This is a genomic window from Glutamicibacter ardleyensis (assembly GCF_014644555.1).
Classification (GTDB): Bacteria; Actinomycetota; Actinomycetes; order Actinomycetales; family Micrococcaceae; genus Glutamicibacter; species Glutamicibacter bergerei.
Genome location: NZ_BMKX01000010.1, coordinates 1 through 57,671, shown reverse-complemented (window position 1 = coordinate 57,671; position 57,671 = coordinate 1). Strand labels below are relative to the sequence as shown.

The 57,671-nt window shown below is 54.9% G+C and carries 40 protein-coding genes and 1 pseudogene (1 of these 41 running past the window's edge); 30 read left to right on the top strand and 11 right to left on the bottom strand.

All coding sequences use genetic code 11. The annotated features are described in order from the left end of the window. The 5 genes from ilvD to IEX04_RS15915 all read left to right on the top strand — a co-directional run. A protein-coding gene (gene ilvD, locus IEX04_RS15935; RefSeq protein ID WP_188687126.1) for a dihydroxy-acid dehydratase crosses the window boundary here: on the top strand, positions 1-926 show its 3' portion. The gene continues 778 nt to the left of window position 1, outside the view; 926 of the gene's 1,704 nt are visible here — the last part of the coding sequence; the start codon falls outside the window, past its left edge; the stop codon is at positions 924-926. Positions 927-1,212: 286 nt separating this feature from the next. Continuing rightward, positions 1,213-3,096 carry an acetolactate synthase large subunit gene (locus IEX04_RS15930; RefSeq protein ID WP_188687124.1) on the top strand — a complete coding sequence of 628 codons (1,884 nt, stop codon included), beginning with the start codon at positions 1,213-1,215 and terminating at the stop codon, positions 3,094-3,096. 3 nt (positions 3,097-3,099) lie between these two features. Further along, a complete protein-coding gene (gene ilvN, locus IEX04_RS15925) occupies positions 3,100-3,618 on the top strand; it encodes an acetolactate synthase small subunit (RefSeq protein ID WP_096256157.1) in 519 nt (172 codons plus the stop codon). A gap of 73 nt (positions 3,619-3,691) precedes the next feature. Continuing rightward, positions 3,692-4,714 carry a ketol-acid reductoisomerase gene (gene ilvC / locus IEX04_RS15920; RefSeq protein WP_382344689.1) on the top strand — a complete coding sequence of 341 codons (1,023 nt, stop codon included), beginning with the start codon at positions 3,692-3,694 and terminating at the stop codon, positions 4,712-4,714. A gap of 292 nt (positions 4,715-5,006) precedes the next feature. Continuing rightward, entirely contained in the window at positions 5,007-6,323 is a 1,317-nt protein-coding gene (locus IEX04_RS15915) for a hypothetical protein (protein ID WP_229677198.1), read from the top strand. A gap of 143 nt (positions 6,324-6,466) precedes the next feature. Here IEX04_RS15915 and IEX04_RS15910 read toward each other — a convergent pair whose 3' ends face one another. Beyond that, complete coding sequence (locus tag IEX04_RS15910; RefSeq protein ID WP_229677197.1) at positions 6,467-7,072, bottom strand: sunset domain-containing protein; 606 nt, start codon at positions 7,070-7,072, stop codon at positions 6,467-6,469. A 190-nt stretch (positions 7,073-7,262) separates the two neighbouring features. Next, positions 7,263-8,147 (bottom strand): glucose-1-phosphate thymidylyltransferase RfbA, encoded by an 885-nt coding sequence (gene rfbA / locus IEX04_RS15905; RefSeq protein ID WP_188687122.1) that lies wholly within the window; start codon positions 8,145-8,147, stop codon positions 7,263-7,265. 102 nt (positions 8,148-8,249) lie between these two features. On the opposite strand from rfbA, the gene rfbB reads away from it, so the two are divergent. The 17 genes from rfbB (at position 8,250) to IEX04_RS15820 (ending at position 32,415) form a co-directional block, all read left to right on the top strand. Continuing rightward, positions 8,250-9,269, top strand: a complete 1,020-nt coding sequence (gene rfbB / locus IEX04_RS15900; protein WP_188687120.1) for a dTDP-glucose 4,6-dehydratase — start codon at positions 8,250-8,252, stop codon at positions 9,267-9,269. After that, a complete protein-coding gene (locus tag IEX04_RS15895; protein WP_188687118.1) occupies positions 9,269-10,705 on the top strand; it encodes a sugar nucleotide-binding protein in 1,437 nt (478 codons plus the stop codon). Before rfbB ends, IEX04_RS15895 begins: the two co-directional genes overlap by 1 nt. Positions 10,706-11,148: 443 nt before the next feature. After that, positions 11,149-13,650, top strand: coding sequence for a helix-turn-helix transcriptional regulator (locus IEX04_RS15890; protein ID WP_194446471.1), 2,502 nt, complete (start codon positions 11,149-11,151; stop codon positions 13,648-13,650). Further along, the gene (locus IEX04_RS15885) at positions 13,647-16,334 is read left to right on the top strand and encodes a helix-turn-helix domain-containing protein (RefSeq protein WP_188687114.1); all 2,688 of its coding nucleotides are present in this window, start codon (positions 13,647-13,649) and stop codon (positions 16,332-16,334) included. Before IEX04_RS15890 ends, IEX04_RS15885 begins: the two co-directional genes overlap by 4 nt. 578 nt (positions 16,335-16,912) lie before the next feature. Beyond that, on the top strand, positions 16,913-18,442 hold the full coding sequence (locus IEX04_RS15880) for a sugar transferase (protein WP_188687113.1): 1,530 nt from the start codon (positions 16,913-16,915) through the stop codon (positions 18,440-18,442). Next, positions 18,442-19,539 carry a Gfo/Idh/MocA family protein gene (locus IEX04_RS15875; RefSeq protein ID WP_188687111.1) on the top strand — a complete coding sequence of 366 codons (1,098 nt, stop codon included), beginning with the start codon at positions 18,442-18,444 and terminating at the stop codon, positions 19,537-19,539. The genes IEX04_RS15880 and IEX04_RS15875 overlap by 1 nt, the downstream gene beginning before the upstream one ends. Further along, positions 19,536-20,558: an NAD-dependent epimerase/dehydratase family protein gene (locus tag IEX04_RS15870; protein ID WP_188687108.1), complete on the top strand. Its 1,023-nt coding sequence runs from the start codon at positions 19,536-19,538 to the stop codon at positions 20,556-20,558. Before IEX04_RS15875 ends, IEX04_RS15870 begins: the two co-directional genes overlap by 4 nt. Before the next feature lie 29 nt (positions 20,559-20,587). After that, entirely contained in the window at positions 20,588-21,742 is a 1,155-nt protein-coding gene (locus IEX04_RS15865; protein ID WP_188687107.1) for a DegT/DnrJ/EryC1/StrS family aminotransferase, read from the top strand. A 1-nt stretch (position 21,743) separates the two neighbouring features. Continuing rightward, positions 21,744-22,397: a NeuD/PglB/VioB family sugar acetyltransferase gene (locus IEX04_RS15860; RefSeq protein ID WP_188687194.1), complete on the top strand. Its 654-nt coding sequence runs from the start codon at positions 21,744-21,746 to the stop codon at positions 22,395-22,397. Beyond that, a complete protein-coding gene (locus IEX04_RS15855; protein ID WP_188687104.1) occupies positions 22,394-23,521 on the top strand; it encodes a DegT/DnrJ/EryC1/StrS family aminotransferase in 1,128 nt (375 codons plus the stop codon). Before IEX04_RS15860 ends, IEX04_RS15855 begins: the two co-directional genes overlap by 4 nt. Positions 23,522-23,523: 2 nt before the next feature. Continuing rightward, positions 23,524-25,011 (top strand): lipopolysaccharide biosynthesis protein, encoded by a 1,488-nt coding sequence (locus IEX04_RS15850; RefSeq protein WP_229677196.1) that lies wholly within the window; start codon positions 23,524-23,526, stop codon positions 25,009-25,011. Continuing rightward, complete coding sequence (locus IEX04_RS15845; RefSeq protein ID WP_188687102.1) at positions 25,008-26,270, top strand: glycosyltransferase family 4 protein; 1,263 nt, start codon at positions 25,008-25,010, stop codon at positions 26,268-26,270. Before IEX04_RS15850 ends, IEX04_RS15845 begins: the two co-directional genes overlap by 4 nt. Next, positions 26,270-27,406: a glycosyltransferase gene (locus tag IEX04_RS15840; protein ID WP_188687100.1), complete on the top strand. Its 1,137-nt coding sequence runs from the start codon at positions 26,270-26,272 to the stop codon at positions 27,404-27,406. Before IEX04_RS15845 ends, IEX04_RS15840 begins: the two co-directional genes overlap by 1 nt. Beyond that, positions 27,403-28,668: a hypothetical protein gene (locus IEX04_RS15835; RefSeq protein ID WP_188687098.1), complete on the top strand. Its 1,266-nt coding sequence runs from the start codon at positions 27,403-27,405 to the stop codon at positions 28,666-28,668. Before IEX04_RS15840 ends, IEX04_RS15835 begins: the two co-directional genes overlap by 4 nt. Beyond that, positions 28,665-29,537: a glycosyltransferase gene (locus IEX04_RS15830; RefSeq protein ID WP_188687096.1), complete on the top strand. Its 873-nt coding sequence runs from the start codon at positions 28,665-28,667 to the stop codon at positions 29,535-29,537. Before IEX04_RS15835 ends, IEX04_RS15830 begins: the two co-directional genes overlap by 4 nt. 99 nt (positions 29,538-29,636) lie before the next feature. Next, positions 29,637-30,419, top strand: a complete 783-nt coding sequence (locus IEX04_RS15825) for a YveK family protein (protein ID WP_194446470.1) — start codon at positions 29,637-29,639, stop codon at positions 30,417-30,419. A 259-nt stretch (positions 30,420-30,678) separates the two neighbouring features. Next, a complete protein-coding gene (locus tag IEX04_RS15820; protein ID WP_229677195.1) occupies positions 30,679-32,415 on the top strand; it encodes an O-antigen ligase family protein in 1,737 nt (578 codons plus the stop codon). Between the two features lie 154 nt (positions 32,416-32,569). Here IEX04_RS15820 and IEX04_RS15815 read toward each other — a convergent pair whose 3' ends face one another. Both IEX04_RS15815 and IEX04_RS15810 read right to left on the bottom strand, forming a co-directional pair. Continuing rightward, entirely contained in the window at positions 32,570-35,269 is a 2,700-nt protein-coding gene (locus tag IEX04_RS15815; RefSeq protein WP_188687091.1) for a WecB/TagA/CpsF family glycosyltransferase, read from the bottom strand. Between the two features lie 95 nt (positions 35,270-35,364). Next, on the bottom strand, positions 35,365-35,952 hold the full coding sequence (locus IEX04_RS15810) for an acyltransferase (protein WP_188687089.1): 588 nt from the start codon (positions 35,950-35,952) through the stop codon (positions 35,365-35,367). A gap of 272 nt (positions 35,953-36,224) precedes the next feature. On the opposite strand from IEX04_RS15810, the gene IEX04_RS15805 reads away from it, so the two are divergent. From IEX04_RS15805 to IEX04_RS15795, 3 genes are read left to right on the top strand one after another with little or no spacing between them, the layout of a single operon-like run. Continuing rightward, positions 36,225-36,959 carry a hypothetical protein gene (locus tag IEX04_RS15805; protein WP_188687087.1) on the top strand — a complete coding sequence of 245 codons (735 nt, stop codon included), beginning with the start codon at positions 36,225-36,227 and terminating at the stop codon, positions 36,957-36,959. Positions 36,960-36,962: 3 nt separating this feature from the next. Next, a complete protein-coding gene (locus IEX04_RS15800) occupies positions 36,963-38,249 on the top strand; it encodes an MFS transporter (RefSeq protein WP_229677194.1) in 1,287 nt (428 codons plus the stop codon). Further along, positions 38,246-39,277 (top strand): hypothetical protein, encoded by a 1,032-nt coding sequence (locus IEX04_RS15795; RefSeq protein WP_188687085.1) that lies wholly within the window; start codon positions 38,246-38,248, stop codon positions 39,275-39,277. Before IEX04_RS15800 ends, IEX04_RS15795 begins: the two co-directional genes overlap by 4 nt. Positions 39,278-39,336: 59 nt before the next feature. Here the strand turns inward: IEX04_RS15795 and IEX04_RS15790 are convergent, their stop codons facing one another. Both IEX04_RS15790 and lhgD read right to left on the bottom strand, forming a co-directional pair. Beyond that, positions 39,337-45,141 (bottom strand): DUF4082 domain-containing protein, encoded by a 5,805-nt coding sequence (locus IEX04_RS15790; protein WP_188687083.1) that lies wholly within the window; start codon positions 45,139-45,141, stop codon positions 39,337-39,339. A 236-nt stretch (positions 45,142-45,377) separates the two neighbouring features. Then, positions 45,378-46,580: an L-2-hydroxyglutarate dehydrogenase gene (gene lhgD, locus IEX04_RS15785; protein WP_188687081.1), complete on the bottom strand. Its 1,203-nt coding sequence runs from the start codon at positions 46,578-46,580 to the stop codon at positions 45,378-45,380. A 404-nt stretch (positions 46,581-46,984) separates the two neighbouring features. On the opposite strand from lhgD, the gene serA reads away from it, so the two are divergent. After that, positions 46,985-48,580, top strand: coding sequence for a phosphoglycerate dehydrogenase (serA, locus tag IEX04_RS15780; protein ID WP_188687078.1), 1,596 nt, complete (start codon positions 46,985-46,987; stop codon positions 48,578-48,580). 848 nt (positions 48,581-49,428) lie between these two features. Here the strand turns inward: serA and IEX04_RS15775 are convergent. Continuing rightward, the gene (locus IEX04_RS15775) at positions 49,429-50,691 is read right to left on the bottom strand and encodes a hypothetical protein (RefSeq protein ID WP_188687076.1); all 1,263 of its coding nucleotides are present in this window, start codon (positions 50,689-50,691) and stop codon (positions 49,429-49,431) included. Between the two features lie 529 nt (positions 50,692-51,220). Between IEX04_RS15775 and IEX04_RS15770 the strand changes: the two are divergent. From IEX04_RS15770 to IEX04_RS15760, 3 genes and pseudogenes are all read left to right on the top strand, one after another. Beyond that, positions 51,221-52,453: pseudogene (locus tag IEX04_RS15770) on the top strand (Mu transposase domain-containing protein). Further along, entirely contained in the window at positions 52,450-53,193 is a 744-nt protein-coding gene (locus IEX04_RS15765) for an ATP-binding protein (protein WP_188687073.1), read from the top strand. Before IEX04_RS15770 ends, IEX04_RS15765 begins: the two are co-directional and overlap by 4 nt. 403 nt (positions 53,194-53,596) lie before the next feature. Beyond that, positions 53,597-53,740, top strand: coding sequence for a hypothetical protein (locus IEX04_RS15760; protein WP_188687071.1), 144 nt, complete (start codon positions 53,597-53,599; stop codon positions 53,738-53,740). Positions 53,741-53,907: 167 nt separating this feature from the next. Here the strand turns inward: IEX04_RS15760 and IEX04_RS19035 are convergent, their stop codons facing one another. The 4 genes from IEX04_RS19035 to IEX04_RS18890 form a co-directional block, all read right to left on the bottom strand. Then, the gene (locus tag IEX04_RS19035; RefSeq protein ID WP_268236925.1) at positions 53,908-54,039 is read right to left on the bottom strand and encodes a hypothetical protein; all 132 of its coding nucleotides are present in this window, start codon (positions 54,037-54,039) and stop codon (positions 53,908-53,910) included. 327 nt (positions 54,040-54,366) lie between these two features. After that, on the bottom strand, positions 54,367-55,236 hold the full coding sequence (locus IEX04_RS15755; protein ID WP_229677193.1) for a site-specific integrase: 870 nt from the start codon (positions 55,234-55,236) through the stop codon (positions 54,367-54,369). Between the two features lie 338 nt (positions 55,237-55,574). After that, on the bottom strand, positions 55,575-55,829 hold the full coding sequence (locus IEX04_RS18895; RefSeq protein ID WP_229677192.1) for a hypothetical protein: 255 nt from the start codon (positions 55,827-55,829) through the stop codon (positions 55,575-55,577). Positions 55,830-56,653: 824 nt separating this feature from the next. Next, positions 56,654-56,869 (bottom strand): hypothetical protein, encoded by a 216-nt coding sequence (locus tag IEX04_RS18890; protein WP_229677191.1) that lies wholly within the window; start codon positions 56,867-56,869, stop codon positions 56,654-56,656. Between the two features lie 614 nt (positions 56,870-57,483). Here IEX04_RS18890 and IEX04_RS18885 point away from each other — a divergent pair. Continuing rightward, positions 57,484-57,671 (top strand): hypothetical protein (locus tag IEX04_RS18885; protein ID WP_229677190.1); only part of this gene is annotated, 188 nt, incomplete at its 3' end.

Sequence of the window (57,671 nt, the reverse complement as noted above, 5' to 3'; positions counted from 1 at the left end):
CCCGCGACATCATGACTAAAAAAGCTTTTGAAAACGCCATTGCCGTGATGATGGCCTTTGGTGGTTCCACCAATGCGGTGCTCCACCTGCTGGCCATTGCCCGCGAGGCCGAGGTTGAACTGAGCCTGTCAGACTTCAACCGCATTGGCGACAAGGTTCCGCACTTAGCGGACCTGAAGCCATTTGGCCGCTACGTGATGAATGACCTGGACCGTATCGGCGGTGTACCGGTGGTCATGAAGGCGCTGCTGGATGCTGGATTGCTGCACGGGGACTGCCTGACCGTCACCGGTAAGACGATGACAGAAAACCTGGCGCATATTGCTCCGCCGGATCCAGATGGCAAGATCCTTCGCGCGGTGGACAATCCGATCCACAAGACCGGCGGCGTGACGGTGCTGCATGGTTCGCTGGCGCCGGAAGGTGCTGTGGTGAAGTCCGCAGGCTTTGATGCTGACGTTTTTGAGGGTACCGCCCGCGTGTTTGAACGCGAGCAGGGTGCACTGGCGGCATTGGACGCTGGCGAAATTCACGCAGGGGACGTAGTGGTCATCCGCTACGAAGGGCCTAAGGGTGGTCCGGGGATGCGCGAAATGCTTGCCATTACCGGTGCCATCAAGGGCGCGGGACTAGGCAAGGATGTACTGCTGCTGACCGATGGGCGCTTCTCCGGAGGAACCACCGGTTTGTGCATTGGACACGTCGCTCCGGAAGCCGTTGACGGCGGGCCAATCGCCTTCGTCAAGGACGGGGATAAGATCCGCGTGGATATTGACGCGCGCAGCTTTGACCTGCTGGTTGATCCTGCCGAGCTGGAAGCTCGCAAGGTCGGCTGGGAACCACTGCCGGCTAAATTCTCCACCGGCGTGCTCGGCAAGTACGTCAAACTAGTCAACTCGGCGTCAACCGGCGCCTACTGTGGCTAAGAAGAACTTGTAAAAGTCATTGGTTGGACGCCAACGCGTCCAACCAATGGACATTCATCTCATATAATGAGATGATAGGGGTCTCTAGTTGCTCTTTCCCTCCGGGTGGAGAAAACTAGAGATATGCAAACAACCATCGAGGTTCTACTAGTTATCAGGCGCGAAGCCTGAAACGTTGTCCACTAGGACAGAACGTCGGTAACGCGCCAGCCCCCTTTCGTCAACAGTGACGGCCGCGGGGCGTTTTTTATGCGCTAACGAAGAGATAGAAAAGGAAAGGGTCCCGATGAGCAACTCAACACCAGCCAATCCGGCCTCGGTTGCGAAATCAATCAATCGATCAAAGGATGCCGCCACCGCTGTCTCTTCCGTCGTGGAAGCTTCGAACCCGGTACAGGGTCCGAATAATATCGTCGCTCCCACAAAGATGACGGGGTCACAAGCCATCGTCCGCTCGTTGGAAGAACTAGGCGTCAAGGACGTCTTCGGATTACCAGGTGGGGCCATCCTTCCCACCTATGATCCACTAATGGATTCGACCAAAATTAATCACATTTTGGTTCGCCATGAACAGGGTGCAGGCCATGCCGCACAGGGTTACGCCATGGTTTCCGGTGAAGTGGGCGTGTGTATCGCCACTTCCGGTCCGGGTGCAACCAACCTCGTCACCGCGCTAGCAGATGCCAATATGGACTCGGTTCCAATGGTGGCAATTACCGGACAGGTACACAGCGCATTTATTGGCTCGGACGCGTTCCAAGAAGCGGACATTGTTGGCATCACGATGCCAATTACCAAGCACGCTTTTTTGGTGACAAATCCTGAAGAGATTCCACGAGTAATGGCAAGTGCCTTCTACCTCGCACAGACCGGACGTCCCGGTCCGGTGCTGGTAGATATCACGAAGGATGCCCAGCAGGGGGACATGACGTTCTCTTGGCCACCGAAGGTGGATATCCCCGGTTACCGTGTGGTGACCAAGGGACATAACAAGCAGCTGCGTGAAGCCGCCAAGCTGATCGCTAGCGCAAACCGTCCGGTGCTCTACGTGGGTGGTGGCGTTATCAAGGCCAACGCGCACCAGGAGCTGAAGGCTTTTGCCGAGTTCATCAACGCCCCGGTGGTCACTACCCTGACCGCACGCGGCGCGTTTCCGGACAGCCACGAGCAGCACGTCGGCATGCCTGGCATGCACGGCGCTGTGTCCGCGGTGACCGCCTTGCAGCAATCAGACTTGCTGATTACTCTGGGCGCACGATTTGATGACCGCGTCACCGGTGTGCTTCCATCATTCGCCCCTAACGCGAAGGTGATTCACGCCGATATTGACCCAGCTGAAATTTCAAAGAACCGCACCGCGGATGTGCCAATCGTTGGTTCGCTGGATGAAATCATCCCGCAGCTGCAGGAAGCCTGCGCTACGCGTTTTGAAACAGATAAGCCACAGGATCTCACCGGCTGGTGGGCGTTGCTCAACCGCCTGCGTGAAACCTACCCGATTGGCTACACCGAAACCCATGACGGGCTTTCGGCTCCACAGAACGTGATTGAACGGATCGGCGCACTTACCGGTCCCGAGGCGGTCTACGTGGCCGGCGTTGGCCAGCACCAAATGTGGGCGGCGCAGTTCGTCAAGTACGAGCGTCCGCGCTCATGGCTGAACTCCGCAGGCCTTGGCACCATGGGCTACTCGGTACCCGCAGCGATGGGCGCCAAGGTAGCTCAGCCAGACCGTGTGGTGTGGGCGATTGACGGAGACGGCTGCTTCCAGATGACCAACCAGGAGTTGGCCACCTGCGTAATCAACCAGATCCCTATCAAGGTTGCCATCATCAACAACTCCTCGCTGGGCATGGTTCGCCAGTGGCAGACGCTGTTCTACAACTCGCGCTACTCCAACACCGATTTGAACACCGGTCACGGAACTGCACGGGTACCGGACTTCGTGAAGCTGGCAGATGCCTACGGTTGCGTAGGCCTGCGCTGCGAACGCGACGAGGACATCGACGCGACCATCCAGAAGGCCTTGGAAATCAATGATCGTCCGGTAGTGATTGACTTTGTGGTCTCCGCTGATTCCATGGTGTGGCCAATGGTCCCTTCAGGTGTCAGTAATGATCAGATTCAGATCGCTAAGGGCATGACCCCAGTCTGGGAAGAGGAAGACTAGAACATGGCAAAGCACACGCTGTCGGTACTTGTCGAAGATGTTCCCGGCGTACTCACCCGAGTAGCCAGCCTCTTCGCCCGCCGCGCATTCAACATCCATTCGCTCGCGGTGGGTCCCACCGAAATTGAGGGAATCAGCCGCATGACCGTCGTGGTGGACGCCGAAGGAGACTCCCTGGAGCAGGTCACCAAGCAGCTGAACAAGCTGATCAACGTCATCAAGATCGTGGAGTTGCTGCCGGAAACCTCGGTGCAGCGCGATCACATCATGGTCAAGGTCCGTGCAGACGCAGCAACCCGCCTGCAGGTTACCCAGGCCGCCGAGCTCTTCCGTGCCTCGGTCATCGACGTGGCCCAGGATTCGCTGGTCATCGAGGCTACCGGTAATGCCGGGAAGATCGATGCACTGCTCGCGGTCCTTGAACCATTCGGCATCCGCGAGATTGTCCAGGCCGGCACCTTGGCCGTGGGACGCGGATCCAAATCAATGAGCGACAGGGCACTGAAAACCCTTTCCGCCTAAGCACCACCAAATACACTTTTAATAACAAACTTCTTTGTCGAAGAAAACCTAAGGAGAAATCACAGTGGCTGATATGTACTACGAAGACGACGCGGATCTTTCAATCATCCAGGGCAAGAAAGTCGCAGTCATTGGCTACGGCTCCCAGGGTCACGCACACGCACTGAGCCTGCGCGACTCCGGCGTAGAGGTCATCGTTGGCCTGGCCGAGGGCTCGAAGTCCCGCGCCAAGGCAGAAGCCGAAGGCCTGAAGGTCGCCACCGTGGCAGAAGCCGCCAAGTGGGCAGACGTCATCATGATCCTGACCCCGGACCAGGTCCAGGCCCAGGTTTACGCAGAGTCGATCTCCGAGCACCTCGAAGAGGGCAACGCCCTGTTCTTCGGCCACGGCTTCAACATCCGCTTCGGCTTCATCAAGCCACCAGCAAACGTTGACGTGGCACTGGTTGCTCCGAAGGCTCCGGGTCACACCGTGCGCCGCGAATTCGAAGCAGGCCGTGGTATTCCTGACCTGATCGCCGTGGAGCAGAACTTCACCGGCGGCGCCAAGGAACTGGCACTGTCCTACGCAGCTGGCATTGGCGGCACCCGCGCCGGCGTCATCGAGACCACTTTCACCGAAGAGACCGAAACCGACCTGTTCGGTGAGCAGGCAGTTCTCTGCGGCGGCACCTCGCAGCTCGTGCAGTACGGCTTCGAAGTTCTGACCGAAGCTGGCTACAAGCCAGAAATCGCTTACTTCGAGGTACTCCACGAGCTGAAGCTGATTGTTGACCTGATGTGGGAAGGTGGCATCGCCAAGCAGCGCTGGTCCATCTCCGACACCGCTGAGTACGGCGACTACGTCTCCGGCCCACGCGTGATCACCCCAGAGGTGAAGGAAAACATGAAGGCTGTACTGGCTGATATCCAGTCCGGTGCTTTCGCTACCCGCTTCATGGAAGACCAGAAGGCCGGAGCTCCAGAGTTCAAGGCACTGCGCAAGAAGGGTGAAGAGCACCCAATCGAGACCACCGGCCGCGAACTGCGCTCGCTGTTCTCCTGGATCTCTGATTCCTCGTCGGATGACTACGTAGATGGTTCCGTAGCTCGCTAAGGCAAGTTTCAAACCAGCCCTATAGCTGAACCACTGGCTCCGAACGACTGAAAAGTCGTTCGGAGCCAGTGGTTTTTATTTTTGCCACGAGCAGCGCGTTCTTTGTGGGTCATTGAAGAGGCAGCAAAGTATAAATACTTGGATGAAATTGGAACTTTGTGATCAGTACGTACTTTAGTATTCAACTAATTGATGGGAAGATTGATTTAGCGATTTCTCGCTGGGGGATAGCGGTATGGTATCGCTTAGATTGAGTCCCATTCAAAACACTCGCGTGAAAACGTGACTGGTCGTGAATTTTCTGGAACGACCACGGTGCAACATGAATGCTGAAGGAGCAGAAATGGCTAGTGGCGAAATTGAAATTGTGTCTGACAGTAACGGCGTTGCGGTTCTGGGCGAGCGCGGAGCCGTTGAAAAGTACTTGGATTCTGTCGGACTACTTTCCAAAGAATTGCCACTTGATCGTTTGAACCCAGCTCTAGGCATGGGTGCATCGGCGATGCAAGCAAGCAGTGGGATAGCGGAGAACTACGGCCGCTGGGTCAAACTCTCCAAAGAGTCGTCACAGTTTTTCAAACACCAAAATCTGATGGCTGGATCAGGAAAGGGACTGAAACGTGCCGTCGTCATGAAAGATGGCAAGATCAGCAATCTGCTTGAGATTGTCACCGGCCCTACCACTTTCCTCTCAAATCCTGCGGTTCTTACGGGCGTTGGCGGCATCATGGCTCAGTACGCCATGCAACAGACAATGGATGAAATCACCGACTACCTGAAAGTGATCGACGAGAAAGTCGACGATATCCTGCGTGCGCAGAATGACGCGGTCTTTGCAGACATGGACGGCGTGGGGATGCTTATCGACGACGCGATGACTGTTCGGGAACAGGTTGGACTTGTTGGGGAAACTACCTGGTCCAAGGTTCAGTCGAATGCCAAAACCATTGCATCGACCCAAGCGTACGCGCTGCGTGCTCTGGACGCGTTGGCAGAGAAACTTGAGAAGAAATCAAAGATGGGAGAACTCGCCAAGATCACCCGCGAGATCGAATCTAAAGTCAACCCATGGTTGGCCGTCTTAGCAAGGTGCTTTCAGCTTCAAGATGGCATGTCTGTCTTAGAGCTTGATCGGGTTTTGAACGGTTCGCCCGAGGAGCTCGAAAATCATCGAGTAGGGCTCCAAATATCGCGTGAACGTCGCATCGTCCACATCACGCAGGTGACCGAGCAGCTTTTGGAACGAATTGCTGCTGTTGCTGGAATGGCAAATTCCAAGGTCCTGTTACATCCCAAATCTTCCGGTGACGTCATCAAAGCAACAAATATCGTATCCAACGATGTAGTTGAGTTCCAAAGCCGACTGGGAATTGAGAGTGCTTTTGGTGCTCTTGAATCCAAGAAGTGGCTCAAGGCTGTCTCCGAAGTCCGGGATAAAGTTACTGACGCAGGTGCTGATGGCCTTAGCGCTATCAAGCAGTTTGGTGACGATACGAAGAACCGTGCTTTGGATAAGGCAGAAGATATGGCGGCCTCATTAGCTGAGAACATCAGAAAGAGCCGAGACGATGATGACGAAGATACTGCTAAAGACACCGTCGAAAAGTAAATTTCAAATTTCGTTCATACCGCTGCGGCATTGCCGCTGTGAGCATTTGTACCCATTGAATTGACCGTGGCCGCATTCCGAAGAATGCAGCCACGGTCAATTTATTCTCTTGCTCATGGTCCTATGGAAGTAACTGGGAGCTATTAGATCTTTGAGGCGCGGTAGCCGGCCTTGCGGGCATCGGCAGCGGTCTTGAAGCACTCTTCAGGCTTGGTGATGTTGTAGAAACGCTGGCCCTTCACATGGTACTTCCACTCCTTCTGGCTTCCGGTACGGTTTCCCTTCACCGGGTAGCTAGCAGGACAATTCTTGACTTTGCCATTCATCTTCACCGACTTTTTGGTCGAGGCTTTCTTGACCAGCAACGTCTGAGTCTTTTTTACAGTCGAGGTCTTACCCTTGAGCTGGTATTTGACCGAGGTAGTGATCTTGTATGTGCCGGCTGCAAGCTTGACCGACTTCTTGTTCTTGGCCACGGACTTCTTGCCCTTGACCACGCTCAAGAGTGCAGACTTGATCTTGACTTTCTTCGCCTTGGAATAGCTAGGCTTGATGGTTGCCTTCGCTGAACCCTTGACCGTTTTGGTCCCGATCTTCTTGATGGAAACGGCCGGCGTTTTCTTGGCGGCAGAGACACTAATGGTCGGAACAGCAGTCGGCTGCGAAGCAGCAGCTGCAGCGGTGACGCCTGAGAAGGCGAGTGCGCCGGTTGCGATGATAGCAAACGCGCGCTGAGCGAGTTTATTCAATTTTTCCCCAATGAAATTTCGGTTCGAGTACGGGACTCCATGGTCCCGAAATCTGATTCTAATAGGAGAATCCTCCAGAAAGTACAAGACTCGTATAAAGATGTCGTTGAATCCTTATTTTCGACGAGAACGCAAAATGGTTCCCCTCCCCAGCAGGGGAAGGGAACCATTTGAGAAGCGAGGTCAGGCCTTAGTGATATGGATCGGCGAAGCTGAAATCGAGCAGCCCGTTGAGGTACTCACCGTAACCGCTCTTGGCGAGCGTCAATGCCCGCTGGCGCAGCTGTTCATTGTCGATAAATCCCTGCCGCCACGCGACTTCCTCTGGAACACAGATCTTCAGACCCTGCCGGGCCTCGATGGTGCGCACAAAGTTTGAGGCATCATTCAATGATTCAAAGGTTCCGGTGTCCAGCCACGCGGTACCGCGAGCCAGAACGTTGACGTTGAGCGTTCCCTCGTCCAGGTACAAACGGTTGATATCGGTAATTTCCAGTTCTCCGCGCGCCGATGGTCTCAGCCCGCGAGCCTTGGCTACGACAGAGTTGTCATAGAAATACAATCCCGGAACCGCATAATGGCTTTTCGGGCTTGTTGGCTTCTCCTCCAAAGAGATAGCCCGGTGATCCTCATCAAATTCCACGACGCCGTAGGCACGCGGATCTGCGACCCAATACCCAAAGATGCTGGCCCCGGGATTGTCCACGTATTTTTGCAATTGTGTACCGAAGCCAGGCCCATGGAAGATATTGTCACCCAGCACCAAGGCGACCGAGTCATCACCGATATGGTCTTCACCGATCAAGAAAGCCTGTGCAAGCCCGTCTGGTGTTGATTGCACACGATAACTGAGCATTATTCCGAATTGAGAGCCGTCCCCAAGCAGCCCTCGAAAAAGAACCTCATCCTGTGGTGTGGTGATAATCAAGATGTCTTTGATCCCAGCGAGCATTAAAGTCGACAAAGGATAGTAGATCATCGGCTTATCAAAGACCGGCACCAACTGTTTTGAAATTCCCTGTGTAATTGGGTGCAGACGCGACCCGGTTCCCCCAGCAAGTATTATTCCCCTCATGTACCGAGCATAACTATGGGGACTATAGAGCCGGCAGAGTAGTCATACTCGAAAATTGCTAGGTTGCTTCTGCACCTGCAGGCCTCTGGCTAGTCTGAGAAGATGAAAAGAATCCTTGTAACTGGGGGAGCAGGATTCATTGGGGCGAACTTTGTCCACCACATGATTGAGCACTCCGACAGTGAAATCACAGTCCTTGATAAAATGACCTATGCCGCGAATCGGCAGTCGTTGTCCGGTATTGATCCCAAACGGGTAGACCTTGTCGTGGGAGATATCTGCGACTACGTGCTGGTCAATGAGCTTGTGCCGCAGCATGACGCGGTAGTCCATTTTGCCGCAGAAACTCACAACGACAATTCCTTGCATGATCCGCGTAGCTTCCTGAATTCAAATGTTGTGGGGACTTTTGAACTACTTGAAGCAGTGCGCCACCACGAGGTACGCCTGCACCATATTTCCACGGATGAAGTTTATGGGGATCTGGAGCTTGACGACCCGCAGCGCTTCACCGAATCCACACCCTATAAGCCTTCGAGCCCTTATTCGGCGTCCAAGGCTTCCAGCGACCTGCTGGTCAAGGCGTGGGTGCGTTCCTTTGGCATTGAGGCAACGCTGTCCAACTGTTCCAACAACTATGGGCCGTTCCAGCATGTGGAGAAGTTCATTCCGCGGCAGATCACCAACATCCTTGAGGGGCAGCGACCGAAGCTCTATGGAAACGGTGCCAATGTCCGCGATTGGATCCATGCCAGTGACCACTCGTCTGCGGTGCAGCGGATTCTTCAAGCCGGCGAAGCTGGGCGAACCTATCTGATTGGCGCTGATGGTGAGCGCAATAACCGTGATGTCCTGGGATTGATTCTGAATCTCATGGGCCGGGAAGCTGACGATTTTGAATGGGTTGCGGATCGCGCGGGGCATGACCTGCGCTATGCCATTGATTCCTCAGTGCTACGTGAGGAACTGGGCTGGGCACCGCAGTACACCGACCTGGAAAATGGTTTGGAACAGACCATTGCTTGGTATCGTGAGCACCGTTCGTGGTGGGAGCCGGGCAAGGCACAAACCGAAGAGCGTTATCGGGTGCAGCTTGCGGCCGAAGTTCGTGTGGCGAGCTGATGAGCCGGGATAATCAACTCAAGGTAGAGCACACGGCCATTCCCGGGTTATTGGTACTTCACCTACCGGTGCATGTTGACCAGCGCGGTTGGTTCAAAGAAAATTGGCAGCGCCAAAAGATGGTGTCGGCCGGATTGCCAGACTTCCGCCCGGTGCAGAACAACGTCTCGTTTAATGCCGACCGCGGTACCACGCGTGGTTTGCACGCGGAGCCCTGGGATAAATATGTTTCGGTGCTTTCCGGAGAGATTTTCGGCGCCTGGATGGATCTGCGTCCCGGAGCGAACTTCGGCACCGTATTTACCGTGCGGATGGGGCCAGACCAGGCGGTGTTTGTACCTCGGGGCGTAGCCAACGCGTTCCAGACCCTGAGTGACAACACCGTGTATTCCTATCTGGTCACCGAACACTGGACCGAGGCCTCGCGCGCTGAGTACAGCTATGTAAATCTTGCCGATCCGCAACTGCGGATTGACTGGCCCATCAGCTTGGATCAAGCCATCGTTTCACAGGCCGACAGGGACCATCCGCACCTCGAAGAAGCTAAGCCCGTGCAGCCGAAGAAAATTGCCGTACTCGGCGGCAATGGCCAGTTGGGCCGTGCCTTCGCGCAGCTGGCCATAAATGACCCACGACTTGTGGTCTTGACACGCGAAGACGTAGATCTGCAGAACTCCGGATTTACCGATGCGCTGGACCTTTCCGGTTACAGCCACGTCATCAACGCGGCAGCGATGACCGCGGTAGACCTCGCGGAAACCGGCGCAGGTCGGTCCGAAGCCTGGCAGGTCAATGCTGTGGCTGTACGCCGGCTGGCCACAGCATGCGCCGAACAGGGCGTGGCCTTGGTCCAGGTTTCCACCGATTATGTTTTTGACGGTGAAACCGACAACGCTGGCGAAGATGAAATGATCTGTCCACTGGGTGTTTACGGACAGAGCAAGGCAGCCGGGGAACAAGCTGTACTGGCCCATGCCCAGAACTATGTGGTGCGGACCAGTTGGGTTATCGGCCAAGGAAACAATTTTGTACTCACCATGCGTCGTCTGGCCGACCAGGGGATTGACCCGAAAGTAGTTGAAGACCAGGTAGGGCGGCTGACCTTTGCCGGTGAACTTGCCTTAGGCATAGCTCATCTCATCGATTCGGGCAGTGCCCCGGGAATTTATCATCTACAGGGAAATGGCGAGCCCTCGAGCTGGTATCAGATTGCGCGCAGGGTCTTTGAACTCAGTGGATATGATCCGGCAAGAGTGCAGCCCACGACGACGCAAGAATATGCCGCTGGTAAGCCATTTTTGGCTCCGCGTCCAAAGTACAGCACCTTCAATATGGACAAGTTACGTGCCACTGGATTCACCGGCCGACCTGAGACAGATTTGCTCGCGGAATTCCTGGAAGTTGCACCTGAGAAGTCACAGTACGTGACCGAGTAAAAATCGAGTATGACAGCACACCCGGTGCGATTTCCTCGTAATTTTTCTGGATTTTCAGTAACTGGAAATCCAAATAATCTGGAAAGTTCCAAGTCAAGTGGATTTGCGTGTGAATTCACAGACTGGATGCTTGGGTGCCTGTGGACCTTTTCGTTACCTAGAAACCGAGTATGTAGTACCTGTAACGCAACTTTACTGTGACAACCAGCTGATTTTCGGGCTGTTCCATCCTAGTATGGGATTCATGCGGTGGAATCTAAACATTCCAACCGTAATCTTGGGGGAACGAACCGATTGGGGCGGTTTGAATAATGGAATATTCACGTTTTTTGTCAATTAACAACGCTCAAAATGTCCAAAGGCTCTGGGGAGATGCCAAATTTCTAACGAAATCAAAGGACATTCCGGCAAATACAATTGGCAGGATCCTCAGCGATCCGCAATTGTCTGGTGCAGTGGTTTCCGGTCCAACCGGCAGTGGTCGCCGCGCACTTGTTGAGGCTGGCCTTGGCCTGCTCAGCGAGGCGCCACGACTCATTCGCTTGAATGGAAGCAATTTTGGCACGAAGGTGCCGCTTGGTGTGCTGTCGTTCCTGCTAGCGCAGTTGGACGTTGACTCACACACGACGCGCCACGAGCTGATTCACGGGCTGGGAAAGATTCTTTGCCTTGAGAATTCTGCAGCATTGGTAATGCTTGGACGACCGGAACTCATTGACGAGCAATCGAGCTCGCTGCTTGCTCAGCTCGCCGTCATGGGCAAAATCAAACTCGTAGTCATCTGTGAGCATGTGCATGATCTGCCGGGTGATCTTTTTACCTTATTTCGGTCGGGAAAACTCGAACAGCTTCGTGTCAGCCGTATGGACAGTACGCAGACTCACGAGTTTTTAGAGCAGGAACTGGGTGGACAGGTCTCGCTCTATAGCTCGGCCACACTGTGCTATTTGACCAACGGTAATCGCGGATTGATGCGGAAGCTTGTCCAGAGCTGGTGCGTGAATGGTCAGTTAGTTCAGCAGCAAGGTGTGTGGGTTCTACGCTCGGCCGAACTTGGCTCAGGTCACGACATTCAGTCGATCTCCAGCTCATTAACCGCGGGAATGACTTCGGCAGAACGAGAGTTACTCACGATCCTGGCCCTTGGTGGCCCGGTAGCTTTAGACCGCGTCCACCTTTCCGGCCTGACTGGTCCACTTGACGGTCTGCTGAATCGCGGAGCGGTCAAGTATCTGCATGAATCTACCAACAGCGTGGGGATAGCAACGCCATTGCTCGGGTTGCTGATGCGGTCCGAAACCGGTGGGGAGCTAAAAGCAAGTGGCCGTATCGAACTCGCGCAACTGCATCCGGATCCCGGTGCCGCACAATCATTGGCCGCGCTGCGTGAACTGAAAGATATCGGTAGGTATGCCGACCAGCTTGCACTGGCCGAAAAGTTCCAGAGCCACGGATATGATCCGGCAGGCTGGCAAATGGATCCACAGGTGCGCGTAGGAATTTTGAAAATGCATGTCAATGCGTTGACTCTGGTTGGCCGGCAGGCGGCGACTTTGGACGTGATCGCTCACGCCTGGAAGGGCCTGCGTTTGGCAATCAACGAAGCCGGTGCGCTAGAACCATTGATCCTAGCTGATCAGGAACTTGAAATCCTCAGCCAAATGTCGCTGCTGTCCGAAGACGAAATGGGGAACAACTCAGGGATCATTGGTGGTACTGAGATATTAGCGGAATCTTCGAATTGGATGAGTGAATCTCTGCATCTACGTGCCTTGGCAATTCAGGCCAAAGGCTGGGCAGCACAGTCCCGCCAGGGTGGGGCCATGTCTTTGGCGGGACACTTGGATGATCAGCTGCGCGCAATTCGGTTTAATGCGCCTTTAGTCAGCAGTTTTGGTCCAGAAGACGTCGCGGACATCGAACAGCTACTCCTGCACACCGAGCTCTTGGCGGGACATTGGAAATTAGCAGCGTCTAGGGCGCAAAAACTTGCCGCTGGCAGCCAGCTCAATCCATTGCTGATGGCTCATGCCCAAACGGTACATGGAATTCTCCTCGGGTTGGCCAACGACCATGAAGGAGCACTGCGAGTATTGGAGCCTTGCCTGCAACAACTGGGCTACGAGGGGGATCAGACGCTGCGCTATGCCATGGAATCGGTAGTCACCTATGCCTTGGCCTGTTCAGGCAGGCGTATGGAAGCCACTACCTTGATGGCCAATGGGCTCAGCGAAACCAAAAACACCACAGCACCATTAAACTTCTACACCTGGACGGCTGAAATTTTCGCGTCTCTCAGCTTGGCTGAATTAGGTTCAAAAGACGTGGCTAAAGCTCGGTTGACGCACTTTGCCCAACAAATTCAGGGTGAGGGGCATTTGGTTTTTCAAATGCTTACCTTGGCATTCGCCGTGCGCTTGGGCAGCTGGGATTCTCTGCCACAGCTTGAACTAGCCAGTCGCAGGTGCAAAGGATTTTTAGCTCAGAATGTTGTCGAGCTTGCAAAGTCAGTCAGCGAATTAGACGGGCCGGGGCTCGCCCTGGCCCTGAAGACTCTGGCCTTCAACGGCCATCTGCTACTAGCTGCCCCAGCGCATAATGAGCTTATTTCTTTGCTAGATGCCAAGGAGCAGCGAAAATTATCAAAGGCACTTAACGAATATAAACGAGCTTTAGCTCCGGACAAAGCGCCCCTAGGAGAACGTCAGATTGACTCGGCAGAACAGCAACCAAGCTGGGTCCGTGACTTGACCAAACGCGAGGCTCAGATTGCCCAATTGGCGATCCGCGGGAAATCAAACTTGGAAATAGCAAAATTTAACGGGGTATCGATTCGTACCGTGGAGGGGCATCTGTACCAGGTTTATTCAAAGCTTCAGGTGCGCAACCGGCAAGAACTGACGGCTTTGGATCGATCGAGTCGACGCACGGTAGCCCAACGATGATCAAGCCGGGAGGAAACAGCCGAACTAATTCAACTGAATACAACGAACTGCTACGGGCATTGCGCCAGCAAGGCTCCGGCGGGGCGCTGATTCTTGGAGGCGTCGGCATGGGTAAAACCAGTCTCGTGGAGGCTGTGCTGTCAGCACCAGGCATTCAGAGCCCGGTAATGAGGTTATTTTGCAGTGATTCTCTGAGTTCTATAGCTCACGGAGCCTTGTCACCTTACTTGGGGGCGCTGGAAAATATTGATGAGCCGGTTGCCGTATTGCGCGAGCTGAACCGTACATTATTCAGTGCAGATGGTGTAGCAGGGCCCCGAATTGTGCTTGTCGAGGACGCGCAGTACCTGGATGCCCAAAGCTCTTTTGTGCTGTCGTTGCTTATTGAAAATGCGGCAGTGAAAGTCATAGCCGTGGGTGCCGGGACCTTGGATGCCAACTCGCCGCTTGGGACACTGACCGAGGTTGCCTCCTTCAGCACCATCATTATGCAACCACTGGATCTCTTAGGCGTCAGAGAAGTTGCCGAAACGGTCGTTGATGGAAGGCTCAGCGAAGGATCGGTAAGGATCATCAAACGCATGACTGGTGGTAATCCCCGCTTCGTCGAAGCCTATGCAGCTTCCTGCAAGGAGCAGGGAATCCTGTTCCAAGACGACTCTTTACTCAATGATTCAACCGTTCATGAACCGGTCTGGACCGTTGCCCGTCCGTTGCCTGAAGTTGACGCGCGCCTCATCTCCTTAGGTCGCGAACTGACTCGATATCTGCCGGCTGAGGAGCAGCTGACGCTGCGCCTGTTGGCCTTGGGTGGACCGCAACGTCCGGAACTGCTTGATGAATGTTCCCTGCCCTATCGGCGACTAGTTGATGCAGGGGATCTATCGGTCGTTGAAGCTGCGATTACTTTGAGCTCTGAAATGCAGCAACGCGTGGTCCGCGAACTGGTGACCGAACAGGAAAGCGCGCAGTTGCATAAGCTCTGGAGCACCGCCAGCGTCAAATTGGGGATTGACGCTAACGCACTGGAAGTGCTGTGGAGTTTGGAAATCGGAGAGCCAGTACCTACGGCGACGGTTCTTCAGATAGCGCAGGCGACCGCAAGCGCATTGGACTATGAGCTGGCCTTGCGGTTATGCACCATGGGAAAACTTTCGCAGTTTCACCAGCAAGGCGCACTGCTCGAAGCCCAAGTCTTGTTGGGAATGGGCCGGTACTATGCGGCTCGGTCCCTGCTCTTACGGCTGATCGATCAGCTGACAGATTTGGAATTGCTGGGTCAGGCTTTTGCATACCTGCTAGAGGTAACTACCTGTATCGGTATGGATAAGAGCGAACTGCAAAAGATCCTGGGCACTTGGAAGAGCCGGGCCGAAGGGCAAAACGATCCACTTGCCTTGGAAGCGTTTCTCACCTTGCAACATGCAGGGGCCGGATTATTGGATTTGTGGATCCGGGTTAATTCAGCCAAGGGTCCGCGTCCGAGAACCCAAGAGCTGCACAATTTCTTGGATGATCCAGATCTGCCGATTCAGGCACGAATCATTTCCATGATCACACTCAGCGACCTCTACAGCTCCCAGGGACTGTGCACGGACGCACTGCAGCTGGCTGAGTCGACCATGGCGATACTCCAGACAGAAGCACAATTTCGTTCCCTCTATGAGGTGCGAGTGTTCTTCCGTATTGGCTGGAATCTGTTGTTTCTTGGCGAATACCAACGTGCACAGCAGTTCATCAACGCGTATCGCGGCACGGATCTGAACTCAATTCAGCACTATCAAGGAGTCGTTTCCTTACTGGATGGAATCAGTGATCTCCTACAGAGCCGGGTACGTCCCGCCGTCTCGAAGATCGCCGAGGCAGTGACCGAACTGCGAATTGTTGATACCGCTCAGGTACTCTCGGTGGCCATCAATCTCTATCGGCTGCTGCTTGCACGATTGGGAACTCCGGTACCCGCGGCCGTGGCATTCGGAACGGTGGATGACACGGCTGGAGGATATTCCTCGGTGCCCGGATACCTGGGCGAGGAAGCCTCGGAACAGCGTATCTTCCCGCGAGCTTTCGCCGCAGCGCTTGGCAATCCGCATGACGGCGAATCCCTCAGCGATTTCCCGCTCATTGAACGCGAAATCCTCTACAGCCACACCCGGCAACTAAGTGGCGAAGAACTGGCCATGGCACCGCAGCGCGAGCGGCTACATCTCTTAGCTGGCGAACACCAGGGCTCACGGCCCGCGCTCCTGGCACGACTGATGGAATTACTTGGCGCAGCTAACAGCGAGTTGCTGGAAGACTTAGCTGCGCAAGCGCTGGCCAAGGACGAATATCTGGTGGCTATTGAAGCGATGGCCCGGGCCGCCGAACAACACGCGGCTGCCGGAGATCAGCGACGATGCGGTGCATTGCTGCGGCGCACCGCAAAAATCCTCGAGCAACACGGGCTGGATTCGGGCAGGTACATTGCCCGAATTCTGGCACTGACCGAGTTAACTGCACGCGAAGCTGAAATCGTGGAGCTGGCCCGTGAAGGCCGGAACAATGCCCAGATCGCCAGGGCGCTGACTGTCTCGCAGCGAACCGTCGAAGGACACCTCTACCGGGTGTTCTCTAAGCTGGGAATTACCGAACGCTCTGCACTTAACAACGCAGGACTCCAAGCGGGTACCGGTACTAGGTAATTACAAGTGGTTTGGGCAATCTTGGGGTAAGTACCACCCGTGCGGTGCAAGGCTCTGGTTGCGTAATCTGAATACTGGGAGCCGACGAGCAACCAACCAGATCCTGCCCGAACGAGTGCGTACCCGCCACAGTACTTTCAATTGCTGCGGCAGCGAGACTCAACCCTCATACGGGGCCGGTGGTTCGTGAATCCGCAAGGATATACCCCCAGCGCGGCCGCCGGTCCCTTGGCAAGAAACAGACCCCGCACCAGCAACCCCTCTGCGCTGGTGCGTGGTCTGTTCTTTAAGCCCGTTTTTGCTCACCCAAGTAGTGAGCGAGTAGGAACCAAGTGCCAAACGGGTATTTACGGATGCCGGCAGCACAGCATTTGAGTGTTCCGCCACTCGTGTGCAGCGATCAATTGCATCCTAGGCTCAATACGTACGAGGACAACACAGCTATTTGGGAATGGCTGGACCGTCCTCAAATTGGGGAAATGCATCTTTCTTGGGGGAAACATAGATGTTTAACATTGTGTTGCCAAATTGTGCCCGCCCTTGCCATGCCATGTCGCAGAGCAAGGCGGGACACAGTAATGTCGCAAATTAGCAGCCGACTAGGCGAAAATAATCTAAACGCGCTGGGGTCCTGGACCACCTTGAGCCCGGTGTCCACTCGCACGGTAGCAACCGTAGGATCCAACGGCCGGGCCTATCTTCGTAAGCTATTCGCCACAGATCTGCTGATCATTGGCGCAGCTAGCGCATTGCCGGCGCTGGCCATGGAGCAAAGCGCAGTAAGTACACCGCTTTCACAGTCTTCAGCTGGGCCCTATGTGCTGACCGGAGTGCTGCTGACCATAGCCTGGATGCTGAGCCTGAGATCATTCAAGGCGCACACCTTAGGCAGTGTTGCCGTGGGCATGCAGGAATACAAATTCCTCGTGTACGCCGCGCTGGTTCTTGCCGGGGCCTTAGGGACACTGATCGGATTGACCGGATTCGGTGACCTGCGAGTGTACCTGGTCATCACCTTGCCCATGGGATTAGTCGCGTTACTCACCAGCCGTTGGACCTGGCGTCAATGGCTGATCCGGCGCAGCCGCAACGGTTACGCGTTGAGCAACGTGCTGATCTACGGGCAGCCAGCAGATACACCATTCGCCGTACGCCAGATTTCCAAGCGTTCAGGCCCGGCCTACCGGGTAGTCGGAGTACTGCTGGACGGAGCTGCGGATGCGCAGGCCGAACAGGACATCCGGCTAGCTGATCCCACTCTTCCGCTGGCTTATGATGCCGGCACTATTGAGCAAGAGGTGGCCCGGCTGGGAGCCGACTCAGTCATTGTTGCCGGCCCGCTCACCGGTGGAAACACCGCCTTGCAGCAACTTGGCTGGCGCTTGGAGAGCACGGGCACAAAGCTCATTGTGGTTTCCGCGCTGACCGGTGTGGCAAGCCGTCGGGTACGTACGAGCCCAGTGGATGGCATGCCGTTGCTCCATGTTGAACTGGCTAAGTTCACCGGAGCACGCTACTTTTTCAAACGCGGCTTCGACATTGTCTTTTCTTCGCTGGCATTACTCGGACTTGCACCGGTGTTCCTGGTCATCGCTCTGCTCATTCGGCTCGACGGGCCGGGCAAGATCTTCTTCAGACAAGAACGTGCCGGCCAAGATGGGCGTCCGTTTAAGATGATCAAATTCCGCACCATGGTCGAAGACGCCGAAGCACGGCTGGCCAAACTCCAAGAACAGAACGAGGGAGCCGGTCCGCTCTTCAAGCTGAAGGACGACCCGCGTATTACCCGCTCTGGTCGGTGGTTGCGCAAGCACTCGCTGGACGAGCTTCCGCAGTTTGTGAACGTGCTGCTCGGCGACATGTCTGTAGTGGGCCCGCGTCCGCCACTATTCACTGAAGTCCAGACCTATCAGGGGCACACCCACCGCAGGCTGCTGCTCAAGCCCGGAGTCACCGGACTGTGGCAGGTCAGTGGCCGTTCAAACCTGGATTGGAAGGAAAGCGTACGGCTGGATCTGTATTACGCAGAGAACTGGACCGTGCTCAGCGACTTGCGCATCATCTGGCGCACCTTCCGCGTCATGATCAAACCCGATGGAGCTTACTAATGAGCGTTGCACCCGAAACCCTGATTCATCCTGCCCTGCGTGTGGCCGTTATCGGCGCCGGCTACTGGGGACCGAACCTCGCACGCAACTTCGCAATGAGCACCGACTGGGAACTGGTGGCCATTTGCGATATGGACCTGGACCGGGCCGACGCGCTGGCGCGCAAGACCGGTCAGCCTGCGGTCGTGGGTTCGCTCGATGAACTGCTCGAATTCCACGATGTCGACGCGGTGGCTATCGCCACCCCGGCACGGACCCACCATGCGATTGCCATGGCCGCCATTGCGGCCGGTAAACACGTGGTAGTGGAAAAGCCGCTGGCCGATAACTCGGTGCACGGGGCGCAAATGGTAGCTGCCGCCGCAGAAGCCGGAACCATCCTGATGGCTGACCACACCTACTGCTACACACCTGCGGTGCTTAAAATCCGCGAATTATTGGCGGCCGGCGAATTGGGCGACATTCTGTATATTGATTCCACCCGGATCAACCTCGGGCTGGTCCAGCCAGATGTTGATGTGTTCTGGGATCTTGCGCCGCATGATCTGTCCATCCTGGATTTTGTGATTCCCGGCGGGCTCAACCCGCGCAGCGTCACCGCACTTGGCTCCGATCCACTGAATGCCGGCAAGTCCTGTGTGGGCTATCTGAGCATGGAACTTGAGCACGGTGTCCTGGCACATATCAATGTCAATTGGCTCTCGCCTACAAAGATCCGCCAGATGGTCATTGGCGGTAGCCGCAAGACTCTGGTGTGGGACGACTTGAATCCACAGCAGCGGCTGACCATCTTTGACCGCGGTGTGGACCTGGACCGGCAGGAAATGATTCGTGCCGACGTGGAAAACCGCAAGGGCGCCACGATTTCCTACCGGCTCGGCGACACCTGGTCTCCGGCGCTTTCAGAATTTGAACCTTTGGGATTGATGGTGGCTGAATTTGCCGCCAGCATCCGTGGATGCAGGCCAGCACCCACCGACGGGCCTTCGGCACTTCGGGTGCTCAAGGTCTTGGAGGACGCAAGCCGAAGCTTGGCTGCCGGATCTACAGCCCAACCAACACAAAACCCTACTTCCGTCATGGAGAACGCACGATGAACGAAAATATTAAGAATCTTGCAGGCGGACGCTACCTGGTCACCGGAGGAGCTGGCACCATTGGCTCCGAAATCGTGGATCAGCTGCTAGCCGCCGGAGCCCAGCAGATTGACGTGCTGGATAACTTGGTCCGCGGACGGCGCAGCAATATCGACAAGGCGCTGGCCACCGGGCGAGTGAACCTCATCCTGGGGGATATCGCGGACCGCGACCTGGTGCGTGAAGTGACCGCTGGCAAGGACATGGTGTTCCACCAGGCGGCCATCCGCATCACCCAGTGCGCGGAGGAACCACGCCTGGCGGTGGACGTCATGGTCAACGGAACCTTTAACGTCCTGGAAGCGGCAGTAGAAGCGAAAGTACCAAAGATTGTCGCCGCGTCCAGCGCGTCGGTGTATGGCATGGCCGAGGAATTCCCGACCACCGAACGCCATCACCCGTACAACAACGACACCCTCTACGGGGCGGCCAAGACCTTCAATGAAGGCTTGTTCAAATCTTTCCGTGCCATGTACGGAATGGACTACGTGATGTTGCGTTACTTCAATGTCTACGGCCCGCGCATGGATGTGCACGGTGCGTACACCGAGGTCCTCGTGCGCTGGATGGAACGCATCGCCGACGGCCTGCCTCCGCTGATTTTTGGTGATGGATCCCAGACCATGGACTTTGTGGTTTCCGAGGATATCGCCCGGGCCAACCTGCTGGCCGCCAGCAGCCCAATATCAGAAGGCATCTACAACGTGGCCAGCGGCACGGAGACCAGCCTGAAGGAACTGGCTGAAACTCTGCTCAAGGCCATGGATTCGGATCTGCATATCGAATACGGTCCGGAACGCGCAGTGAACTCGGTGTCCCGCCGTCTGGCAGATACCACCGCCGCACGGATGGATCTTGGATTTGAATCAAAGATTGGTCTGGAAGAGGGGCTTCGAAAGCTCGTGGACTGGTGGAAGCCATTGCGTGAAGAAGTAGCCGCCGGGCGGTCCTTGAAAAAGCCAGTCGGCGTAACCAAGTAAGCGAACAAAGATTTTTTGGGGGAAGAATCATGAATCGCATCAGTGTGATGAAACCATGGCTGGGAACAGCCGAAACCGACGCAGTCGCCGAGGTTATTGCCTCGGGCTGGGTCGCCCAGGGGCCACGGACCGTGGCCTTTGAAGAAGCCTTTGCCGCGCATCAGCAGGTGGATTATGCGGTGGCAACGTCCAGCTGCACTACCGCCTTGCAACTGGCGTTGCTGGTCGCGGGAGTCAAGGCCGGCGATGATGTGGTGGTACCGTCGTTTTCCTTCGTGGCCACCGCTAATGCACCGACCTATGTCGGTGCCCGTCCGGTGTTTGCCGATGTTGACGAATTGACCGGGAATGTCACGGCGCAGACCGTACGTGCGGTGCTGACCGAGAAAACTACTGCAATCATTGTGGTGGACCAGGGCGGTATGCCGCTTGATCTCCAGCCGCTGCGTGCACTCTGTGACGAGTTGGGATTGGTCCTCATTGAAGACGCTGCGTGCGGCGCAGGATCAACCTACCGCGATGCTCCGGTAGGGGCCGGCGCGGACGTGTCCGCGTGGTCTTTCCATCCACGCAAGCTCTTGACCACCGGTGAAGGCGGGATGCTCACCACCAACAACGTGCAGTGGGCCAAACGCGCACGTCAGTTACGTGAACATTCAATGGATGTCTCTGCTGCCGAACGCCACAACTCCACGCTGGCACCGGCCGAGAGCTACAAGGAAGTTGGCTACAATTTCCGCATGACGGACTTGCAGGCAGCCCTGGGGCTGGTGCAGCTCGATAAGCTGGACACCATGGTGGCCCGCCGCCGGTTCCTAGCCTCCCGCTACCAGCACGCCTTCGCGAATGTGCCGGGATTGCGTTGTGTGACAGACCCTGAGTATGGAACCTCGAACTTCCAATCATTCTGGATTGAGCTTGGTCCGCAATTCGGTGTGGACCGCGAGGGACTGCTCGAACGGCTTGCCGAAGATGGCATTTCGGCGCGGCGCGGCATCATGGCCTCGCATCTGCAACCGGCCTATGCAGGACATTCTGGAATTGTCGCTCCGCTGCCGGTCACCGAGCATCTGACGGCGAACACGTTGATTCTGCCGCTCTACCACCAGCTCGAAGAGCATGAGCAGGACCGCGTGATCACCAGCGTGCTGTCCAATGTGCTTGCCGCTACCGGCGGTGAGTGAGATGGCGAAAGTACTGCTCGTCGCAGCCAGTGGGCTGGCCCGGGAAACTATCTCGTCCATTGAGCAGACCGGTGATCATGAGGTCATAGGACTGCTTGATGACAACACTGCATTGCATGGAACGCTCATTGGCAAAGTTCGGGTTCTTGGGGGACTGGAATTAGCCAAAGAGCGTACCGAAAAGCTTTTGATCTGTGCCGGTAAGGGAAGCAGCCGGGCGGCTATTGCGGCCCGGCTGGGTCTGGATGATTCCCGCTATGCAACACATATCCATGGCTCGGCAGCGCTCGGAAGTTCGGTCAGCGTGGGATGCGGAAGCATCATCCTCGCCGGCTGCGTGGCCACCTGCGATATCTCTGTGGGTCGGCACACGGTGCTCATGCCCCAGGTAGTGCTGACCCACGACAACGTGCTTGAGGACTATTGCACGTTGGCGGCCGGTGCAAAACTGGCAGGCAGGGTTTCCGTGGGCCACGGGGCTTACCTCGGAACTAACGCGGCGGTGCGTGAAGATGTGCAGATCGGTGCCGGTGCGGTGCTTGGCATGGGATCCGCATTGCTGCACGATCTGCCTGCAGAACAGGTCTGGGCAGGAAACCCAGCCCGGCAGATCATTACTTCCACAAATCTTGAATCGACAGGGTCTAGAGCATGAGCAACAAAACTATGAGCACCCAGAGCCAGATTCCGTTGGTGGATCTGCGCGCGCAGCAGCAAGAAGTACAGCAGCAGGTAAATGAATCGCTGGCACAGATCTTTGAAAATACCGCCTTCATCGGGGGAGCAGCGGTAGCCGACTTCGAGCAAAGCTACGCAAGCTTCTTGGGCTCTGGACACTGCGTTGGGGTGGGAAACGGCACCGATGCACTGGAGCTGGCGCTGCGCGCCAGCGGCATTGGACCGGGCGATGAGGTGATCCTCCCGGCGAATACCTTCATAGCCACCGCCGAGGCCGTGAGCCTTACCGGCGCCACCGTCGTACTGGTGGACGTAGATACCGAATACCTGCTGATTGATCCGCTGGCGGTAGCCGAAGCCGTGACCGAAAAGACCAAAGCCATCATGCCGGTGCATCTGTACGGGCAGACCGCTTTTGTTGAAGAATTATCTCCCATTGCCCGCGCGTGCGGTGCGGTGATCATCGAAGATGCGGCCCAAGCCCAGGGTGCAACCCGCCATGGGCGCAGCGCCGGAACTTTGGGCGATATCGCTGGCACCAGCTTCTACCCGGGAAAGAATCTCGGGGCGGCCGGAGATGCCGGAGCGGTGCTTACCGGGGATGCCCAGTTAGCGCAGCAGGTCCGGTTGCTTTCGGCCCACGGCAGCCGCACCAAATACGTGCACGAAGTTGTGGGACGCAATTCCCGGATGGATGCGGTGCAAGCGGTGGTGCTCAGCGCCAAGCTGGAACGCCTGGCCGGGTGGAATGAGCTGCGCCGCCAAGCTGCAGTGCGCTATAGCGAACTGCTGGCCGGGGTCGCAGGAGTCACCCTGCCGCAGCAAGCTGCGGGGAACCAAGACGTGTGGCACCTGTATGTGGTGCAGGTGGAAGAACGTGACCGGGTGGTCGCGGAACTAAATGCCGCAGGTATTGGCGCAGGAATCCACTACCCGTATCCGGTGCACCTGACCCAAGCCTTTGCACACCTGGGATACAACGAAGGGGACTTCCCGGTCACCGAACGCGCTGCCGGCCGGATCCTGTCCCTGCCGCTGTACCCGCACATCACCGAGGAGCAGCAGCTTCGAGTCGCAGACGCGCTGATCAAGGTTTTGTAGCCATGACCGCGGCACGCAAGCTCCAGGAACCCAAGGCGAAAAAGGCTACCCGTAAGATGACAGCTTCGGGCGCTTTCGCATGGAGCCTTGGCAATACACTGGTGTCGCGTTTGGGAACCGTAGGCATTGGCATTATCCTCGCTAGGGTCCTAGGACCTGAGCAATTTGGCACCTTTGCTATCGCACTTGTCGCGCTCATGGCGGTGCTCAGTTTTAATGAGCTCGGTGTCAGCCTGGCCATTGTTCGCTGGCCCGGTGACCCGGCGCGGATTGCTCCCACAGTCAACACCATTTCAGTTGTTGGAAGTACGATTTTCTGCATTCTGGCATGGTTCGCCACACCTGCTTTCACCTCGTTGATGGGAGATCCTTCGGCGACGTGGGTAGTGCGGCTGTTGATATTGTCAGTCCTGATTAATGGGGCTGTGGCCGGTCCAGCGGCGTTGTTGCAGCGTGATTTCCAAGAGCGAACCCGCATGGGGATTGACCAAGTCAATGTCTGGGTGGGGGCAATCGCCTCCGTTGCTTTGGCCTTGCTGGGCCTTGGCGCCATGGCGTTGGCCGTTGGCCGCTTGTTGGGGAGCCTGATCTCGGCATTCATGTTCTTCAAGGCCTCGCCTTTGCCTTACCAGTTTGGCTGGCAGAAAGGCGTCGCTGGGGCACTGCTGAAGTTCGGGATGCCGCTGGCCGGATCCAGCGTTATTGTTTTTGCAATTGGCTACACCGATCAGCTGACCACCGGTGCCCTGTTGGGCTCAGTGGCTCTGGGATTTTATGTACTCGCGTTTAACCTCTCCAGCTGGCCGCTGTCTATAGTTTCGCAACCTCTGCGCAGGGTGGCACCGGCGTCTTTTGCAGCCTTGCAATCAGACCCGCCCAAGCTCAGAGCTTTCATCCTGTCCCTCTTTAGCATTCTGGCGTGTGCCACCATTCCAGCTTTCATCGCGTTGGCGGTGGCAGCGACGCCGTTGGTGATATTCGTTTACGGCGAGGTGTGGGCAAATGCAGCAGGAGTTCTTAGCTGGCTGGTGATTGCTGCGCTGTCCAAAGTATTTTGTGAACTGATGTATGACTACATCGTGGTCATTGGGCGAACCTCCGCAATTCTTCGCATCCAGATCATCGGTCTGGCCGCGCTGATTCCCTCGCTGCTGGCTGGCGCGCATTTTGGAGGGCTTATCGGAGTCGCCATTGCCCAGGCAGCGGTGGCCTTCTGTGTGATGCTTCCGCTGTACCTGTGGAACTTGCGGGGTATCGGAATTGGCTTGGGCGCCATCGCACAACGTATTTGGCTTCCGGTAGTTGCCGGTCTTGCCATGGCAATAGTTTGCTGGCTGCTCGTAACGAATATCGAAAGCGCAGTAATTTCTGTGCTCTCTGTCGGTGGCGTGTCGCTGTTGACGATAGCCACGCTCATTTATGTGCGTCGCGGAGAACTTGGCAGTCTTCGGGGAATTGCGCGAACAGAAACACTGGGGGAAGCATCATGAAAATCTTGGTCTATCCACACGATATGAACATGGGCGGCAGCCAGTTGAACGCCATCGAACTTGCCGCGGCTGTCAAAGACTTAGGACACACCGTGATCATCGCCGGCCAGAATGGTTCGCTGGTGGGCAAAGTCGAAGACCTTGGCGTGGAATTCATTGAACTTCCGGATCCCGGGCGCAGGCCTAGTCCACGAGTCATCGAGGCACTTGAGCGGATAGCGATTGAGCATGAAATAGACATTATCCACGGCTATGAATGGCCGCCAAGCTTGGAAGCAGAAATTGCGTGCCTGCGACTTGATAGCGTGGCAGTCAGCACAGTCTTGTCAATGTCCGTGGCTCCTTTCATCCCGGTCAGCACACCGTTGCTTGTAGGAACAGAACAGATTGCCTCCACAGAACGCACCTTTGGCCGAAGCGAGGTGGCGCTGATGGAACCTCCCATCGACACGGCATTGAACCGTCCGGGGCTTGAACTGCCGGTGGACTTGATGTCGGACCTATGGGGAATCCACGGCCATGGCCTGACGATCGCGATCGTCTCGCGACTAGCCCACGAAATGAAGCTGGAGGGGATACTCGCGGCCATTGAAGTGGTGGGGAACATGCGCGGAAGTGTTCCGGTGCAACTGGTCATCACCGGTAACGGACCTGCCGTCGAGGTGGTTGAAGCCGCGGTAGCGGAGGCTAATCTTCGCGCGGGCGAACTACGCGTGGTGATGACCGGCGAATTGGAAGACCCTCGGTGGGTATACGCCAAAGCAGACATTGTGTTGGGCATGGGTGGTTCAATTCTGCGTGCAATGGCGTTTGGCAAACCGGTAATTGTCCAAGGCGAAGCAGGTTTCTGGCAGGTTCTGAATCAGAATTCTCTCAAAGACTTTCTCTGGCAAGGCTGGTACGGCGCCGGTTCAGGAAGTGAGCAGGGTGAGAAAGCATTAGTACAACAGCTTCGCCCATTGATTGAAGACGCTGCGTTGCGTAGCACGCTGGGCAAGCTCTCGCTATCGGTAGTCACCGAAAGGTTTTCGCTAGTTGCCTCAGCACGGCGCCAAATTGATTTTTATAACCAGGTGCTCAAGACCCGCGAGCGCAGGAAGTTCACGTTGGATCATGCCTTCGCAGCCGCCCGGTTTGCGCAATACAAAGCCGCACGGCTTGGGGCGCGAATTCGCGGTACCTCCACGGCCGATGATTTTAATGCCAAGGCAACCTTAGGCACGAAAAATGCTGTCACGACCTCCCAGGTGCGTGCCTGATGCGGCAAATCAGAGACGCCATAGTGGTGATCCCCGGGACTCGATGGGAAAACACGCAAGGTACCGATCACCGGCTCGCTGAGGCGCTGTCCAAACACTTTCCGGTGCTCTGGGTTGACCCTCCAGTTCCGCTGATCGGGCCGGCTGTCGTGGCTAGGCCAACGCGCAAGTCGGCATTCCAGTTGGACCCGGTTCAGGAAGGAATCACACGCCTGCGCTATCTGGTGAGCCCGGGTTTCACCCGTCCTGGAATCGAAGTGTTGACCCGATACCTACGCGATAGGGCAATACGAAAGACTCTTGCGGAGCAGGGATTACGCGTTCAAGCCACAGTCCTGCTATCTCCGCGCGATGAATTTCCGAAAAAAGTCGGTGGAAAACGGCTGTTGCATGTGACCGATAACTGGGTTTCTGGTGCCGAGATGATGGGTTTGAACCCGCACAGAGTTGCAGCCAGACTGAAGAAAAATCTTGCTTCGGCTCATGTAGTCAGCGTGGTCTCGCCATTTCTAGGAGAGGTCTTAGCAGAATTGCAGCCTGGCCTACATACGAGGGTTGTGCCCAACGGTTGCAGACCACTGGGTGCTGAACAGGCACAGTTGCCTGTGCGCTCAAGTGGGAATGTCGTTCTGCTCGGTCAGCTTAACGAGCGTTTGGACTTTGAGATTCTCGATTCGCTGGTGGCAGCGGGTCACCAAATCGATGTAGTCGGTCCACGGCGTGAACGAGATCCGCAGGTGTCACGACAGCTTGATCAATTCCTCGGTGCAGCGAACGTCTTCTGGCATGGTGAGGTAAAGCCAAGCGAAGTACCACCTCTGATAGGCGCAGCCGCCGTGGGAATCACCCCATATCTGGACAACGCTTTTAACAAGGCTAGTTTTCCGCTGAAGACTTTGGATTACCTAGCCGCGGGCCTTCCCGTGGTGTCCACTGATTCACCAGCGGTGCGTTGGCTTGATACGGATTTGGTTAAAATTGCAGATACGCCACGTGATTTTGTCCGGCTTGTTGGAGGCTTGGTAGCACAAGCTCCCGATGCACAAACCCGGCAGCGCCTGATTGACTTTGCAAGCCTGCATTCTTGGGAATCACGGGCCGCCAGCCTCATTGAACTGAGCCAGGTGAAGATGTGAAAACGTTGCGTGAGATCACGCTTGCCGCATTAGCTGCGTTACTGCTGGCAGGATGCACCGTTCCAGTTGCCGAATCTGTGCCGCCGACCATTGGCCCTTTGGGCCTGGAACAGGTCCCCTGGGAGGGAGGCCCGGAGTACTGGAAACAATTCGCGAAGGCGGATGCTGCTGGCTGGGACGAGCCTGAATTCTTCCCCATCGTCGCCTGGTACAACGGGGTATCCAATCAAGAAGAAATTGATTTTGATAAAGAACTTGGAATCAATACTTATATCGGGATGCCAGCCACCTTTGAGTCATCTTGGCTCAACGACAATGACATGTATTGGATCGGCGGTGCCATAAATGACACCTTCAACGAAAAAACTCCTAGCTGGGTCGGTTATATTCTCGATGATGAAGTCGATGGAAGGTTTGAACCGGAAGCCGGTCGCAAGCATCTGTCCGAGATCAGCTCGGAGGTACCCGACGGATTGTTCAAATACGCAAACTACACGTACATGGTCCTCGAAAATGATCTGAAGGCTAGCGACTCTGAGCAGTACGTTAACGACTTCACCGACGTGGTGTCCGTCGATAAGTACTGGTACACGATTCCGCATTGCTCGGCGGAACCTTACCGAGATGTTTCTTTGGTTCCGATCAAACAAGAATCGTGCCGCTCAGCATCCAGCTACGGCCAAACCATGGATGCCTTGCGGCAACGGGACACGGTGGATGGCAAGCTTCAACCGCTGTGGCAATTCGTGGAAAATATGGGCGGAAGCGACAAAGAATCCACCTTCAGTGAATACATCACCCCGAACCAGTTACGCGGTGCCGTGATGAACTCGGTGATCCACGAGGCCCGCGGCATCGTGTACTTCAATCAGGCATTGTCTGGCCCTTGCCAGGGCGGAAACGTCTTTCGCATGGCCCAAGTCCATGTCGGATATTGCGGCGAGGAGCAGGTAGACGCAGCTCGAATTGTCAACAATCAAATCCATCAGCTGGCTTCGGTACTCAATACACAGAGCCTGGCTTTCGAGCTGAATCCCGAAGTCGACACCATGCTGAAAGTACACGATGGTTACGCATATGTATTTGCGATGACCGCGCCAGAAAAGAGTTCGGGCGACAGCGAGATGAAGTTACCGGAAGGAATTTCTGGGACGACTGTTGAAGTACTTTTTGAAGACCGGAAAATTCCGGTGAACAACGGTACATTCCGTGATTCCTTCCAACACGAATACACCTACCACGTTTATAAGGTGAAGCTATGAAACCGACCATTGATCACGTAATTCTTACCCGTTTCAACCTTCCGTCCAAGGGTGTTGAGAGTCTAATTCGGGCACAAGAAGGGTGGCTTCGGGATAGGCAGGTACTTTTCGAAAAGTACTGTCTGCCCAGCGTTCGTCAACAAACACTGGCAGACTTCAAATGGGTGATCTATTTTGATCCTGAAAGCCCGCAGTGGTTGAAGGATCGTATTGATCAGCTTTCTGAAGACAGTACATTTTTTCCTATTTACCGGGAAGAAGTTTCGCCGGAACAGCTGTTGGAAGACCTGGACACCATTGGAGTCGGTAGACGTGACATCTTGCTGACAACCAACCTCGATAATGATGATGGATTGGCTTTAGACTTCGTTGAGCGTCTTCAAAATGCAGTGGAAACCATGGAGGAGACCGCCGTTTATATTGGTAACGGTCTGATTCAACATGGCGAGAAGCTGTATTTGCGCCACGATCCGGTGAATGCATTCTGCTCGGTGGCCGCGCCATGGTCCAAGCCGAGGACATGCTGGTTGGATTGGCACAATAAGCTCGCTGAACATATGCAAACTAAGGAAATCAGCGGAAAGCCAGGCTGGTTGCAGGTCATCCACGAAACCAACGTGAGCAATCGAGTTCGTGGAAAACTAGTGGGTCCCGAGAAATACGCAGGGTATTTTGCCGGGGGTTTACACGCAGCGGCGACTCCTCACGGTCTGGAATTTGCGAAGGAACGTTTGGTGCTGCGTCCGGTGCGTTCGGTCAAGGAAGCCTTCCGCAAGGCTGTAAAGGATGCTCTTGTAGGGATTGGCGGAAGAGATTTACTGAACAAAGTCAAGGAGCGGGCTGAGAAATATTCGACAGTCCGGCGCTGACTATTGCTCTATTGCTCCGAAGCCCGGAGAATGGACGAGAGGTGCATTGCTTGGGGAAGCCATGCACTGGGTGAAAACACAAAAATTCGGGGGGAATAAATGTTTTTACATGATCTTCTTTTTAGCTGCCTAAGGCGCTGGTACGTACTAGTTCTCGGACTGGTGATCACCGGCATGGCGAGCTTCTACGTATTCAATTCCATTGAGCCAAGCTATGAAGCCAAAGCCAGCGTGGTACTCATACCGCCAAAGGTTGCCGTTACGGTGGGGGACAATCCCTATCTTTATCTGGGCGGACTTGATCAGGCGCTGGGCGTACTCCAGGTTAAAATCACTTCTCCGGAAGTCATGGAACCGATCGAGTCGAAATATGATGGTGCCGAAGTTGCCATTGCTAAGGATGCAACCACATCGGGTCCGATTGCTGCGATCACTGTCACCGCGAATCGGGCTGACGATACAGTGGCGTTACTAAATGAAACTTTGGCATCAATCCCGTTGACATTACGGACTTTGCAGTCAGAACTGAAAGTTCCGGCAAACTCTGAAATTACCACCCTGGAGTTATCGAAGGACGCAGTGCCGGAGCCGAACAATAAGAGGCAGATACAATTCACTGCTTTCGTGGCGCTCGGCGGAACGAGTATCTCACTTCTGGGAACCGGGCTACTTGACCGCATGCTCATTGCTTTGAAGAAGCGCTTGAAGGCCAGGAAGATGAAGAAAGAATTAGACAAGCATCTTGCATCCACTGAGCAGCCTGCGTTGGAAGATGCGACCGCTATTCCTGTTTTAGCGACTCCAATAAAGCCGGAAGAGTTCCAGGAAGATTCTCAAACGGCACCGGGACTCGTGCGTGAACGTGCTCGTGCCAGAAGTTAGCGAGACGAAGCCTTCGTTTCGACGAAAACTACGCGATTTTGAACCTCGCCCGATAAAGCGTCCAGACGCTACGACCGTACTGACAATTTATCTATTTCTTTTGCTGGTAGTCCCTTCTGATCGGGGGATCGGTCCGCTTGGCGCTGCCGGTTCCCCCTCAACGCTTTTCGCACTGGCAATGCTGTTGTGGTGGGTATGGCATCATGTACGGGGCATACGGTCCTATCAACCACCGCATCTCCAAATAGTACGAATTGCCTTGTTCATCTTTGTCGGGATGGTTCTCGCCAGCTATGTGAATTCATCTCAGCAGGCGATGCCATTCATTGATAGCAATGGCGCGTTGATGAACCTGATCAAAATTGCAGGATTTGCCGGCGTAGCTCTGGTCGCAAACGATGGATTGCGGGATCGGGATCGATTTCTGGTTTTGCTCAATCGACTTGCGTGGTTCGGCGGTGGTTATGCGCTATTGGGGTTAGCTCAATTTTTTACCGGTCTGAATTTTGTTGACCAGATTAATATCCCAGGTTTGGTGGGAGGCGGCGCTGGGGGCGTTGACTCGCGAGCTGGCTTCGTCCGGCCCGAATCTACCGCGCGTCACACCCTGGAATATGCTTCGGTACTTTCCGTGACCCTGCCCATTGCCTTGACTATGGCCATACATGGCGCCGAAAAACGCCTGATATTCAGATGGCTGCCGACAGCTCTGATCTGCGGTGCCGCCATGCTCTCGGTCACGAGGTCGGCGTTGATCGGCATTGTCGTGGTGATGTTGATTCTTGTACCAACTTGGGCCCCACGAGTCAGGAAGATTGCACTGTTCGCGGGCATTGCTGGTCTTGGCGTGCTGTATGTTGCGGTTCCGGGCATAGCAGGAACTATTATGGGGATGTTCTCAGGATCTGATTCCAGCATAGATTCACGAACGTCGAGTTACCCTGCCATTTCAGGATATTTGCTGGTCTCACCGTGGCTCGGGCGTGGGTTGGGAACCATGACCGCGGACTATCGTATCTTTGACAACCAATTTATTGGTTTGCTCATTGAGCTCGGAATCGTCGGATCTCTTGCGTTTATTACGTTAGTACTCGTCAGTTCGTTCTGCACAATATTCCGCAGGCGTGGAACCGACATCAAAATCTCCGCTCTGGGTCCAGCCATTGGAGCCGGTATTCTAGCCGCCGCATTACTCAGCGCATTTTTTGATTCATTTCATTTCCCACAATCTATCGGCATGATCTCGTTGATGATTGGGCTTGCCGGCGCCCATTGGAATCTGTCCCCGGACATTGTTGATATCCAGCCGGTGAATTTTAGCTCCCCGGATGCTTTAACTAAGCCTGCCAAGATGCAGATTTCGCGTCTGCTCCTAGTTCTATTGCGCTGGTGGTTCGTTGTAGTTCTGATTCTGGCTGCCTTCATTCCCCTGGGATTTCACATACGTGGAGCTTCAGGAGTCTTCTACACGAAATTCGATATCGTGTTCCAAGCACCACCGGGCGCCACTAAAGATAATGCCTTGCGTACTGAAGCTTCCTCTACGGTGCATTACGCAGCTATGGTGCAGCGGATCTATCAGAATAAACACCATGAAGCAGATATCCGTCCGGTACGTGCACCTTTGTATGGAACCGGAATGCGCGACATTGAAGCCGTATATCTTCCGAGCTCTGGAGGGCAGTGGCAGACGAACTTTAATAAATCACAAATCACCGTTGAGATTGTCAAGGATACTCCCGAGGAGGCAGAACGTCGGGCGACAGAGATAACTAAGGAAATTACAGCTCTGGCGATTGCACCTCAAACTGACACCGGTGTTTGGAAAGAATCGCAGATCACCACGGAGCGAGTCGCTCAGACAATTCCTGTGGGGTACATCGATGTGCGGATCAAGTATGCCTTGGCGGTGCTGCTGGTTTTGGCGCTTGGCACGGCTTTCGCGGGTGCGATGAGCCTGAATAAGTTTGTGAAGTGGCGCCATTCCAAAAATTAGTAGTCATTGAAATGTCTCGGCACACGGGTTCGAACCACGATTACTTGTGGCTTCGCGTGGCCTGATCCAGCAGCACTAAGACAGCAAAGACCGGCATGCTCTTGTAGAGCATGCCGGTCTTTGAACTCTCACCACCGGTAGTTACTGACTGGAGCTAAGCCGCCTGACGGCTTGAATCATCTCGTTCCCAGACAGTCCCCGCGCCAGTGGCGGCCGGTTTTTTGCTACCGCGGGCCACAGCAACCATTCCTGCATAAACCAAGGCATCCCAGGCAGAGACTGGCCCTGAAATGGATCTCGCTAATTGGCCGAGCGTTGACCGTGTGGTGGACGATGCTTGGTCTTGGCGCAATAGTTCTTGCTGTCCCCGGTAGTTCCTGCGCAGTATTGCCAGCAGCGATCCGACGGTGCGCGGGGTTTTGACCTGCACAGGAATTGTGGGGAGCACGGTCTTTTCCTGAGCCGTGAACTGCTGATCAATAAATAGATCATCGGCGACTACTGAGGGGAACTGCGTGAAGCGTGCTCGTCCGCTACGGCTTAGGCCATATGCGCCGGCGCCCCATAAGGCATCGTTGGTGCCTGGTAACCGGCGCCGTGCCCGGTAGAAGGCCATCACGATGCCAGAAGCTCCTGCGGTGTCATAGGTGAAGGCCGGTCTTGCCGAAAGCACTTCGGGTTCGCTGAGGTGTTCAAAGACCATTCTCAAGGCTGAAGCAGTGATGATGATGTCAGCGTCCAAATATAGTCTTGGATATCCTTTGGCTATATTTTCTGCTGCGTTTAATGCTGCCACCTTTGACGGTGTAGATATCTCAATGACTTGTACCCCGGAAAAGCTCCGGGCAATCTGAGCGGTGTCATCGGTGCACCCGTTGCAGGAGACAATGACTTGGATCAGTCCTTGCTCGGCAAGCGGTTGCAGAGGTTCCAAGGTCTGGGCAATGACAGCCGTCTCGTTGTGTGCGGGGATAATCACCGTACCGAAAGGGAAACCATCGTGCGGTTGGGTTCCGCCGGTAGCTGCGAGCAGACTTGACCATGAGCGCTCAGTGGCAACTGCGCGCAGCACGCCACCGCGTTGCGGCTTCCAGGAACGCAAGACTTCGTGTCCTATGACGGCGTTCTGGAACATCGTGGCGGTGCGCACAGGCTGCTGCTTACGCGCATACCTGATGCGGTTCACCGCCATCAGGGTTTCCAGCTGCACCGAGGCACCGGATCCACCCATTTGATGGGTCATGGACGATTCTGGTTCATACCAGATCCGCGCTCCAGCCTGCCGGGCGCGCTTGAAGTAGTCGGTTTCTTCCGAGTAAAGGAAGAACTGCTCATCCCAGGGGCCGAGTTCTTTGGCCAACGTTGAATCGATGAGCAGCGCCGCTCCGGTGGCCCAATCAATTTGATGCGGATGGGCGTAGCTTTCCAGATTGTATTCAATTTCAGAACCCCATCCCGGTCTCCTCGAGACGCGCTCGCCGAAGAGGGCGTCACCAGTCGCGCGGAGCACCGTTGGTTCACGGCGCAAGGAGGTATAGGTGGTTCCGTCTTCTTCCAGCAGGCGTGGGACAACAATTCCTGCCTGAGAGAGCCACATTCTGTTGAGCAGCCGTTGGATAGATCCGGGACTGACATATAGATCTGGATTGAGGATCAGCACCGCTTCGCAGTCGCCGGTATATGGCCTCGCGGCGTTAATACCGCCGGCATAACCAAGATTGGACCCGGTAGGAATCACGATGACGTCATCGTGCTTTTCCAGCTGTTTAACTGTGCTGTCCACGGAGCCGTTATCTGCAATGACTATCCGCAGCCGTAGCCCCGAAGCCTCAACACGTAAGGAGGAAATCAGCTGTTCAACTGAGTCGGCGTTGTTGTAGGTGACTGCGATGACCGAAACATCCACCGGAGCTTTCACCGCAACAAATTTTCCCTCACCTGGCGGCTGCAATCTCGGGAATCTGCGGGCAGGTTTTTGCCGAAGCGGACTTGCCTGTGTACTTGAGATGAGCTTGCTTTGTCGTTGCAGCGTCAGCAATCCCGGAGGGTCATCCACCAGGTAGCGCTGTGCCAGCCGGCGGGGTTCAAGACTAAGTCTCCACGCCCATTCAAGCCCGCTGGTAGCCAGCCATTGCGGTGCACGTTGTACGGTTCCGGCCAGGAAATCTACCACCGCGCCAAAAGCTAACAGCACGCTGGCTCCGGTCAACGACCCGTAAGATGCCATCCACAATTCTTGGCGGGGCTTGCCAAGCCCGACTACGAGAATGTCGGTGTTACTTTCACGAATGGCCGCCACTAATTGCATCGAGAGGGATTCGTTTTCAATCTCATTGCGTTCCGGTGCCCAGAATCCAGAGACGTGCAGGTTGGGTCGTTGCTCGGCTAGCTGTGCGGCGAGTTGGGCCTGGATTTTTGGCTGGCCACCGAGGAATCCCACACGCAGTCCATGAACTTCGGCATCATCCAGGATCGGGCCAATCAGATCGCTTCCAGCGAGCCTTGGCCAAAGTTTTCCCGTCAATTGTTTGGTGCGCATGACTAATGGAGCCCCATCGATGAGGTTCAGCCACAACATAGGCGGTGCATCGAACGGCGAGGGTGCTTCTGGCACATAGCGCAGCGGCCTGCTGGGATGCAATGAATCACCCAACACCCCTTGCCAGCGGCTTCCATGGCCGAATTGCACCAGATGGTCCAGATTTGCTGAAACTACCGATAATGCTGACAATTCGGCGTCCGGTAAGTGCTTTGCCTGGCGTGCGTGGCCAATGATTTTGGCGACGGCGTCTGTTTGGGTGAGTAGATCCACCACTATTCCGGCCAGATCCACGCGTTGATTTGTGGCGGTCATGATTTTCCTTGAAAGAAGTGTAAGCACCACCAAGCCCGGTCAAAGAGACCGCGGGCTTCGGAATGGTGGAAAGTGCGGGAGATACCAGTGGCCGGTTAAACCGGAACAGTGAATTCGGAGCCGAGGTGGTCATAGCGTTCACCGGTGGCAGGGCACTGCCAGGAGCCATCCGTGAATTCCAGCCGGTGTCCAGCCGTGCCTACCCAGCCAATCTGCCGTGCTGGCACGCCAACTACCAGTGCATGGGCCGGAACATCACGGTTGACTACCGCGCCGGCGGCCACCATGGCCCAAGCTCCGATATGCACCGGTGCAATGCACACGGCACGCGCTCCGATGGAGGCACCCTGGCCTATGGTGACTGCAACTGCCTCCCAATCCTCATTTCCTTTGCGGGTTCCATCAGGATTGATGGCGCGTGGAAAGAGGTCATTGGTCAGTACTGCGGCAGGGCCAATGAAGACTCCATCCGCCAGTGATGCCGGCTCATAGACCAGCGCATAATTTTGCACCTTGCAGTTATCACCCAACACAACACCGGGACCAATGTAAACGCCTCGTCCGATGTTGCAGTTTTCACCGAGAACAGCTTCCTCGCGGATCTGTGCCAGGTGCCAGACACTGCTCTCTTTGCCAATGGTCGCCAACGGCGACACATCGGCGCTTTGCTCGATGTGAGTCATGAATTTCCCCCAAAAATTCGGTTCCTAATGAACCGGTGAGCCTACGGACCCCAATGCCGTATGCCTCGTCTTCTGAGCATAGTTCTGTATTCAGGAAGAAAAATTGATCAGCGCAGAAGGGGAGTGCAACTAACTGTTTCTCCGAACCATGCCAAGTAAATATCGAGTATGTCTCGGAGCCTATTGCGCTTATATCTTTACTGGGCGAGGTATAGCCTAGTGAGCAGGTTATCTCGTGATCCTGGGGGAGCACGGTAGCTAATGGGGGAAATATGAAAAGCAAGATTCTTGTGGCTATAGTGCTGGGCGCAGCCGCGATATTGCTGGTCGTCGCGCTCGCCCTGGATTTCGGCGGGTCAACTCCCACGGCTGGCTTGTCAGCGGACACCGCACAAAGCCCCGTGACCGCTTCTCCCTCGGCTTCAGCAGCTCCGTCCGCTCATTCCTCTGCAAGTCCGTCCGCAAAAGGCAAAGACTCTGAGCCGAAGAAGCAAAAAACTGAAGAGAACAAGCCAGGCGAACCCACAGCTGAAGCTACCCGCCCAAGTTGGGATCCGAAACCTAGCGCTTCGCCGACAAGGTTAGAAGTACCCGAACAACCCAAAGCTTCGCAATTTAAGCTCCCGGATACACCGGAACGTCAACCTGTATTGAAGAAGGCACCAAAAACTGGTATGTCCACCGGCAAGCTGACCAAAGAATTTCCAAAAGACGCCGTACCGGTACCCAAAGCGACGACAATCGTCCAGTCCTCGGTAGAGAAGCAAGAAAAAATGGTCTTTGCCGGAGTTGAAGGTCGCAGCAACTCGAGTGTTGAAGAGGTTCTTTCCTTCTATTCTGAGCACTTTGAGCAGCAGCAGTGGCTGACCACTCAAAGTGAACCGGCCACCGGGGTCACCCAGTTGATGGGGTCCTTTGGAGCGGACTCGACGACGGTGACGATTCGTCAGCTACCTACCGGGGCAACATCAATCGTTGCTGCCGGAGTATTTGAAATCCAGGAGTAGCGAGTGTATCTGAGCCTCTCGGACTGGACATCGCGTAAAGCTTCCGGTGCCGACCGTGCAAAAACCGTGGCGTTCAAAGCCTCTCCTACGGTTATTGCTCTGGGAATAGTCAGTATGCTGACCGATATTTCCTCAGAATCCGTGGCCGCAGTTCTGCCGCTTTATATTACCGGCGCACTGGGTCTGTCCATGGTTGCCTATGGATTTTTTGAGGGAATGAACCAGTCCATCAGCTCGGTGGTGCGCATTGCAGCAGGATATGCCGCTGATCGCAGCAACAAGCCCAAACCGATTGCCGTCGCAGGGTATGGGTTGTCCATGGCCGCTCGTGTTGGGTTGTTGTTTGCCACTGGGTTCGGCGGAATCCTTGCGGTCATTGGACTAGACCGCATTGGCAAGGGGATCCGTACCGCACCGCGTGATGCAATGATTCAGCAAGCTTCGCAACCCGAGCATTTAGCCCGGTCCTTCGGGGTGCACCGGCTGTTAGATACCGTGGGTGCTACTCTCGGCCCGCTCCTGGCATTCGTAGTACTCATGCTGGTGCCGGGGGACTACCGGATGGTCTTTGTGGTGTCGTTGGCCGCCGCAGTATTAGGTTTAGCAGTCTTGGCGCTGCTGGTGCCTAACCGGAAACTCGTCCAGGATGAATTTGCTGAAGACCGCGGTGAAGAAAGCTCCAGAAGTGCTCCGCGGCCGAAGTTCCGCGAGTTGGTGCGCGGGCCGTTGGGAAAGGTGCTGTTGGCCGCCGGTTTCCTTGGATTGCTGACCATCGGTGATGGTTTCGTTTATCTGGCATTGATGGAGCATGGGCAGCTGGACGCAATGTGGTTCCCGCTCCTTTTCGTGGGAGCCAACCTGTTCTTCCTCAGTTTTGCTGTTCCTTTGGGAAGAATTGCAGATAAGACATCCCGTGCAGGGGTCTTTGTCCTTGGGCATCTAGCACTTGCCTTGGCATATGTTTGTGCCGGGGCCGGCGGTTCTTTGCTCTTCCTCATTTGTGCACTAGCTCTTCTGGGTACCTTTTATGCAGCTACGGATGGTGTTTTGGCGGCGCTTGCAGGCCAATTGGCACCCCATGGAGCAACGTCAACAGCCATCGGGGCTGCCCAGACTGTGGTAGCTGTAGCGAGGCTATTTGCCTCTACGGGATTCGGGGTCTTGTGGATTTTTCTTGGCAGCACCAACGCAATGCTGATCGCCGCAGCATTGTTGCTTCTGCTGGTGCCTGTGGCCTGGCGGCTATTGCTTTCCAAACGCAAGGAACCTGAAAGTACACTGACTTCATGACTAAGCAGGTGGCCGGAATCTCGGCTCAAACCAGGTGGCTCATCCTGGCAATCATTGCAGTACTAGCACTTGGCTCTGTAACGGTCTACGCGGTGCAAGCCTTTGGACGGTATCAAGCACGGACTACCGGGGCATCCGCCGCACAGATCACCGATAAATTGCATGACGGTAATCGAATAGTCTTTCGCAACACTGCCATGGGCCAAGGCTATGGGCAGATTGCCTCGGTAGCTATCGCAGAGCCGCAAGGACCCCGGGAACTATCTCAGACGGTCTGCGACAGGGTCGATGCGACGACCGAATATATTTCCTGTATGCGCACTCAGCGCGGAATCCCGACAACCTTTGAAACACGGATCCTCGATGCGCAAGCAAATACAGTCGTTGAGTGGCCCTTGCCCGGAGTTCCCAGCCGAACGCGAATCTCCGAAGGAGGGCTGGTAGCAACCACCGCATTTGTCACCGGGCATTCCTATGCCACGGACAGTTTTTCTACGGAGACTGTCATCAAGTCCGTGCAGGGGCTGGACTTCGGGAACCTTGAGGATTATTCGATCTTCATTGACGGCCAAGAATTGACAGCCGTAGACCGCAATGTCTGGGGCGTAACTTTTGACTCGGAAAACAAGTTCTACGCCACCGTGGCGTCAGCAGGCAAGACGTGGATGGTTGAGGGAAACTTGGCGGAGCGCCGAATGAACTCCGTGATCCAGAATGCTGAGTGCCCATCTGTTGCGCCGGATCATTCCAAGGTGGCTTATAAAAAGCGCCGGGCCCAGAGCGGGCTGGCGCATTGGGATATTGCCGTGCTGGATCTCAAGACGCAGAAGGAGATCATCCTCCCGCTGGATCAAGGATTTGATGATCAACTGGAATGGCTGGATTCACAGACGCTGCTCTTCGGCATGCCGCGCACCGGAAGTGCGGGCGACAGTGACGTCTACAGTGTCAAGACCACCGCCAACGCCCAACCGCAGATATTTATCAAGGATGCGTGGTCACCCTCGGTAGTGCGTACCACTGGCTGAGCGCACAACATTTTGACCACCAGGGCTCACGGAGCTATCCGGTGGTATCGGCTCGGTGATCAGGGCGTAGGTGCCACCATGGGCGGCTCTTCACTTGCCTTCTCCGTGTCCAGCGGTGGACGACTGGCAGATGATTCAGTAGGACTCGCCACCGGTTCTGCAGCGGCAGTGCCACTAGCGGGTGCCTGAGAAGTTTCCGTGGCGCCGGGATCAGCCGTGCTGGCCGATTGAACTGGCGGACTTGATTCGGGTGTTAGGCCCGCCGTTGGGACAGCTTCTGAAACTTCATAGAGCACGTCCACAAAGTAATTGCTGCTGTTCCATGAACTGCCGGGCTGAGTGCTGTTCCCGTAGCGGAAGACGCCATTTGAACCTTCCAGCCGAAGTTCACCATTGGATTTTCCACCCGTGAATTGCGCAGGAGTATGCACATATCCACCATTTGGTGCATGGTAGGAAACGGTGAACTCCATGCCTTCAGGGACTTCTACGGCGGTGCTCAGATAGGCGGTATGCCATCCTTGTTCACTGGTTGATGCAAAGCTGGCGGTAGCTAACCGAGCACCAGAGGAATCCCAAACGGTACCGGTGTGAGAACCAATCCCTCCAGGTCCTTGGTAGTAGCGAAGGGCATGGAGGCGTACATCTGTTTCCGCCACCATGCGCATGCCCAATTCAACAGCTGCGGTATCGCCTGGATCCAGCACAGTTGGCGTTTCATTCAGCCCGAGGAAGGAGACCGTGGGTGTATCAATACCCACGGTAGAGAACGTCCATGGAGCAAGAACTTCCTGAGTGCTTCCCACACCCAGGAGGTTGACGGTATCCACGGTGATCACGCTAGCTTCGGGAAGCGGGTCTGATGAGCTGAACGTCAGCGTTTTATTCCCGTTGGAGATGGTGGTGGTGCCATCAACCGCTGAGCCGCCAGCACTCACCGCGATTGCCGCCTCCACACTGACCGCTTGATTGAAGTTCAGGGTGATAACACTGTCTACCGGGACGTCGCTTGCTCCGGCACTCGGCGACCTGTCGGTGAGGTCCACTGGTTCTGCCGCTGGTTTGAACCTCACGTCCACAAGGTAACTGGTGGAAACCATGGAAGCCGGGAAGCCTTGGTTGTAACCATAGTGGCCAGCGGACCCGGTGGTCTTCAAAGGCCCGGCCTGTAGTGCGTTGCCCAGCAGACCTGGGGAGGCCGGGTAGACGCCGTTGCTTCGATACGCTGCAACATACTCATTATTGGGATCAATGGGTACCGGCGCATCAAATGCAGCATACTGCCACCCGGACACTGGAACATCTGGGAAGACTAGCTCGGCAATAACCTCACCAGTGGTGGAATAGAGCCATCCGTTGTGCGCCCCGGTTTCGCCGACGCTACGGAAGAACTCCATTCCGAGGATTTCTCCTGCAGTGTCCGCAGAGAACCGAGTGCCCAGAGTTACCGGCACTCCATCATGTATTGCTGCCACAGTTGGGGTATCGGTATTGCCAAATAAACCGCAGGGGCAGGCCGAAGGATCATCAGGTGCCAATGGTGCGGTACGGAAGGACCACGGTGCGACTTCGAATTCCGGTGAGCCAGGGGAGCTGATATTAGCTGGCGTCACGGTAATGACCGCGTCTGCTGGCATTGGCTCGGCAGCGGTGAATGTCAGGGTAGTGCCCTCGCTGCTGATTGCGGTAGTGCCGGCAATGGTGGTGTCACCGGTAGCTACCGAAAGTGTTGCTGAATTGTCGATTTGCTGGTTGAAGCTCACGGAAATTTCAGCAGTGGTCCCGACCCCTGACGACTGGGCGGCCGGCACAAGGCCAGTCACCTGAAGCGGTTGCACCGGTTCGGTAGCAGTTGCGGTGGGGCCGGTAGGAGTAGCCGACTCGGTAGGCTCTGCAGATCCTCCTGGCGTGCTCACCGTATAGGCCAAGTCAACGAAGTAGTTACTGCTATTCCACGAACTGGCAGGGACACTACCTGAACTATAAGTGAAGAGCCCATTAGAACCAGTCAGTGAGAGCTCAGCGTTTGATTTTCCGTTAGCGAAGTCTGCGGAGGTAAAGACGTAGCCTCCTGACGGGGCCTGATAGGAAATGGTGAATTCACTGCCTTGGGCCATGGTGACTGGACTGTCCAAATAGGCAGTTTGCCATCCTTGCTGTGTCGTTTGTGCAAACGTCGCGGTAGCGACTTTAGTTCCAGTGGAGTCCCAGATGGAACCTGAATGCTCACCGTGTCCGGAAGGGCCCTGGTAGTAGCGCAGCGCGTGTACTTGAATATCTTTTTGCGCACTGAATTTCAGTCCGAGTTCCACCGGTGCGTTATCGGAAGGATCCAATTGGGCCGGTTGCTGGTCTTCGAGGAAGGTGGTTAAGGCTGGGCCTTGGCCCGCAGTCCTAAACGTCCACGAAGGCAGTGAAGCTTCACCAGTTTCTGCACCGACGATACCCGTGGGCTTAACGCTCACCACGGTGGCTTCGGGCAGTGCCGCATCCGGGGTGAAGGTCAGTGTATTACCGGACGCAGCGAGAACTGAGGTACCTGAAATAGTTCCTTGGGAAGTACTGACTTCCAAGGCGCCGCCGGGTTCCAGAGATTCGCTGAACGTTGCGGAGATTTCCGTATCCACCGCCACGTCATTTGCGCCCTTGGCAGGTGTTTGCCCGGTGATGCTGACAGGACTGCCCTGAGCCGTGAAACTGACATCAACGAGGTAACTTGCTGAGACCATGGATCCAGGGAATTCTTCCGCGTAGCTGTAATGCCCGGCATTGTTCGTGGTACGCAGTGGTCCAGACTGCATGGGTTGGGCAAACCCGCCGGGGGTCACTGGATACATGCCATTACTTCGGTAGGCAGCAACATATTCGGTATTGGCTTGGATACTGACCGGCGCATCAAAAGCGGCATACTGCCAACCGGTGGCCGAGTCATCAGAAAATTGCACCTGGGCAATGGTGCTGCCATTAGAAGAATAGAGCCAACCAGTATGTGCTCCAGTTTCACCGGGGGAGCGGTAGAACTTCAACCCATTGAGCACGCCGTCAGTATCCGCGGAGAACCTGGTACCTAGAGTAACCGGCTTCCCGTCATTGACTACAGGCTGTGCGGGGATATCTTGGTCGTTGTACAGGCCGCACGGACAAGCCGCTGGATCTGTCGGTACCGGCAGTACGGTATTAAAGGTCCACATATTGCCACGATCCACCGAATTACCGGTCAAGTCCGTGGCGCTCAGGGTGACCGTGTAGCTGCCTGCTTCAGCTAATGGTGCCTCCGGTTGGAAGGTGGCCCGCCGTGTGCTCTGGTTGTAGCTGGTGGTGCCGGAAACGTTCTGTCCGGAAGAATCCTGCACCTTGATGCTGACAGAAGATGGATCACTTTGTTTGGAAAGTGTGGCACCTATAGACGCAGTCACCGGGACGCTGTTGGCTGTCGGGGTAGGCGACTGACTATAGGCACTGAGCGCTATGGATGCGCCAGTTTCAAAGACTGCGTCCACGTAATAGTTGCTACGGTCCCACGCAGTACTAGGGAACCCCGCAGAGCTACTGTAGAGACCCGCTGAGGGTGTGCCGTAACCGCCGGCAACCTTCACCGGCGACCAGTCAACACCACGGTAGGCGAAATCTTGGACTGCTACGGAGTAGTGTCCGGTGGGTGCGTAGTAAGAGACAACAAATTCATCACCGGCGTGCGCCTCTACCGGTTCACTGAATAACGCGGTTTGCCAGCCTGTGCTGCTTTCGTTGCTAAAAGTGGTTGTCGCCAACTCGGTGCCGTTCAGGCTCCACAGCGTACCGGTATGGGTGCCGGTGTTTGCTGAACTTTTGTAGTACCTGACACCGGTGACATAGCCCTCGGACGCAGCAGTAAACCGCAGCCCCAGCTCCACCGAGGAACCGTCTCCCGAATCCTTGATCTTAGGCTCTTGCTGGCCGAAGGCGCCATAGGGGCCTTTCACTTCAAAAGTTACGGGGGTTGCCTCTGCCGGGTAGTTAGCAGAATCGTCAACCGCACGGACGAGCAGATCATTTTCACCGCTCCCGAGCTGGACCGTGTTGATTGACCATTGTGTGGTGCCTTGGGCCAGCTGCCAGGAAAGTCCGGAGTCAAAGGAATACTCAACCGCAGCGACCTGTCCCTGCACGTCACTGGCCGTGCCTTCCACGTTGACCATCTCTCCGAAGGCAACCGCGCTCGCCGGTGCCGAGGTTACCTGAACCGAGGGAGCCAGCAGATCCTTGGGAGCGTCCGGAAATTCAAGGTTGCTCATCAGCGTTGCAGGCAGGGCATCCATGTCCGCCAGCAGATTCACCTGAGCTTGTTGCATCCGCGGATCTTCTGGCGCGCCATCACCGTCGTGCCATTGATCAAGTCCCCAGGTCCATTGAATTGAACCGGCCGAAAAGACCGAAGCTCCGCTTGCTGCCTTATACAGGGTGGTGTGGTGCGTGGTGGACCCCGGTGCTACTTGATTGCCGAAGTCCTGCAAGTATTCTGGAATGTTCCCGGTGGTAGTGGACAGGTGTATGAGCCCTGGTGGTCTGAAACCATTGGGCAAGTCTTCATTTGATTCATAACCCACGGTATGCGGTGCAAGTTCGGTTTTGCTGCCCGCCGTTTGGCTGTCCAGAGAGGTATCACGCCAAAGGCGCATTTTTCCTTCTTGCGAGTTCACCGTCACCGGAAGATCTCCACTGTTGACCACGTAGGCGGTTCCGGTTAACCCATTTTCGGGAAGACCTCCGCCTTGTTCTTCAGATGCGAAGCGCGGATCGCGCCAGGTACCTGTCCATTGGGAAGAAGGATCGATCTTGGAATTGGACCAGGTTTCTTTGTAACTGACTAATGTCCGGTAATCATTTCCGCCGGTAGTCGAGGGCTCATACCGGGTACGCCAGTACACCTCGTTACCAGATAGGAATTGCAAGTTCACGCCTGCGTCCCGGGCGGCTTCTACATTGCTGCGTTGCGCGCCGGACCAGTATTCGTCATGGCCCACGGAAAGGAAGACATTATGGTTGGTAAGCAGGTCTCCGTGCCTGTCGGTATCAACGCCGGAGAAATAGCTGACGTCGTATCCATTTCGTTCCAGAAAACGCACCATCGGGTATTCGGCCCCAAAATAGAAATCTCGGGCTTCAATGCCATCACGCGTCGCGAATGGCCTGTTGTAGCTGATCTTAAAAGCGCGGCCGTTATCTGCTCCGGAATAGAAATCTGAACCACCATAGAGGTTATATGCGTGCCATGTGGGGTCCGAAGTTTGGAAGAGCACCTGGGAGGTGCTGGATTCATTGCGCACGATAAAGGTGATGTGGCTAGAATCCCCGGTGTCGGTGCGGGTGAGTTTTGCCAGGTACACGCCCGATACTGCATCGCTTGGAACTTCCCAGGTTGCCGAGATACCCCATGTGCCGCAGTCGGTCAGTTCGGTGGCTATATCCGTCAAGCATTCGGGCTGGATCTGCGGAAGCTGGGCGCTGGGTGAAATAGAGGTGATTTTCCGTGCGCCGAGGCCTTGATACCAGCCGGTACGGTAAATATCGATGGAGTATGCGGAAGCATCAGTATCAATCTTAAAGTCGATTGGATCTCCGACATTCACACTGATATCAGCGGCAAAGCCTTGGATTGAGTCATCCCCGGCTCCGTCGATATCCCATTCGGTCCACGGTGAACCAGGTTTAGAATTTTCGCAGACAATGGCATTGTCCTCGGGACCGCACTGTTCGGCTGCGCGCGCTGGCGCTACCATCAACAGGGAGAGCAGTAGCCCGGTAAGGGCAGTCAGTGCTATCCAAAAACGCGAATTTTTCGCAGCGTGGCGTTCTCTGGTTTCACTGATTTCAAATTGCGCCACGTTCATTGCATCCCCCAAGGAAGCTCCCACTATGGGGAGAAGTTTTTGAGTATGAACTTAGCTAGGACATACCCGTATCCAGAATATGTAGCTCCACGTGCGGAAGACAGGAAATTCGTGGAAAACGAGAGAATCTCGGGTGTAACTTTCAAGGTTTGGAAGTTGACGTCGAGACCTAGGAGCGGATCAATTGGGACCTTGGGACGTGCACTACGTGAACGCCTAAGACATTACTTCTATCGCGCTTTACCTACGGGGTATCTATCTAGTACGTAGTCGGCAATGGCCATCGCCGAGGTGGCGGCTGGCGATGGGGCATTACGCAGCACAGTCACTGGGCCAACTTGGTCCACAGCAAAATCGTCAAGCAGTGAACCATCCTTGCTCCACGCTTGAGCACGTACTCCGGCTTTGCCTTTTTTGACGAGATCAGCCGATTGGAGTTCTGGAAGGTAGGCCTTGGATTGCTTCAGGTACAAGGGTTTGATCAACGAGGCACCGATTTCCGTGGCACCGGTCTTCCAGTATTTTTTGACTAAAGATGATGCACCTGGCCAGCGCAGTGACTCCATCGTGTCTTTGAATGAAAAAGTTTTCCAGTCATAGCCTTCCCGCGCCAACGCCGGCACGGCGTTAGGTCCAACATGGACCTCGTCATACACGCCGCGCGTGAAGTGCACACCAAGGAAGGGGAACCGTGGGTCCGGGACCGGATAGATCATTCCATTGACCATTGCTGAGGAACTCTTGCTCATCACCCAGTATTCTCCCCGGAAGGGAAGGATTTTAGGGGAGGGATCTGCGCCGACCATTCGTGCGATCACATCTGACTGCAAACCAGCACAGACGATGAGCTGATCAAAGCGGTGAGTGTTTTCAGTGGTGGAAACTAGACAGGCTTGGTCAGAAACCTTGACGGCGGTAACTTCGGAGTTCAGCAAGATCTGCCCGCCAGCTGCTTGGACTTCACCCGCCATGCTGCGCGTAATGGCGCCATAATCCACCGAGGCGGTTTGCGGAGAATGCAGGGCGGCAATTCCTGCGACGTGCGGTTCGATTTGCACCAGCTCATCGCGACTTAGCCGCGCCAATCCCGGTACTTGGTTCGCTATCGCACGTTGCTCCATGTCGGCAAGGCGTCCAAGCTGGCCGTCTCCCAAAGCGACAACTAGTTTTCCCAACTCGCGGTAGGGCAGAGCATGTTCCTGGCAGTATTCGCGGGTCAGTGCTTTGCCTCGTGCACACAGCTGGGCCTTGAGCGAGCCAGGCTGGTAATACAACCCCGCGTGGACTACCCCGGAGTTACGGCCAGTTTGGTGGCTCGCAAGTGTTGCTTCTTTTTCAAGCACAGTTATGCGGTGTTCACCTTTAAATGCCAACGCGCGGGCAAGAGCGATCCCCAAGATCCCTCCGCCAATGATTCCAATGTGTGTTTCCATTTGTCCCCAAGTTTCGGATTCACCACAAATCGCGGTGAAAGCGTTTCAATCCTCAGCTGATCGTATAACCACTTCCGTGACACGTCCACGAATGAAGAGGTGTCTCAATGGCTCTGGGCTTTCCCGATGAGTCAGGCTGTCTAATTCTTGAATAAGAGACTTGGACGCCCAGATGCAGTGAGAACTATCCGCAGCAGACGATGTTTTGCAGCTCACATTATCAGGAAGGAAGATTATTCTACGGCGCAAGTGAAAGTTTTCACAAAGTCGTCAAGAAGCAGCGTAACATGCGTCAATTCAAGGGATTCTGAGCCTTCACGGCGATAGGGTAGAACATGTTGGCGATCATCAACGATCACTAATATGCAAGCATCAGCCCAAGAAATCGCAAAGGTGCCACACCCGTGTCTGACAACAAGCCAATCGTACTTCTGGCCGAACAACTATCCCCAGCAACTGTCGCTGCGCTCGGTCCCGACTTTGAAATTCGTCAGACAGACGGAGCCGACCGCTCCCAGCTGCTCGAAGCAATCGCAGACGTAGACGCCATTCTGGTTCGCTCCGCAACCCAGGTAGATGCCGAGGCCATCGCCGCGGCCAAGAACCTGAAGGTGATCGCCCGTGCCGGCGTAGGCCTGGATAACGTTGATATCAAGTCCGCCACTCAGGCCGGCGTCATGGTGGTCAATGCTCCCACCTCAAACATCATCTCGGCAGCAGAACTGACCGTGGGCCACATCGTCTCCCTGGCCCGACGCATCCCGGCAGCCAACGCCTCGCTTAAGAGCGGAGCGTGGAAGCGCAGCTCATTCACCGGCATTGAACTGTTCGAGAAGAAAGCCGGCATCATCGGCTTGGGGCGCATCGGTGCCTTGGTTGCCGCACGCCTGCAGGGCTTCGGCATGGACGTCATTGCCTATGACCCATATGTCACCCCAGCGCGTGCCTCCCAGCTGGGCGTCACCTTGGTGACCTTAGATGAACTGTTGGCGCAGGCTGACTTCGTCACCATCCACATGCCAAAGACTCCAGAGACTCTGGGCATGCTGGGCAAGGAAGCCTTCGGCAAGATGAAGAAGAGCGCCTACGTGATCAACGTGGCCCGTGGTGGCCTAGTAGATCAGGACGCGCTGTACGAAGCACTGAAGAATGAAGAGATCGCCGGTGCCGGCATTGACGTCTTCGTTACGGAGCCAAGCACCGACCTGCCATTCTTCGAATTCGAGAACGTCACCGTCACCCCGCACCTGGGCGCTTCCACCGATGAAGCACAGGAAAAAGCTGGCGTATCCGTAGCCAAGTCGGTCCGCCTCGCATTGGCTGGCGAACTCGTGCCGGACGCCGTCAACGTGGCCGGTGGCGTCATTGACGAGAACGTCCGCCCTGGCATCCCGCTGATCGAGAAGCTCGGCCGTATCTTCAACGCTCTGACTTCCGGCTCGCTGACCAGCATCGACGTAGTCGTTGCCGGCGAGATTGCTTCCCTGGATGTGAAAGCTCTTGAGCTCTCCGCCCTGAAGGGCGTCTTCATGGACGTTGTCTCGGACCAAGTGTCCTACGTCAATGCTCCGGTACTGGCCGAGCAGCGCGGAGTGGCCACCCGATTGGTCACCACCGCAGACTCGCCTGAGTACCGCAACCAGCTGACCATCAAGGGTGCCACCAACGAAGGTACCCAGCTTGCTGTTGCCGGTACCTTGACCGGTCCAAAGCAGATCGAAAAGCTCGTCGGGATCAACGGCCACGAGATTGAAATCCCCATCACGGATCACATGATCATTGTTCGCTACGCCGACCGTCCAGGTGTGGTCGGCTCGCTGGGCAACGTGCTGGGGGAACAAGGCATCAACATTGCAGGAATGCAGGTTGCGCGTGATGAGTCGCGTGCCGAAGCCGTTGCCGTGATCAACATTGACTCGTCGCTTCCTACGGGTGTATTAGATGTGGTTGGCGCAGCTATCGGTGCGAGCGTTGCGCGGGAGATCAACTTGGCTGACTAAAAATTACCGCATCAACATATGGGTTGAAACGACAGGTCTGATTCTTCCCTTCGCCAACCGTTTACAGGTCGTCTGCAGTCATGATTTGTACCGCCTCGACCTGAACCCTCGGCGTGAGTAGTCCGACCAAAAGTGACTGTAAATAAACAATTGAGCTTCAAAATTTCGTTACTGATTTATCAGTCCACTATTGGGAGCAGTTCCTTTATCAGTCCAACATTCGAGCAGCAGTTCAGCCTTCCTCTCGTTGCCTCGCTATGACGCTAAGCTAGAGTTGTACTCGTCTTGGATCAATCATCGCAGTTGAATCATACCGATGAGCGAGTTCTGCTGATCGTTGTCGAACCAAAGATTTATTGAAGGGGTTGGGAAGCAATTTAGACCAGATTATTTTTGGGTCTTGACTTGAGGCAGTCGTTGACATTCGTCTCCTCTGCTGGTGCTGCCATACATAACAGCACCAGCAGAGGGGTTGGCTCATTGGAACACTGTCCCGAAATCTCCTGACTGATCTTTACCACCGGAGAAACACTGACTGTCCACTCCGCTCCACCTAAACAATGCAGCCAGCCAGAGATCAAGCTCAAGTCTGAAAGTGTCATCCATATAAACGAAAGCGACTTTAGGCTCACTGACTTGCTCCCTTATTCAAACCGAACCGTTTTGGACTGAGTAGTCGCAAATGCTACAACTTGGCTGACAGCGCCGGTAATCGTTCTAATTGAGCGCCAAAGGTTTAATCATGAAGCTGATTCACAGTGTTTTGGCGTACTTTATTTATATACGGTTATGCAATATTTAATGACTGTAAATGCATTGGAATTGTAACCTAAAGCAACCCAACAAAGTTACTCGAATCTAACCTCGAGTGTGAATAGTATGTGCCCAAAACCGTCGCGGACTTCGGTTGTGACAATGTCGCCATTTTGGGGAGTATTTTCTCGGTACATGGGCCAATCCATGCGTGCAATCCAATCAGATTGAGTTAGAAGTTCTCCGGCGCGTACTAGTGAAAATCTGTAAGTAATTCTATGTTGACCTACAACGAATAAATCGCTTGATATTGCAGCGCTATTTTTAAATAATTTTAATTCAAGATTTTCAGAGATGAAATCTATGAATTTCCTACAGTCTAAAGGCCTGGATTTGTAAGATTTAACTGGGAATAGCTCGCCTGAATCCAGGAGCGCGACCGTATTTAAAAGCCTCTCACCGGGTGAGTTGTAAATTGCTCTGATGAGTTTGACGAGTACAGTCGTTTCAGGCGCAGCATGGCCTTCACCAAGTTCGGTGAACCAAGCTATTCTGGAACCGCTGCCGTCAGAGAAAATTCCTGGGCTGCACTGTTTCATATCCAATGCCTCAACCAGTGGGGTCGTATGAGGTATAATGTGCCAATCATTATAGTTTTGCAGCACTAAAATTCTTTCGATAGAACTGCCATTGCTCAATACTGACGAAAGATCGAGAGACCTTCCTGTAGCATCGGCAATTTTGCGGGAAGCGCCTGATACATCGTATTCTTCTTCGGAGGGAACTAGCTCAGGATATGCTGAGTTGAAATAATTCCTAACGTGTTTGGGGTTATATTTGTCTATAGCGGATTGTGGGTTCCAAACCAAAACGGAAATCGGTCGTTTGATCGCATGAGCAATGTTGAGTGCTGCGAATCCACCTCCTGATCCACCCATCATCCAAACATCCCGGTCATCAGAATCCGTCAGCGCATCGATCGTTTTGCTGACAAGTTGTGGGACATCTAGCTGGCTGGATCCCGCGTACCAACTAAGTGAGCACTGGCTGTCAGATTCAACTATTGGGTCGGAAAAACTAATCAGTGGGCCGCTTGCGACGGCTGGCTGAACTCCTCTTCCGGCGAAAAAAGGAGGTGACATACTGTTTCTTTTGGACAGGTCCCCGTGAAACATTACGGTAATAATCTCATTTTGAATGGGAGGGACTAGGTTTCCCTGAATAAGGAAATGGATGTCTCCATGAGATGCCGCAACCTTATAAACCCCATCGCGCAGTTCGCGAAGAGGAGGGACATTATTGGTAGAGTCGAAAATCTTAATCAGTCCACCGAATCGACTGTAATCTGCATTATTCATTTCCTAAGCTCCTACTTATTAATTTTATTATTCTATATTCCAAACAGCTTGCGTTTTGAAAAACAAAGTTTCCTTGATCTTTTGGTGTGGGGGCACCTACGTTCTAGAGTAACGCTGAATTGCAAGGAGGATAGTATTTTCTAATCCTTAGTATTGTTTCATGACAGTATGGCGTACCGGGTAATTTCCGACTCGAACAAGGTCATTTGTTTTTTGAACGAGCTGATTCTTCATGCACTCCTACCCTTGATTCCACTCTATAAGTTCTTTAATCCACCTAGAATGTGGCATTGTCTACTTCTTCGATGGGAATCATTGATTATTTGACTCTTTGAGACCACCAATATTGCGTTTCAGAGCCACCTACGAAAAACTGCATTATTGCCGTTCAGAGCCATCGAATATTCTCCTTCAGAGCCACCCTGTATAAACTCCTTCCACCACGCAAGAGTCTGCGTGGTGGAAGGAGCCATTTTGAACGGTACGAAAAATCAAAGCGAAGCGAATACTCCAACTTCGCGCCGAAGACATGTCAGGACGCACCATCGCGCAGCTAGGAAGAACTTAAAGACCTGAACGAAGAAGACGCCTACCAAATCTTGTTCCCAGGGCGCAGCGAGCATGAAAGCGTGTTTGTGCAGCCGGACTGGTCCAAAATTCATAAGGAACTGGCGAAAGTCGGCACCAATCTAAAACTCTTGCACGCTGAATACGCCGCTATGGCCAAGGCCAGCGGTGCAGCGTTTATGGGATACGACCGGTTCTGCAAGTCCTACCAACGCCACGTCCTCGAACACGGGGCCACCTCAAGAGTGGAACATAAAGCCGGCGTCAGCGTTGAAGTGGACTGGTCCGGCCCGACCTTGTCCTTACACGACCCCGTCACCGGCCAACGATCCACCGTGTACTTGTTCGTCGCATGCCTGCCGTTCAGCCGGTACGCGTTCGTGGAGCCCAAGGACAAGAGCAGCGTGGAAAACACTGTAGGTCACGTTGCCACGTGGGTATCGCGTCACTGCGCCATGAAAGATTCACCGGTCTCGATGCTTTGAGAGCTGCTGTTTACCGTCAGATGGCCGCCTACAACGCCCAACCGTTCCAGAAACGTGCAGGTTCACGTCAGAGTGTTTTCCGCGAGGAAGAGCATCCCTTACTGCGTCCGCTACCAGTGGTTCCGTACGAGATCAGCACGTGGGTCCAGGCACGTAAAGTAGCGAAAAACTGTTACGTGACGTGGAAGAAGAACTTCTACTCCGTCCCGCTGAAGCATGTAGGTGCCACGGTGGACCTGCGGATCACGTCCAAGACTCTAGAAGTCTATTTGCAGTCACAGAGGCTGAGTAGTCATCTGCTGTTTGATGCGGCCACGGTGAATCAATACCGGACCAATGATGCTGATATCCCGCCCGAACGTAAATACCGGTCTTGGGACGAGAATCGACTTCGCGGGTGGGCTCATCGGATCGGGCCGAACACGGTGGAAATGATCGATAAAATCTTCGTTTCCGTGCCGGTGGCCGAGCAAGGAATCAACCCTGCCCTGGCAGTGCTGCGTTTGTCCTCGAAATACGGGGCACCTCGGCTGGAGAACGCCTGCTTCGTGGGGTTGGCGTCACGGATCCGTTCCCCGCGGTACGGGCACCTGCACCCGATTCTGCAGAACCGGCAGGACGAACATTGGAAAGAAGCTACCCTCCCACCAGCGGATAACAGCACCGGGTATGTGCGTGGCAGCGACTACTATTCAAGGACCACCCGATGAATCTGAACACCGAAACTACACGCAAACTACGAGAAATGGCCGCCAGTGATCTGCTTGCGGCTTTTGAAGCTCAAGACGACGTAGTGAGCATGTCGTTGAGCGTTGAAGATCGTATCGAGTTGGCCGTGGATCAAGCCCATGGCCTGTTCTTGAATACGAAATCCAATGGGCTGATCCGTCGGGCTAAGCTACGATATCCGAATGCTGACCTGAGGAAAGTGGATCGGGTCGAAGAGCGCGGCCTGAACCAGTCAATGCTGGTTCAGCTGGCGACCTGTCACTTCATTGATCTGAACAGGAACCTGGTCTTTCAAGGCTTCACCGGGTCCGGCAAGTCCTACCTAGCGTGCGCGGTGGCGAAGCAGGCTTGTGTTCATCGGTACCGTACCGGATACGTGCGGATCCCGGATCTGGAAGAAGAATGGCAGCAAGCCGTCGACAAGCCGATGGGTCAGCACAAACTGTTGCGTAAGTATGCCAACTACAGTGTTTTGGCTCTGGACGAATGGTTGCTGGATCCACCAACCGGAGAGTTCTTGAGATTCATCTTCGAGCTCATGGAGCGAAGGTATGACGCCGGATCGACTATTTTCTGCACGCAGTACAAGCAGTCGGACTGGCATGCTCGGCTGGGTGCTGGTGCGTTGGCTGACGCGATTATGGACCGCATTGTTCACAACACGATCTGGGTAGAGACCGGTGGGTTCAACATGCGTGAGGCGTACTCCAGCTCGAAGTAGTAGGAACGGGTCGCCGCTACGGTAAAAAGTGGGTTCAGAGCCGCCGGCTCACCGGCAGGGGAGACCGGTGGCCCTGAACCGCAATAATGGGTGGCTCTGATTCGGAATATTGGTGGCTCTCATCGGGTCAAATATTCAAATCGTTTCCAGATGTGTTCAGGGTGTTCCTGCCCGCCATTTCCAACGAAGTTAATAGCCGACATCAATACATGTCAAGGGACATTCAGCCCAAATGAGCGTCAGCCAAAGCAAGGAAATAAATCACAGAATGACGATGATGATCGTTCTAATCTCATAAAGCAGTCCATGAGATCAATAGCTTGCGCAAACGAACCAAACCATTCATGAAACGGTCGGCGAATTTTCAACGTCTTGTGCCATGACTCTGCATTCGGTTTTATCCATGAATGCTTTCATCCATGAGCGTGTACTCCGGACATCCGATACAGCCAACAACCAGCTACTGGCTTCGGCTCAAGTGATGTCCGAGGATTCGCATGGAAATCTGAACATCGTCAATCTCTTGGCTGATGATTCTGTGCGTTAACCCGCCAGATTCCCAGATGTGTACTTTAGAAACAATGATAAAGCGTGAATAAATTTCCATTATTCAGCACGCGTCGCGATACACGCCGTTCTCAGGGCATTCGATCCTAGTGCATAACCAATGGAGCAGCTCGTCTTGAGGTGAAACCAATCGGCCCAGGAACCATTCTAGGTGGGTGCCTTGCGTCCTGCCGGGTCGGTGCCGACCTCGCTTTGTTCGTTCTGCACATCCATGGTGGCCCCAATCCACTGAAGTGACAGGATCCGCTTCTTGCGTATTCTGGTTTCATTCCTCGCCATTCTTCGCGCTTCAATTGCGCAAAAGTAGGGGTCAGTACTGAGAACTTCCAGTAGGGCGCCATAATCCGGCCAAGGACTCCGCACGTGTGCCAGCGACGGGCTGGTCTGTGCGAACAACGCGCCGTTCTAATTGCTGTTCGGTTTAATCTGCCGGGTTATATCTAGATCAAATCCGGTGAGCTTACAACAGTAGCTTCGATTTCATATGTGACTTGGATGCTGCTTAGCATGTGTGGCATTGATGGGCAGCATCCGCAATGATGAACGCGTCTTTATCTTTTTCTCCGAACTAAAAAATTCACGGAAGCGTGCCTGTATTTGTAGGTTTTACGTGGCGTTTTCAGATGAAATGTTTGTTCTTACCGCAGCCTGGGGGAAAATTGGCATGCCCAGCTGGGTTGTGGCGCGGCGGGCGGTGATTTGGTGCAGCTCAGCGAGCTTGGCTCGCGCGCCGGCGAGGCTGACTTTCAGGCCCTCGGCTTCACTGAGCCATCTGTGAGTTTCGGCCTTTTTGATTCGCTCAATAAGATTGTCGCGGATTTGAACCAGCCTCGGCCTGGCCTCAGGATCGGGGAGTAGTAGTGGGCATCGGATATACCTGTGCTCGTGGATGAAAGGAGGCTTGTAAGAGCGTCCGCAGTCACCAACGGAAACCTTGCAGTTCACGAAATGTCCGATTAACTCGTCCCATTCCTCGTTGGTGGGTGTTGGATATTCCTGGACGGGACGCAACGCCCGGCGACGAGCAATGAATTCATGGTGCACCTTGTTAACGTCCTCAGGATAGACGGAGTTGCATCCCCATGGTCGTGTTGATGTCGCGGTGACCGGCGACCAGCTGAGCGATGTACGGGGCATGCCGTGCATAATCGCATCGGTAATGAAGAACTGACGGAAGTCATGGAAAGTGTAGCGTAGCGGTTCACCTCCACCATCGTTGACCCCGGTCTCCGCCAGGGCGTAGTCAAGATAGTGTCGCAGTGCGGTTTCCGAGATCACCCGATTTTCCGGGCGCCGATGCCACTGAAACAACAACAGCAAGGGCGCGTTGAACACGCGCTCGTTCTTGTCATACGACACGACTCGTGGAACGTCAGGTTTCCCGGCACAGATTCGGGACACGATCTGGGAGAGTGTATCGGCCGAATCCGGCGAGATTACCAGCAACCGCTCTGCATCGGTCTTGGACGGAGCCATCAGCTGAGCAACCGTTGAAGATTTCAGGGTCAAATAATTCGCGCCAGCCAGCGGTGGCCTCAGCCCCGCTGGCTTCCCAGCCTTGCTGCCATGTTGCGCCGGGAAAAGTTGAGAGTAAGCCCAGCACGGCCAGCACGCTGCTCTCTAGTTGCCGATGGCTTCGGGGCGTTGCAAGCCGGAAAGGAGCGGCGAAGAACCGTTCAATTACCGCCACGCGATCCAAACAAGTCAAAGACTATGCGAGCTCGGGACCCCGGCAGGGAATGCTGATTTCAGCTGTGACCCTGGAGGCGAGACTATCCGGCCCGCAGCGGACTCCTTCGCCGACAGAGGGCTGATCAATGTGGTGCCTGTCGGTTGTTCGTCCCCACTAATGATGATTCCAACCCGAAGAGTATTTCAATGCTCTCCGAACGACAATCCGGGGCGAGCATAGGGCTTGGGTCCCGCAGTAGTTGTCTGGTATGGAAAGCGAGAACGTCCGCGATAACTTCCTCGGTGACCGGATTTAGGTACTGTTGAGTTGTCGACAAGAATGCGTGGACAAGGACCCACAGCACGTCGGTGAGCGGCATCTTGGGGTCTCGTGCCATTCTGTATGCCGCCGTATGTCGCACGTCACGCAGAGTCCAATATGTTCTCAGTGAGCTATTCGCCCGGTCGAACATTGCCCTCGCAGCGTCGTAGGTCAAGGCTCTGAACGGTCGACGCAACGTCCACCGCAATGGTTGATCCCGACCTGACGGCACCAGCTCCTGAATTTGTGCCTGGTAAAGGCGTAACCAAACAAAAGCATCAGGGGAAGCAGGCAATGGTTGTAGCGCGCCGCTGCCTTGAGGACTACGGTGATCAATTGCTGGCCGGAGTCTGAATCGGCAACCGAAGCAACTTGCAGCTCTGAAGCGCGTGCCCCGGTTGAGACCCAGAATGCCACCAGCGCCCTGTCCCCGTGGGATCCCAGTGCCGCAAATAATTGGTTGAATTGCTGGTCGGGTATTGCTTTGGGTGCTATGGTGACGACTTTGGGACAATAACGGCCACGGTCTCTGGGGGCTGAATGTCTCCGATGAATTGTGTGGCGCGCGGGCAATGACCTTTGCACTGGATCGTGCCAGTGGGAAGGATTTGAGTATCGGCCCGGTCCCGGCCTCTACATGGAAGTTGTAGAAAATGCGCAGCACGCTTTCGCAATGCGCTTCCGTGACGGCAGCGCATTGGCGACCTTGTGGGGCAGAGTCTAGAATGGCATGTCCATCTTTTGTCCCGGGTTCGGTTTAGGCTTCGAGTCGTCATGTGCCGGGTACCGGAAATCGGGTCGGGCCGGTTTGCTCACCGTTTGTAACGAGCGGCAGAAGTCACGTCCTTCGACCTGGGTAGTTTGGTCCCATTCCACGTCGAGCGCGGACAAGAAACGGAACTATCGCAGTAGATCCATGCCGTATGAACGCAAAGTCGTGGCCGATCGGCCACGGGCGAGCAACTCCGCAAAATAGGCAGCCGCCGGAGCCATGATCGCTCCGAAATCATTAGTTAGACGGAAGGGCTTGAATGGTTCCCCTGTCGTAATCAACATCCCGGACCGGGGCACCTTCAGTATGGCCAGATCCTGAGGGATGTTCTCTTCGTTGTCCATGGGAACAGAACTTAGTCGATGATCGCCGGCTCTGACCAGAGATATCCAAAATGGATCTCGGTAGTTCGGTTAGCACTTCGGTTTTCGCCGGGCCTGAGCAAATATCTGCACTGCGCCACACTTGAATACCGGGGTTTTGCGCTAAAGCAACGGCTAAAGCCTTGGACAGAACGAATTCGCTGGTCGGTTGACGTCATCACGTGCCAGAGGTGGCAACACGTATTTGAAGGCGCCTTTGTGAACCGTGACTTTGGCTACAATCAAAAAGGGAGATATGTTCCTCACAGCTATGTATCGTCGGCTTTAATCTCTTCTTGATGCGAGTCGAGCGTTGGTAGAGATTGAACACATATTAATTGAGGATTCCTAGTATTTGCAGGTCGAGAGCGAGGTTTCAAAGAGCTTAGGACAGATTTTATGGCATATGTAATGAGTCGTCGGCCAAAAATCAGACTCGTCAAAAAACTTGAAGGTCTTAGAAATGACGTTTGATGGGTAGCGTCTGCGGTCAAGTCAAGACGGTCTGATGCCGCCTATTTTCTATGGTCAGCAGAGTTGATAGGCAATGATCTTTTCACCAAAATAGTACGCTACGGATCGAAACGATGGTCGTTATGGACCGCGCATGGCGTAGTCGCGAACTCCGTAACGGTTGCTCTATTATCGTTACCGTAGTAGGCCAGTTGTTTCGGGGCGATATTTTTGGACTACTTGGCAATCTCACACAGAAGCTTTTTCTCGGGGGGGGTGTCCCTATGTTTTTCGTCAAGGCTTTGGAGGGATTTTCTTCAAAGTTTTTTGG

Coding starts and splice junctions, on each gene's coding strand:
- IEX04_RS15930 (WP_188687124.1), top strand. CDS start 1,213: ATGAGCAACTCAACACCAGCCAATCCGGCCTCGGTTGCGAAATCAATC.
- ilvN (WP_096256157.1), top strand. CDS start 3,100: ATGGCAAAGCACACGCTGTCGGTACTTGTCGAAGATGTTCCCGGCGTA.
- ilvC (WP_382344689.1), top strand. CDS start 3,692: ATGTACTACGAAGACGACGCGGATCTTTCAATCATCCAGGGCAAGAAA.
- rfbA (WP_188687122.1), bottom strand. CDS start 8,147: ATGAGGGGAATAATACTTGCTGGGGGAACCGGGTCGCGTCTGCACCCA.
- rfbB (WP_188687120.1), top strand. CDS start 8,250: ATGAAAAGAATCCTTGTAACTGGGGGAGCAGGATTCATTGGGGCGAAC.
- IEX04_RS15895 (WP_188687118.1), top strand. CDS start 9,269: ATGAGCCGGGATAATCAACTCAAGGTAGAGCACACGGCCATTCCCGGG.
- IEX04_RS15885 (WP_188687114.1), top strand. CDS start 13,647: ATGATCAAGCCGGGAGGAAACAGCCGAACTAATTCAACTGAATACAAC.
- IEX04_RS15880 (WP_188687113.1), top strand. CDS start 16,913: ATGTCGCAAATTAGCAGCCGACTAGGCGAAAATAATCTAAACGCGCTG.
- IEX04_RS15875 (WP_188687111.1), top strand. CDS start 18,442: ATGAGCGTTGCACCCGAAACCCTGATTCATCCTGCCCTGCGTGTGGCC.
- IEX04_RS15870 (WP_188687108.1), top strand. CDS start 19,536: ATGAACGAAAATATTAAGAATCTTGCAGGCGGACGCTACCTGGTCACC.
- IEX04_RS15865 (WP_188687107.1), top strand. CDS start 20,588: ATGAATCGCATCAGTGTGATGAAACCATGGCTGGGAACAGCCGAAACC.
- IEX04_RS15860 (WP_188687194.1), top strand. CDS start 21,744: ATGGCGAAAGTACTGCTCGTCGCAGCCAGTGGGCTGGCCCGGGAAACT.
- IEX04_RS15855 (WP_188687104.1), top strand. CDS start 22,394: ATGAGCAACAAAACTATGAGCACCCAGAGCCAGATTCCGTTGGTGGAT.
- IEX04_RS15850 (WP_229677196.1), top strand. CDS start 23,524: ATGACCGCGGCACGCAAGCTCCAGGAACCCAAGGCGAAAAAGGCTACC.
- IEX04_RS15845 (WP_188687102.1), top strand. CDS start 25,008: ATGAAAATCTTGGTCTATCCACACGATATGAACATGGGCGGCAGCCAG.
- IEX04_RS15840 (WP_188687100.1), top strand. CDS start 26,270: ATGCGGCAAATCAGAGACGCCATAGTGGTGATCCCCGGGACTCGATGG.
- IEX04_RS15830 (WP_188687096.1), top strand. CDS start 28,665: ATGAAACCGACCATTGATCACGTAATTCTTACCCGTTTCAACCTTCCG.
- IEX04_RS15825 (WP_194446470.1), top strand. CDS start 29,637: ATGTTTTTACATGATCTTCTTTTTAGCTGCCTAAGGCGCTGGTACGTA.
- IEX04_RS15815 (WP_188687091.1), bottom strand. CDS start 35,269: ATGACCGCCACAAATCAACGCGTGGATCTGGCCGGAATAGTGGTGGAT.
- IEX04_RS15810 (WP_188687089.1), bottom strand. CDS start 35,952: ATGACTCACATCGAGCAAAGCGCCGATGTGTCGCCGTTGGCGACCATT.
- IEX04_RS15805 (WP_188687087.1), top strand. CDS start 36,225: ATGAAAAGCAAGATTCTTGTGGCTATAGTGCTGGGCGCAGCCGCGATA.
- IEX04_RS15795 (WP_188687085.1), top strand. CDS start 38,246: ATGACTAAGCAGGTGGCCGGAATCTCGGCTCAAACCAGGTGGCTCATC.
- lhgD (WP_188687081.1), bottom strand. CDS start 46,580: ATGGAAACACACATTGGAATCATTGGCGGAGGGATCTTGGGGATCGCT.
- IEX04_RS15775 (WP_188687076.1), bottom strand. CDS start 50,691: ATGAATAATGCAGATTACAGTCGATTCGGTGGACTGATTAAGATTTTC.
- IEX04_RS15765 (WP_188687073.1), top strand. CDS start 52,450: ATGAATCTGAACACCGAAACTACACGCAAACTACGAGAAATGGCCGCC.
- IEX04_RS15760 (WP_188687071.1), top strand. CDS start 53,597: ATGAATGCTTTCATCCATGAGCGTGTACTCCGGACATCCGATACAGCC.
- IEX04_RS19035 (WP_268236925.1), bottom strand. CDS start 54,039: ATGGCGAGGAATGAAACCAGAATACGCAAGAAGCGGATCCTGTCACTT.
- IEX04_RS15755 (WP_229677193.1), bottom strand. CDS start 55,236: ATGGCTCCGTCCAAGACCGATGCAGAGCGGTTGCTGGTAATCTCGCCG.
- IEX04_RS18895 (WP_229677192.1), bottom strand. CDS start 55,829: ATGGCACGAGACCCCAAGATGCCGCTCACCGACGTGCTGTGGGTCCTT.
- IEX04_RS18890 (WP_229677191.1), bottom strand. CDS start 56,869: ATGGACAACGAAGAGAACATCCCTCAGGATCTGGCCATACTGAAGGTG.